The organism is Paenibacillus violae (genome assembly GCF_032461945.1).
Classification (GTDB): domain Bacteria; phylum Bacillota; class Bacilli; order Paenibacillales; family NBRC-103111; genus Paenibacillus_E; species Paenibacillus_E violae.
Genome location: NZ_JAWCUD010000012.1, coordinates 1 through 57,671, shown reverse-complemented (window position 1 = coordinate 57,671; position 57,671 = coordinate 1). Strand labels below are relative to the sequence as shown.

The following is a 57,671-nucleotide window of genomic DNA, read 5'->3' as shown; positions in this document are numbered from 1 at the left end:
CTCACGAATTGGCGAGTGCCGCCGCACGTCATGCATGCCGACCATCTCCAGCAAGACATGATGGTGTTTATTAACAGCCAGACGAAGATTCAGGAAGCCGACGGAAAGGAATGGGTCAGCCGTATTCCGGGCGTTTCTTTTTTTATTCCCAGTCAATGGTTTAATATTGTTGCTCTTATTGAAGATACAGGAGTCAGATATTACTGCAACGTAGCGTCTCCAATGTATGTGACGGGGCAAGTGCTTACTTATATCGACTACGACCTTGATGTCATTCGAATGCCGGATCGTTCCGTGCATATCGTAGATGAAGATGAATACGAACGTCATAAACTGAATTATCACTATTCAACACTTGTTGAGTCAAAGGTGAAGGCTGGTCTGGCCGCGATTTTGGAACTGGCAAGTACGGACAAGCCGCCATTTCAAGATGACTTGGTCATGCATTATTACGAGCAGTGGGAAAAGCAAAAGAACGGAGGAGCATGAATGAGCTTCTTTGTAGGCCGTAATGAATCCAATCAAGCAGCTTCACAGTCCGGAAATGTCAAACAGACAGAGGTAAAGAGCCTTACCCATGAGCTGTGGGATTGGACGAAATCCATCCTCGTAGCTCTTCTTGTCGTTATTCTTGTGCATCAATTTGGATTTAACTTGTCCACGGTTCGGGGACATTCGATGGATCCAACGCTGCAGGAGGGAGAATGGCTGTTTGTGAACAAGGCGATTACGTACTTCAAATCGCCTAAACGCGGAGAAATCGTCATCCTGAAGGAGACGGAGGAGTATGCCTTTACACACCATCCTTTTTTGGTGAAAAGGGTGGTAGCCGTTGGAGGCGACGAGGTGAAAGGCCGAGGCGGCGCTTTGTATGTGAACGGCGAGAAAGTCGACGAGCCGTACACCGACTCGCCCATCGAGGACGGCGATTTCGGCCCGATGCAGATCGGGGAGGGCCGCGTCTTCGTGATGGGCGATAACCGCCATGCGGCGGCGAGTGCGGACAGCCGCAGGTTTGGGGAAGTTCCGGCCAGCCTGATTCAAGGCCGGGCCGAGTATGTGCTGTGGCCATTCTCAATGGCCGCTGATCTGTAAGTTAGATACGAACACAGGAAAGAGGTGAGGGTGTTTTGGCGGTTTCCATCGTCGCAGCGTCAGAGACAGTGATTAGAAAATTACAGCAAGAGATTGTGGAAGCCGCGCCGTCCCTCGGTATAGATAAGATCGGCTTCACGTCAGCTGAGCCGTTCACAGAACTGAAAGACATCCTTCTCCGTCACAGGGAGAAGGGATTTGAATCCGGCTTCGAGGAGCCGGATATCGAGAAGCGGGTGCATCCCGAGCTGAGCTTCGACGCGCCGCGATCGATCATCTCCATCGCGGTCGCGTACCCGTCGAAGCTGGCTAACCCGCCCCGATCCGAGCCAGGGGCGTATCGGGGGATCATTTCGCGCTCCTCCTGGGGGAGCGACTACCATGATGTGCTTCGCGACCGGCTCGCGAAGCTGGAGGCTTTCATCGCGGAGCGCATGCCGGATGCGCGATTGCAAAGCATGGTCGACACCGGTGTGCTGGTCGATCGTGCTGTCGCGGAACGTGCCGGCATCGGCTGGTCCGGTAAGAACTGCGCCGTCATTACGCCGGAATGGGGCTCATGGGTCTATTTGGGCGAAATCATCACCAATATTCCGTTCAGCCCCGATACACCGATCATGGACCAATGCGGCGACTGCACGATCTGTATCGACGCTTGTCCCACAGGGGCGCTCGTTGGCCCGGGACAACTCAACTCATCCCGCTGCATCTCCTTCATCACCCAAACGAAGGGGTATATCGCAGATGAGTACAAGCTTAAGATCGGCAACCGGCTCTATGGCTGTGATACCTGTCAGATCGTCTGCCCGAAAAACAAGGGGATGAACTGGACGCATCATCCGGAGTTCGAGCCTGACCCTGAGAAGGTCAAGCCGCTTCTGATTCCCTTGCTCACCATGACGAACAAGGACTTCAAAGAACAATACGGACGCATCGCGGCGTCGTGGAGGGGCAAAAAGCCCATCCAGCGCAACGCAATCATCGCGTTGGGGAACTTCAAGGACAGCTCCGCTGTGCCTGTCCTTACGGAGCTGCTGCACAAGGATCCGCGGCCTGAGATTAGGGCAACGGCTGCGTGGGCGCTGGGGCGCATAGGAGGCGACGATGCCGCAACAGCTCTGGACAAGGCCCAAGGGACCGAGCAGGAACGGGCTGTGCAGCAAGATATTGAGAAGGCGATGACGGCCATCCGGCAAGCCAACCAGGCAAGCTCGCATATAGGGGAGAAGAATCCGACATGACACAGAATCAGCAATTCGCTTCAAACAACCTGTCCTATACGGAAGTTGCTACGCCTATAGGTGCGCTTGTTCTCATTACAAGTCCGAAAGGACTTTGCCGTGTTGCATTCGGCACCATGAGCCAGAATCAAGAGGATCTGCAAGAGTGGGCTGCCCGTTGGTTTGGCAAGGGAACGAAGCTTCAGGAGGATGCGGGAAAACTTGCGTCAACCGTGCAACAGCTGGAGGAGTATTTTAGAGGAGAACGGCTAAAGTTTGATGGGGAATTGGATTTGCAGGGAACGGACTTTCAGAAAAAAGTTTGGAGTGCACTGCTTGACGTCCCATATGGAGAGACAGCTACCTATAAGCACATTGCCGAGGCGATTCAATCACCGAAAGCCGTGAGAGCGGTAGGCGGCGCAAATAATAAAAATCCGATTCCCGTGATCATTCCCTGTCATCGGATCATTGGCGTAAGCGGCGACTTGGTGGGTTATGCCGGAGGTCTGGACATGAAAATACATTTGCTTGATTTGGAACGCGAAGAACAACCCAATATGAATCCAAAGAATAACTAACCGTGGAGTGATCCTATGAAATATGTACATTTGGATTCCGTTGAGTCGGGTCAATATTTAGGCCGCACGATATTCGCCAGTAACGGTTCCATTTTACTTTCGGAAGGCGTGCAGTTAACGGTTTTCATGATCAATACGCTTAATCGAATCGGTGTGACGATGATCTACATCAAGGATCCGAACTTGGAAGATGTAGAGATTCCCGAAATCATTTCAGAAGAAACGAAACGTGTCGTTATGCAGCAAATGGGACAAACTTTCGCGGCGCTCCGATCCGGCAAGGAGTTCAACTCCCGTGCTATGAGCATTTCGATCAACACTTTGCTCGACGAGGTGATGAAGAATCGGGATGTGCTCGTCCAACTGACTGACATTCGGACCAAGGATAACGAGATGTACGTCCATGCGACCAACGTCTGCATGATGGCGGTGCTCGTAGGTATTAATATGGGGTTCAATGAGAGTCAGTTGAAAGAGCTTGCCATCGGCGCCCTGCTGCATGACGTGGGGAAAGTTGAGCTCACCTGTGACGATGAGTCGTCTGACAGCAGGAGGCATCATACATGGCGTGGTTTTGAGCTTTTGAAAACCAAGCGCGAATTCAGCTTGCTGATTGCCCATGTCGCCTTCCAACATCATGAAGCATTAGACGGCCAGGGCATTCCGAGAGGTTTGACCAGCGATGACATTCATATTTATGCCAAAATTACAGCTGTCGCGAATATGTACGATAACTTGCTTTTCGATACTTCCGCGGGACGCAGGATGCTGCCCTACGAGGCATGTGAGCATATGATGGCGCTGGCTGGAACAAAGCTGGATCGAGAGGTTTTGATTCATTTTCTGAGAACTGTTTCCATCTATCCGACAGGGGCTTCCGTTCGCCTATCGAATCGTGAGACCGGCGTCGTCGTCGGCCAGCATCGCGGATTGCCGAGCCGGCCGATTGTTAGAATCGTCAAGCAGGATCAGATGGACAGAGAACTGGATATTAAGGAAATTGATTTGGCAAAACATACCACGGTTTTTATTGAACAAGTTCTATGATTTATGGCCAAGTCATTTGTAAAGCGATAAGTAGAAATGGTATGATAAGGCAAGTGATCTAACCAATTAACACTTGCAGGGGGCAACGTTATGTGGAGTTATCTTATTCCTATTCTCACTTTGATTGTGGGCTTAGTCGGGGGATTTTTTATCGGCGTGTTTTACTTGAAAAAACAGTTGGAGTCTATGCAAAATAATCCGGAAATGCTGGCCAAAATGGCGAAGCAAATGGGCTACAACATGAATAAACAGCAGTTAAACAAAGCGCAGCAAATGATGAAAAACCAAAAGTGGAAATAATAGTGGGGTCGGGGACCCCTTTAAAGGGCTTTGCTGTCTAACCGTACAATCGGCGGACAGCAGGAGCCCTTCGTATTATAGTCAGGTTTTGTAAAATTAGGACATACCAGTACGATTCAGAGGTGGCTAGTCGATGGCAAGCAACAAAGACCGCATTCTGGAAGCTGCGATGGATCTATTTCATGATCATGGCTACCAAGGAACGGGACTAGAGGACATTTTGTCGAGCAGCGGGGTATGTAAAAGCAATTTTTATTATCATTTTAAAAGTAAAGAAGAACTGGGCTTAAAGGTCATAGAGCGCAAAGTAGATGAAATGCGGCAATCCGTGTTGGAGCCAAGTCTGGGGAATACTAACCTATCGCCAAAGCAGCGCGTGCTGGAATTGTTTGAACGCATGCTAAGCTTCTGTGATGAGAACGAGTGCCGGAAGGGATGTTTTTTCGGGAACTTGGCGTTAGAGCTTAGCGATTGCTCAGAGGAGCTGCGTAAGCCGCTCAGCCGCTTTTTCAGCGAGATGGAGACTGAGATTGAGGCTTGTCTAAAAGAAGGCCGGAAACAAGGTGAGCTATCGCTGCAGGGACTAGCCCCAGTCGAGCTTGCTGCACCTATCGTCTCTCTTTGGCAGGGCGGCATGCTGCTTACCAAAACGCATAAAGACAGCAGGGCTATGAGAGATGGGATCAAGGTTTTGACAGTCTGCATGGGTTAAAGGATATGAATGAGGAGAGTGGAGCAGTTGGCATCCGTTGAATACAGAAATACGAGAGTAGCTGAGAATCGCGAGCTGATTGAGAAGCATGTGCGCGAAATTTTACGATTGATCGGTGAAGATGTGGACCGCGAAGGTTTGTTGGATACACCTGCACGCGTAACGCGCATGTATGAAGAAATCTTTTCGGGCTACGACGCGGACCCGCGGGACGTGCTTGGTGTAACCTTTGATGAGCAGCATGAGGAATTGGTGATCATTAAAGATATCATTTATTACAGCCAATGTGAGCATCATATGGCGCCGTTTTTCGGCAAAGTGCATGTTGGCTACCTGCCGAGCGGTAAAGTCGCGGGGTTAAGCAAATTTGCCCGTTTAGTCGATGTCATCACCCGCAAATTGCAGGTGCAGGAGAGAATAACGTCCGAAATCGCTGACATTCTCGATGAAGTGCTGAAGCCGCACGGCGTGATGGTCGTTGTGGAAGGCGAGCATATGTGCATGTGCTCCAGAGGGGTCAAAAAGTACGGCAGCGAGACGATCACATCAGCGGTGCGCGGTTCTTTCCGTACGGATTCGACGCTGCGTTCCGAATTTTTATCATTGATCAATAGGTAATTCGTGAGTAAAGGGGTGTGCATGAAGACAAAAGTCTTGTGCAGCATCCCTTTTTTTGTGGAGAATGTGCCTGCATGACTTGTTGTCGAATAGATGAATATAGTATTCTTTTATAAATAAATGGCCCCAGGGTGACTAGCGTACATGCTATAGCATAAACTGATAATAGCAAGTATACGAATTGCTAGGTGTACAATTCCGGGGGTTGGCAAGAGCACCAGAGGGGGCAAGCTGATGAACAACATACGAAAATTTCGGCCCGGAGAGGCCGCTTCCTCTAAAGTGAGTGAAGAACGGGATGAATTTGAGCGGGATTACGCAAGGCTGATCCAATCACCGACCTTTCGTCGGCTGCAGGGCAAGTCACAGGTGTTCGGAGCCGGTTCAGGCGACTATTACCGGACGCGTCTAACCCATTCGCTTGAGGTAGCCCAAATCGCCAGAGAAGTGGCGAAACGTCTGGAGCGGACGAACCCTTTTCTGCAAAAAAGAGAGCATCCGGGTCTCATTATTGACCCTACCGTTGTGGAGTGTGCGTCGATTGCGCACGATTTCGGTCACCCGCCTTTTGGTCACAAAGGGGAAGAGGTGCTGAACCACATCCTGCTGAAGGATCATGGTTTGAAATATGAAGGCAATGCCCAGAACTTCCGGATCCTGATGTTTCTTGAAAAAAGGGCGGGCAGTGAAAGCGGTCTGGATCTTACTGCGGCTGTGCTGCTTGGCATTAATAAGTACCCTTTCCTGCTGGAGGAAGAAGGCCGGCTCAAGGGGGTATACGCCTCTGAGTGGGAGATTATCCGAGAGCTGCGGAGAGAATGGAACATGCCGGAAGGCTGCTCCACGTTGGAAGCGCAATTGATGGATCTATGCGACGATATCGCGTATTCTACGCATGATATTGAAGACGGCATTCGTGCAGGAAAAATTCAGATGAACGCTACGTTTTTTGAGGATCAACGTTTGATCCGCCATTTGGTTATGGAAATTCTGAATGATCCCAATAAGCACAAATTCGGCTGGGAGCAAGTCGACATCGAGCAGATGGTCAGGAAGGTGCTGACCGACTATCTAGAGCAGTGGCAGCAGATTTTCGCCGAATGCAATCGGGAGGAATCGCGTACGCGCAGAGAGATGAAAGCACGTTGGGTCAGCTCTTTTGCAAGCCGTTTGGACATTCTGGACGATCCTGAGCGAGGCTGGAAAAAGGTTGCGCTCGTCAGAGACGGAGCGGAGGATATGAATCTCCTGCGGACCATGGAGATCTTGAAGAAGCTGGCGTGGGTCACGCTGATCAAGGACTTCCGTGTACTGCGCCTCCAGAAGCGCAGCGAGATCATCGTCGAGCGGCTGTGGGAAAGCTTTATCGATCAAGACAGGGGAATGTGGATCATTCCACCCGATTGGATCGATAGCTATGAGCGCCGGAAGGGCAACTGGAGCTGGCCGCGGTTCGTCGCGGACTATATATCCGGCATGACCGACGCATACGCGGAGAAGGTGTATGCAGAGCTGTTCGCGAGCAAGTCCGGCTCGATCTATGAGATGGACTAGGCGCGAAGATGAGGGTGCTGCGCATGATCCTGCAAAAAGTACATCAAATCCTGGGTAAATGGAGTTAATCTTGCGAAAAGATGTAAATAGTACATCAAAATTGACGTGAGTGGCGTGGTTTGGGCTGTAATGCTGAAATTAGATGTACAAAATGCATGATCCTTACTCTCGAATGGGTGGGTAACATGAATTTTGATGTACAAAATACAGGTTGCTATCCTAACTGAGAGGTAAGATGTGCTTCAGACTTTAAGTTGATAGTGAATGGTATCCCCGCAAAAAAATATCGACCCCGCAAGGGGTCGATTTTATAGGGAGGAGGGAATACCTGAGTCAGTTTACAGCTACAGCTTCTTTTGGCGTCAGGCCATTAAGAAAGCTGAGAGAAGTGCGCACATACTTCTTGGGTTCTGCGCGGTACAACAGCTCATGCTGCGCTTTGGGGATAATCCAAAGTTTGGATTGCGCGTTGTCTTGCACCTTGAAAATGTCCTCTACCATTTCATATGGAGCTTTGGAATCCTCCGTTCCATGAATGAAATAAATAGGCATTGAATAAGCAGTTGAAGTGACCTTTTTATAAGGGACCTCATGCAAGCTCACTCCGTTCAATAAAGGGAAAAATAAGCGGACGAGCGGTAGAGACGGGAATTTCGGAACATTCACAACTTGCTTCATATTGTGATAGAGTGTATCCGGATTCAGCATGAACGTGCTGTCCAGAATCATCCCTGAGATATCCGTACCATTTTGGAGAGCGGCTTGCAGCGCTGTTCCAGCACCCATCGAGAAGCCCCAGATATAAATAGGACCGTTGGATAAATGCTTAACATAGTTAATTGCTCCCAGCAGCTCCTGTGACTCCTGAATACCACCCGTCATGATGCGTTCGTTGCCTGGTTGAACATATCCATAATCGAACATCAGCACGTTGTAGTTCTGCAAGTGCAGCTCACGGGCCAAATTATAGAGCGGAACCCACAACTCTTCGCGATTGCCGCCGTAGCCGTGCGAGAAGATCACGGTTTTGTTGGATGGAGCGGGAATGAACCAACCATCTAAATTCGAGGTTGAGTTCAGACTTGGGAACGTAACGCTGCTGTAAGGTAGGCCAACGGCTCTCATAGGATCCGAATGAAGCGGATCAATATGCGGCCGTGCCAACGTCCATGCAATATAGGCGTGAAAAGCCAGCAACAGCGAGGTACATAACGTCAGGAATGAGATCAGGATGGTGAGAACCAGCCTTTTTTTGCGTAAAAGCGGACGAGTAACGACCTGTTCGAGCGTAGGTTGAAGTGAGCCTGGGGATAGTGATGTTGATGACATCGCAGTACCCTCCCTCCAGTAAAGTAGTGTGTTCAAAATAGGCTGCTCTGAGAAGTTATAAGGAGAAAGGAATAATTATCTAAATTTTCAGATAAGTAATCTATTATCTTAATCTTATTCTGTATGCGCTTACAAGTCAATGAGGGTGCGGGAAATGTAAAGTCACTGTAACCTTTCTGTAACAATTCAAGAAACAGATGTTTGACCTTTACGCAACGTTGGAGTTTGGTTATACTAGATATAACTGGGTTTCATATAGTGAAACTATTTGATGCTTCCGCAGGCAGAGTGACTATGAAAGTGGTGTTCGTCATGGAAGATAATAAGCTGACGGTGCGAGCTGTAGAGCGTGCTTTGGATATTATGCTCTGTTTTACCGAATCGACCGAATTAACGTTGACAGAAATTGCAAGTCGTGTGGATTTACATAAAAGTACGGTGCATCGGTTGCTTGCTTCTTTGGAAGGCAAGGGTTTTATTATGCGCGATGCCGCCACAGATAAATACAGGCTGGGCTATCGGCTGTGGGAACTGTCCGCCAACCTCTCGCAGGAGGGAGACCCCGGCATCATTCTGCTGCCGGAGATGGAAAGGCTGCGCGATCTCCTCGGCGAGACGATCTCGCTCTACGTTCAGGACGGCCTGGAGCGTATCCGCATCCAAGCCGTACAGAGCAACCATGCCATTCGCCGTGTAGCCCCTGTGGGCGCGCGAATGCCGCTTTACGTCGGCGCCTCCAGCAAGGTGCTCGTCGCCTTCGCAGAGCCCGCTGTGCAGCAGCAGCTGCTAGCCTCGGCCGACTGGCCGACCGGGCTGGATCAGCAGGCGTTCCTGCAGCAGCTGGGCGACACCAAACGCGCTGGCTTCGCCACGAGCGTGGAAGAACGCGAGCCCGGTGCGGCGGCCGTGTCCGCGCCGATTATCGATCGAGGGGGCCGGCTTGTGGCCGCCCTCGCCGTATCTGGCCCAGCGAACCGGCTTACGCTGGAGCTGATGCAAGAGCAGGCGCCGCTCATTATGGAAGCGGCGCGGCGCATGGGCACGATGCTGCGCTAGCGCATCGCCCCCGCAATCCTCTATCCAAGTACTTGGATAGAGGATTTTTTGCTTCTAGGAGGCCATACTAGAAGAGGGAAGGGAGTGGAGTGGCAAGTATGAAGAACACAGCCTCGATGCTGGCGATCTGGATTAGTCTTGCCAGCAATATTGTACTGACCGCCATCAAAATTATCGTTGGCCTTCTTTTCAATAGCCAGGTACTTATAGCTGATGGCATCCATAATGCCGGAGACGTCATTGCTACGGCGACGGCGTACAGCTCCATGCGTGTTTCGTCTAAGCCCGCTGACGTGGACCATCCTTACGGGCATGGCAAAGCGGAAGTGCTCGGCGCTTTCATCGTCGCGATTATTTTAGCTGGAGCCGCCCTATACATTGGTTATCATTCTATTCATGCCTTATTCGAGCCAGCCGGTGAGGCGCATGTGATTGCTTTTATCGCAGCGGTCATCTCACTCATCTGGAAGCAAGTTCTTTACGTGTACACGATGCGGGTTGGCCGTAAAATGAACAGCAAAGGATTGATCGCCACGGCCTATGATCATTTGGCGGATGTCTACGCGTCGATTGCCGCTTCCGTCGGGATTGGGCTGGCGCTGCTCGGGGATCACTTCGGCTATGGATTTCTCGCATATGGGGACCCCGTAGCGGGGATTATCGTTTCCATTCTGGTCTTGAAGCTGGCTTACGAAATGGGCCAAGACTCATTCGGTATTCTTATGGAGCGAAGCGTAAGCTCAACACAGATTGAGCAGTACGCGTCACTGATCCGCTCTGTACCCGAGATCAAGCGGATTGACCGCTTGAGAGCACGCGAGCACGGTCACTACATATTAATCGATGCACGGCTTGGTGTCTCGGGTACATTGACCATCCAAGAAGGCCACGACATTATTCGCGGCATTAAACACAAAATCCAATCTGCTCATAGCGATGTGGACGAAGTCCTGGTGCATTTGAATCCTTGGTACAAGGAGTCTACGTAACTTGAACGCATGAAAAAACACCTTTCATCAGCGGCTCCGATTCGATTCGAAGCGGCCACATGAGAGGTGTTTTTCATTTTTTACTTGGCAAAAATATGATTGCCGATCTGAACCGTCTGCGGACGTGACCAGATCCATTTGCTTGTCGCTGTCTTTGGATTGAAGTAGTAGAGAGCACCACCGGTTGGATCCCAGCCGCGTACAGCATCCTGTGCAGCCTTGTAGGCCGTACTGTCCGGCGTCAACCAGTATTGTCCGTCATCTACGGCCGTGAAAGCGCCAGATTCAAAAACAATCCCTTCGATTGTATTCGGAAACTCACTTGAATTCAGACGATTCATAACGACCGCTCCAACTGCGACTTGTCCTTCGTAGGACTCACCGCGAGCCTCGCTGTAGATCACTTTCGCCAGCATATCAAGATCCGTTTGATTGACCGAATACTTACGTAAGCTCTGCCATGTATTAGCACCAACAATACCATCAATCGTTAAGCCATAATTATATTGAAAATTACGTACAGCTGCAGCGGTAACAGGACCGTACACACCATCTAGCGGCTGTTGGTAATAGCCTAACATTTTAAGACGGAATTGAGCATCCCAGACGTCTCCGTTCTCACTGCCTGGTTGCAACGTTTCAGCCGTTGCGGCTGCTGTTGGATGGCTCCATTCGCTTACTGAAAAACCTAGACCAATCGAAGCGATCAGCATGACAAGGACGAGCCTTTTTAATGAGTTCATCTTCATCTCCCCTTTCGCTGTTACCCATTATAGGTGGGGAGGAAAGGGGGCTCAACCCGCAGTTATTACCAATGTAAGTCAATCACTTGCGGCTCTAAGGATACAGCCATCTCCAAAATCGCAAAAAATCCGAGAATGCCATACGGCAATCCCGGATTTCTTAGTTGTGTGTGTATGGTTATCTTGATGGTTATCTTAGTTTTTCTCGGCCAAAATTTGGCGAAGAACGGTTTGTAGAATACCGCCATTACGGTAGTAATCCACATCAACCAAGCTATCCAAACGAACAAGTACATTGAACTCGAAAGTTGTACCATCTTCGCGAGTTGCTGTTACTTTAACTGTTGTTCCTGGTTGAACATCGTTGCTCAGTCCAGTGATATCGAATGTTTCACGGCCTGTGATACCCAGTGTTTTCCAGCTTGTTCCATCAAGGAATTGAAGAGGAAGAACGCCCATACCAACCAAGTTACTGCGGTGAATACGCTCAAAGCTTTCCGCGATAACGGCTTTTACGCCAAGTAGGAATGTACCTTTAGCCGCCCAGTCACGGGAGCTTCCAGTTCCGTACTCTTTACCCGCGATAACGACAAGGTTTTGACCTGCAGCTTGATATTTCATGGATGCATCGTAGATGGACTCTACTTCGCCAGTAGGCAGGTAAGTTGTTACGCCGCCTTCTGTTCCTGGCGCCACTTGGTTACGAATACGGATGTTCGCGAACGTACCGCGCATCATCACTTCGTGGTTACCACGACGGGAACCGTAGGAGTTGAAGTCTTCTCTTTTTACACCATGGTTGATCAGGTATTGACCTCCAGGGCTGTCAACTTTGATGTTACCTGCAGGGGAGATGTGATCCGTTGTAACGGAATCGCCCATGAGTGCCAAAGTTTTCGCGCTGCGGATATCCGCGATATCGTCAAGAACTGTACCCAGATCCGTGAAGAACGGAGGTTCTTGAATGTATGTGGAATTCGTGTCGAATTCGTACAGATCGCCTTCTGGAATCGCGATTTCGTTGAAGCGCTCATTCGCACGGAATACGTTGCTGTATTTGTCGCGGAACATGTCAGGACTCATTGCTACGCCAAGAGCTTCTTGGATCTCTTGGTTTGTAGGCCAGATGTCTTTGAGGTAGACAGGTTGATTGCTTTGGTCGTATCCGATTGGATCGTTAGCCAAATCAATGTTAACTGTACCTGCAAGTGCATAAGCAACAACAAGTGGAGGTGATCCAAGGTAGTTAGCTTTTACTTGAGCATGAACGCGGCCTTCAAAGTTACGGTTACCGGAGATAACGGCAGCTACTGTCATATCGTTGTCAGCTACAGCTTTGCTCACTTCTTCAGGAAGCGGACCGGAGTTACCGATACAAGTTGCACAGCCGTAACCTGCAACGTGGAAGCCAAGTGCTTCTAGGGACTCAAGCAAGCCAGCTTTTTTGAGGTACTCAGTAACTACCAGGGAACCTGGCGTCAAGGAGCTCTTCACGAATGCCGGTTTTCTCAAACCGCGAGCTACGGCTTTCTTAGCCACAAGACCCGCACCTAGCATAACGCTTGGGTTGGATGTGTTCGTACAGGAAGTGATCGCTGCGATTACAACGGAACCCGTTCCCATTTTAACTGTCTCGCCATTCGGGTAGACAACATCAACTTCTTCGTTGATTTTCTCTTCCGTCAGACCGTATCCGCCTTTGTCGATCGGCGTACGGATGATGGAGTTGAAGGACTCTTTCATGTTCGTAAGCTCAACGCGGTCTTGCGGACGTTTAGGACCAGCCAAGCTTGGTACTACGGATCCAAGATCAAGTTCGATGACATCTGTGAATACTGGATCTGGTGTGGAATCCGTACGGAACATGCCTTGTGCTTTGTAGTAAGCTTCTACAAGCGCGATTTGGTCTTCTTCACGGCCAGTTGCTCTCAAGTAGTTCAATGTTTCGCTATCTACTGGGAAGAAACCGATTGTTGCGCCGTACTCAGGAGCCATGTTCGCTACCGTTGCGCGGTCAGCCAAGGAGATGTTGCTCAGACCAGGACCGAAGAACTCAACGAATTTACCAACAACGCCTTTTTTACGCAACATTTGTGTAACAGTCAAAGCCAAGTCAGTAGCTGTAGCGCCTTCTGCCAAGTGGCCTGTCAATTTGAAACCAACAACGTCTGGAGCTACGAAGTAAAGAGGTTGTCCAAGCATACCAGCTTCCGCTTCGATACCCCCGACGCCCCAACCTACAACACCTAGACCGTTGATCATTGTTGTATGGGAGTCAGTTCCTACGAGGGAATCCGGATAAACAACCGTTTCACCATCGATTGTTTTTGTAGCTGCAACAGAAGCAAGGTACTCCAAGTTAACTTGGTGAACGATACCTGTTGAAGGAGGAACAGCACGGAAGTTATCGAATGCTGTTTGCGCCCAGCGAAGGAAACGGTAACGCTCTTCGTTTCTTTCGAATTCTAAGTTAATGTTCATGTCAAGCGCATCCGGGGAACCGAAAGCGTCAACCATGACAGAGTGGTCGATAACAAGGTCTACAGGAACAAGCGGGTTGATCCGTTTTGGATCTCCACCTTCACGAGCCATTGTCGCACGCATTGCCGCAAGATCAACGACGACAGGTACACCTGTGAAGTCCTGAAGAACGATACGAGCAGGAATGAAAGGAATTTCTTTGTTATCGTCACGGCCTTCAGCCCAGCCTGCGATTTGTTTTACGTGCTCGCTTGTAATTGCACGGCCGTCAAATTGACGGATAGCTGCTTCAAGCAAAACGCGAATGGAAACGGGAAGGTTGCTAATCGTACCGTGACCTTGGTTTTCGAAGTCAGGCAAGCTGTAGTATTGGAACGAATTCGTTCCGACAGTTAACTGCTTACGCACAGAAAAAGTGTCCTTGTTGGACATGGATAATTCCTCCTTTAATATCTTCATCCATTGGTTTCATCTAATGAAACTCAATTTCATTAATCCCCTAACTTAAGTATAGCGTTTCGCTGTGTTTGAGTAAAGATTTATTTCAATCATTTTTACCATCCAAATGTCATATATTGAATCAATTCAAAGCAAATAGGGCTCGTCCTATGATGACTGTTATTTTGCCGCAAACATGTACTTTCCATAAATAAAAGTTTCAAATAAAGCTTGAACTCGGTAAACGACGGCGCACACAACTTTCCTGCCAAAACTTTTTAGGAGGGTAACCCCGATGTCCTGGAAAACAGCGCTCTACAATTACGTCCATGCTAAAAATCAGTCAGAGCTCGAAGGCTCCGCAGCACCGCTCCAAGCCTATTTGTCAGACAGCGCTTATGTACGTAAGCAGGAGGTCAGGGTTCGCAGGCTCCTGGAAAGTTTTCGTGATCGCGATGCCAAGCTGCAGCGAGGGGAAACGAAGCTGCGCCTTACCGGCATTAGAGAATCGGCGCATGGCGTTATTGCCGATATCGTGTTGCACCGGTTTATCCACTATCGCATCGGTTCAATCGACCACTTGGAGGAGCGCATTGAGCCGGAGCGAGTTGTGATTGACAGTGCAGCCAATCGTTGGCAAGTCAGAAGTACAGAGTCCCTACAGGGAGAACAATCGCTTCCGAACAAGCCGCGGAGCGTCTTTTTCTCTGAGCAGGCGGATTTTGTGGAAGGCCTTCGCAGAGCACCGTCACTCCCGTATATCAACCATAGTATACTCAACAGCGGAGCCCAGGAATTCGTTCCGCGTAAAATCATTTATAACCGCGACAAAGCCGTCCAATATGCGGAAACGTGGTGGCAGACGCCGAACCCGAAATATGAGCAATTCGAAGTGGATTGCACCAATTATGTGTCGCAATGCCTCTTTGCAGGTGGGGCTCCAATGGACTATACTGGGAAAAGGGATTTGGGCTGGTGGTACGCTGGCAAAAGGGGCAACCAAGAGTTGTGGAGCTTCAGTTGGGCGGTTGCCAATAGCCTGCAATCTTTTTTGGCGCATAGCCGCAGGGGCCTGCACGGTCATGAGGTTCATGACCCGCGCGAACTGCAGCCTGGGGACACGATTTGCTATGACTGGGACGGCGATGGGCGGTTTCAGCATAATGTTATTGTGACGGGCAAAGATGCGAATGGCATGCCACTTGTCAATGCACACACGTATAATAGCCGCAATCGTTATTGGGCTTATAAAGATTCGCCAGCATGGACGGAGCGGACCAAATACTTCTTCGTTCGGGTTGCAGATGAAATGTGAACGTAATATTTTGAAGGAATAGAACGACTAGACGGAGGTACGCAATGAGCGGCAAAATAAGAGTTGGACTAATTTATGGGGGGAAATCGGGAGAGCATGACGTTTCCTTGCAAACTGCCATGGCCGTTATGAAAGCCGTAGACTTCACCAAATATGAAGTGGTACCGTTTTACATCTCCAAAAAAGGGGAGTGGAAAAGCGGCGCGCCTCTCTTGGCACCCGTTGCATCGAAAGAGGCATTGACCTTTAGCAGCGGAGACTCCGCGAATGCACCTGCTTCTAATGCCCTTGCACCTATATTCGGGGCTGTTAACGCGAAGGGCGATGTAGCTATCTCTTCCGCCGCAGCAGCTGGTACGAAGGACGCTGGCATAGATGTTGTTTTCCCGCTTTTACACGGTACATTTGGTGAGGACGGGACGATTCAAGGTTTATTGGAAATGGCGAATATTCCTTACGTAGGAGCAGGCGTGCTTGCTTCCGCAGTCGGTATGGATAAAGTCATGATGAAGAAAGTTTTTGCGCAAGAAGGACTTCCGCAGTGTATTTTCCGTCACTTTACACGGACGGAGTGGGAGAAGAACCGCGCGTATCATCTCATTGAACTGGAAACTGCGATTGGTTATCCATGCTTCGTGAAACCGGCTAATTTGGGCTCCAGCGTAGGTATTTCCAAAGCGAGAAATCAAGAGGAGTTAATTAAGGCGGTTAGTTTCGCCTTCCAATATGATCGCAAAGTCATTATTGAAGAAAATATTGATGCCCGCGAGATTGAAGTAGCGGTTCTTGGGAATGATGAACCTCAAGCGTCTGTTGTCGGTGAAATTGTTTCCTCGAACGAATTTTACGACTACAAAGCCAAATACATCGACGGTAAATCCGCTATGGTCATCCCGGCAGATCTTCCGGCCGAAACAGCTGAGCAAGTTAGACAGCTGGCCATTCAAGCTTTCTTGGCTGTTGATGGCAGCGGCTTATCCCGCGTTGACTTTTTCCTAGGCAAAGCTGATCAAAAGATCTATATCAACGAAATCAATACGATGCCAGGCTTCACGCCTTACAGCATGTATCCGCTGTTGTGGCAGGAATCCGGCAAACCTTATACCGAATTGCTGGATGATCTCATTCGTCTGGCGGTTGAGCGGCATACAGCGAAGCAAAGTATCCAATATTCTTTTGATGTGGAGTAGATGCTAATGGGATTCCAAACGGAGTTTAACTCGGTCTGTAAGTTCAAGTCCGCGCAGGAGCTCTTCGAGCTGCTGGAGTACGGCCGCGGTAAAATGGTGAAAAGCGGCTTCCGCGTGTTCCCGACAGGACAGAAGGTCATCGCCTACACGCCTGACAATCAAGCGATCGCCATCGTCAAAATTCTTGCTTCTATCGCGGAAATCAATTTCCAAGGCGAAGAAGTAACGCAAGTGGAGATGGAGCTCGTTCGTCGGTTGACGGAGGAAGAGGCGCAGGTACAGACGAAACTTGCTCATGAGATGTTTTTTGGTGAGCAAGCTTAGTTGTGGCCGGTAGAGGAAAAGGAAGAGAAAGAGGAAGGCATCGTCCGTTAGGGACGGTGTCTTTTTTTGATTTTGGTGCTCATTGACGACGCTCGTGGGACTTATGGTCGTGCTTCATTGCACTTTGTGCAACATGAAAGCGGAATATGGCTCGCTATCGCTCTCTTCGTTGCACAAAGTGCAATCATTTTGGCCTTGTTGCCTGAAAACTGTAATTTGCAGGCTGTAATGTTGTACAAAGTACATTGTAGGGGCGGGTTGAGGGCTAATTGTGGTCATTATGTTGCACAAAGTACAACGCGGCGAGGTGGATGCAAGCGGAACTGGTGTAACAGGAGATTGCAACGAAATATAAGCATGTTTGACAAACCCTCCACCAGGTCGTACTCCCGCAAAGGTACTATAAGAAATTAGTACTTATTCTCCCAAGCAGCTAGAGCTACAATTAAAGCAGTAGACTTCACAGCAAGGGAATGAATACAATGAAATTTACTGCCTACTGGTTATTTAATATCGTGCTTGGCATACCGACGCCTTATGTGCTTATTTATATGATTTTCGGCTTCTACGGTTTCATGGCTCCTTCTTCAACTGAACAAAAGTACATGGCGACTGGGGCATTGCTCCTTTATCTTCTCGTATGGTTGTTTGGCAATTTGCTAACTTTGCGAAAAGAGGACCGCGCCACTAAGCTCGGCATGCTTGCGCTAAGTCCATTACCTATAGCCATAACGGCTTATTGCGGTTTTAAACTCATTGCTGCACTTTCCTAGCAGCGTTTAATGAATGTGGTCACTGGAAAAAGGGTAACCTAACACAGGATTTTTACCTGAACTTTCTTGGGGGTTACATGTGCATGATTATTCGCCTTGGGTATGTGGCGATGTCGACGGTTGTCAAAAACGCTTCACCGTCCAAAACAATGACAGTCACGAACTTCAGCAAGCTGCTGGATCGGGAGGCTGCCATCCGGAAGCTGGAACGCTTAGGTGCGGAAAACTTGCATAATACATTGAGATTGCTGCGGCATAACCGAGCTCACGATATCATGGTGTTCCGCTTCTCATCTAGATTCATCCCCCTTATTGGGCATGAAATGTTAGCGGATTGGGACCCGATCCCGACGCTTTCGGCGGAATTCGAGGAGCTAGGTGCTTATGCCAAGCAAGCGGGCATGCGTGTGAGCTTTCACCCGGACCACTTCACGGTCCTGAGCACTCCAAAAGAGGACGTCCTGCAGAAGTCCATCCTGGATCTGGAACGCCATAACGCGATGCTAAATGTGATGGGTCTTGGTCCAGAGGCCATGTGCAACATTCATGTGGGCGGTTCATATGGGGATAAAAAGAAAGCGGCTAAGCGATTTATCCAAAACTTTTCCACGCTGCGCCCCGAGATTCAAAAGCGGATTACCCTGGAGAACGACGATAAAACATTCAATGCGTTAGAAACATTGGAAATTGCTGAAACAGTAGGAGCGCCAATGGTTCTGGATGTTCATCATCATGCCGTGAATAACGAGGGCGAAGATGCCGCCGAATTGTGGCCGCGTATTCAACAAACCTGGACAAACGGACTCCCGCCTAAGATTCACGTCTCAAGCCCCAAAAGCGAGACCGATCCAAGAAGCCATGCCGATTACGTGGAAGCAGGGCCGCTTCTTGTTTTTCTGCGTGCGATTGCCCCTGTTACCCCACGGCTTGATATCATGATCGAAGCGAAGATGAAGGATGAAGCGCTATTTCGTCTGATGGAGGATTTTAAACTCGAGGAAGGAATTGTGGTGCTTGATCAAGCCTCGATCCAGCTGTAGCGATTCAGATTTATTTCTTGAATTGTTTGGCAAAATGGGGTACTTTTGAGATTGGGTATGAATGACGCATAATCCAATGTTGAGAGGGGTTTTTCACGGCCATGAGTCAACTGTTAACAGGAAAAAATATACTTGTCATGGGTGTTGCCAATGATCGCAGCATCGCATGGGCGATTGCTCAATCCTTAGCGGCACAAGGAGCAAATTTGGTCTTTACGTTCGAAAATGAGCGTGTCGAGGAACGCGTTCGCAAGCTTGCTGACACGATTCCAGGTTCAACGCTTATGCCTTGTAACGTAACGGTAGACGCTGAAATTGATACGCTGGCTGATACGCTTAAAGCGAAGTTCGGTGTCGTTCATGGCCTTGTACATAGTATTGCTTTTGCAAGAACGGAAGAATTGGACGGACTGTTCGTTGACACATCGCGTGATGGCTTTGCCTTAGCGCATGACATCAGCGCATATTCTCTTGTTGCCGTTTCCAAACGCATTTATCCGCTAATGACAGAAGGCGGCAGCATCATGACAATGACCTACCTTGGCGCTGAGCGTGCAATGAAAAACTACAACGTTATGGGCGTTGCCAAAGCGGCATTGGAAGCTTCTGTGCGCTATCTGGCGGCTGACCTCGGTCAATTCGGCATTCGCGTGAACGGTATTTCTGCTGGTCCGATTCGTACCTTGGCTGCCAAAGGCATCAAAGATTTCAACTCGATCCTGCGTCAAGTAGAAGAGAAAGCTCCGCTGCGCAAAACGACGGAAACAGCAGAAGTCGGCGATACAGCGATGTTCTTGATGAGCAACCTGTCCCGAGGCATCACGGGTGAAGTGATTTACGTTGACGGTGGTTATCATATCGTTGGAATTTAAGCTATTATAATGTCTAAATACGATCAAGAAACCGTATTGCCTACATGGCAGTATGGTTTTTTTATTTGTAAAATGTCTGAAAATCTCCTTTTTTTATTAATAAATGTATAAATGTACGAATATTTTGGGATGAAACGCACTAGTATTTAAAACGTATAATTTACTATACTTAACTTACTTCTAAATCTAAATAAATAAAAAAGAAAGAGTTGATATAAGTGGTAAATGGTGAGGCGGAGCCGTTCGTCATCGGCAGTAAGAGTTTTACGGCAGTGGCTATCAATACGGCAGCCAAGGCTGGGCAATGGATCAAGAGCAAAGTGGGCGATATCAGCCGTATTGATACGAAATTTTCTTCTCAGGACCTGGTGACCGAAGTGGATAAAGGGTCTGAAAAGCTTATTCGCAACTTGATCATGACGCATTTCCCGGATCATTCCATTCTCGGTGAAGAAGGCGTGGAGCCTGGTCCGGAAGCATCGGCCAAAGCACTTCAAGCCATGAGCGAGGAAGAATACTTATGGATCGTAGATCCCATTGATGGTACGACGAACTTTGTTCACGGGTTCCCGTTCTTCTCTGTTTCAATTGCACTCGCACACAAGGGTGAGATTATTGTCGGTGTCGTGTATGACCCGTCTCGTGACGAACTGTTCGTTGCCGAGAAGGGGAAAGGTGCTTATATGCACGGCAAAAAGACAATCGTATCGCTCGATGGACAGCTGTCCAGCAGTCTGGTTGCAACAGGTCTTCCGGCAGATCGCAATGGCGCATTACCGATTAACCTGAAAGGTATTCAAGCTTTATCTCCCAAAGTGCGCAACCTCCGGATCGCAGGCTCCGCGGCGCTTCACTTGGCTTATGTAGCCTCAGGACGCCTTAGCGGCTTCTGGGAAATTGGTTTGAATGCTTGGGATATTGCAGCGGGCGCGTTGCTGATCCAAGAGTCGGGCGGCAAGGTGACAGATACCGAAGGCAGACCTTACAATTTGGCGGTTCGCAACATACTAGCTACCAACGGCCAGATTCATGATGAGCTGCGGCAAGAGTTGGTTAAAGCCGAAGCTACCGGATTTTAGTGGTCATATGAGGCAGAAGAAACCTGAGACATAAGTCTTGGGTTTTTTCTACAGCTTCAAGCTAGGGTGGAACTTGTCAGATTCTAATCTTACTATCTGGTACAAACGGTAGTTATACACTATAATATGAGATATATGCATTATTTAAACGTTTCAACTAACGATCAGGAAATGGATGGAGAACTTATATGACGACGAATTCACAATCGCAAGCGGTTACCGGACCTGACATTATTACCTTTGGCGAAACAATGGCGCTATTGATGCCTTCCAACGGCAAAGGATTGGAGTACTCCTCTGAACTGCATAGCTTGTTTGGCGGTGCGGAAAGCAACGTGGCAATCGGAGTATCCCGCCTTGGAGGCAAAGTAGGCTGGTTTGGACGTCTAGGCAAAGACCCGATGGGCCGTTTGATTTACAAAAAAATTCGCGGCGAAGGTGTCGATGTTTCCCGTGCAGAACTGACGGCAGAAGCGCCGACCGGGCTTATGATGCGCGAAATGATCATGGGCAAAACGTCCGTCTACTACTATCGCAAAAACTCAGCGGCAAGCCAGATGAGCGCTAAGCATTTGGATGAAGGCTACATTGCTGGGGCGAAAATCCTTCATATCACGGGTATTACACCGGCACTCAGCGAGTCTTGCAAAGAGGCTGCGTTTGAAGCGGTTCGATTGGCCCGCAAACATGGCGTCAAAGTTAGCTTCGACCCCAACCTGCGGTTGAAGCTTTGGGGGATTGACGAAGCGCGCCCCGTGCTTCTTGAGCTTGCCAAGCTGTCGGATATTTTCCTGCCTGGCCTTGATGAGCTGAAGCTGCTCTACCAGACGGAGGATTGGGATGTCATTGTGGGCAAGCTGCGTGAATTGTCCGCTGTTTCCATCGTCAAAGGCGGAGAGAACGAAACCTATGTCGTAACCAAAGATTCGATCACAGCGGTTCCTTATTTCAAAGCGGAGCAAGTGGTGGATACGGTTGGCGCAGGCGATGGCTTTTGTGCGGGATTTTTGGTAGGCTTGTCCAAAGAGTACGATTATGCGGAAGCGGTGCGTATCGGCAATCTGGTGGGCTCCTTGATTGTTCAAACCGAAGGAGACTGGGAAGGCGCTCCGACTTGGGAGCAAGTAGACGCTATTCTTAACGATGTTAAACATATAGAACGCTAATTTCATGCTTGCATAAGAAGGGGAAGATTCCATTGAAAAAATTGAAACTTGTTCAGCAAATATCAAGTGAAGGCGTCGTTGCCGTTCTGCGTGGAGAGACGCCGGAAGAAGTTGTTGAAATGGCGGATCAAGCCATTGCAGGAGGCATTAAAGTCATCGAAGTCACGATGACGGTGCCGTTCGCGCTGCGCGCAATCGAGGAGCTGGCGAAGCGCTACTCGAGCACTACGCAGGACGCTTCCAAATACGCGATTATCGGGGTGGGCACAGCCCTAGACCCGGAGACAGCGCGTGCAGCGATCCTGAGCGGGGCCGAGTTCGTTGTCGGCCCATCGCTTAACCCGAACACGGTTGCACTCTGCAACCGTTACCGTGTACCCGTCATGCCGGGCTGCATGACGATTCAAGAGATTCAGACGGCGCTGGAGCTTGGCGTCGATATCGTGAAGCTATTCCCCGGCAATCTCTACTCGCCGGCGATGATTAAGGCCATTAAAGGACCGCTGCCGCAGGCGAACATTATGCCAACGGGCGGGGTCTCGCTGAGCAACCTCGGCGAATGGATTCAGGCCGGCGCGGTCGCAGTCGGCATCGGTTCCGATTTGACCAGCGAAGCGGTCAAAACAGGCAATTACAGCCTGGTGGCTAAGCGGGCTGCACAATACATCGAGGCCTATCGAGCGGCCAAGAAGTAGAACGATGGCAGACAACGGGGCGAAGCTGCTTTTGCAGGTAGATGATCTTCAGGCATCGATTGTCTTTTATACGCAACAACTGGGCTGGGAGCTGCTCGAAAGAGCGGCTTCCGGTCCAGTTGCATTGCTGCGAATCACGTCAGACTATGATGCTGTATTGATTCAGCAAACACTGTCTGCTCAGCTGCTAACGGAAGCACAGACTGAGCTGGCAGCAGGCTGGCTGCAAAACAAATACGCTTCTCCCAAGAAGGGAGATCTCATCTACGTCGGCGTAGCTTCGGTGAATGCTGTGGAGGCTAGTCTCCAAGCTAAAGGTTGTAAGGAACTGCGAAAAGAAGAGAATCCAGGCCATATTCGCAAACTCTTTGTGCCAGACGTCGATGGATATACATTTGTGTATTGGGAGGAACTGCCGGCTACCCATGCTGAGATTAAAGAGATGTATGCAGCGGGTGCTGATGAATTGGAAAGCGCAATAGCGGGATTGACGGAGGAGCAGTTGAACAGATCGCAAGCCCCGGGCAAATGGTCCATTCGCCAGCAAGTCCTACATCTGATCGACTTAGAGCTGGTTACGCTGCACAAAGTGAAATTCGCTTTGGCGGAGCCGGGGCGTGCCTATCAAGGCAACAGCTTTTCACAGGATGATTGGAGCATAGGATTGGATTATCGGAATCGGTCGATTCACGCTGAAGTTCAGCTGTTTCGGGCTATGAGGCAGCACATTCTTGGACTGTGCGAGCATTTACCCAATGCGCTTGAGAGAACGGTCACCACGAAAGAACGTAAAGAGTCTGTAGCACTGTTGCTGAAAATGATGGCAGGCCACGCAAAGCATCATATCCGAGCTGTGAATGAAATTCGTGATCTGCATGATTGCTGACAGTCCGGGAGTCCGAGGCTAGAGACTGAAGTAAAAAAGAATGCCAGAAAACCCCAGGTCAATGACCTGGGGTTTTTATTGATTTTTGAAACGTAACTTGTTAAAATAAAGATTGATTCAAATATTTTGAATTATAAACATTTTTATCCTAATCTAATTATAGCACCAAAACAACCTCCATGTCAAATCCTAATAAAATGGTAAGAAAAGAGGCGTTGGGATGAGTCTGACAGATCAAGCAAGAGCAGCAGAAAAGCAAAGAGTGCAGGAAGTAACAGAGAAGATAGCGGTCAAAATCACGGAATTGGAAGAGCAGGTCGGTCTAGTTCAATCTGATGTAGTTGAGATTCGTAAACATTATTGGGACGAAGTCACGATGGATATGAGTACAGCGGAAGATGCGGTAGAATCCATCGCCAGCATGAGGCAACAATCCGAGGTGCTTTCCGAGCGGGAACGAACGCACCGACAGGCATCCAAAACTTTAGGCAAGCTGAGAAGGCTCGTCCAGTCGCCTTATTTTGGCCGGATCGATTTCATTGAACGCGGTGAGCGGGAAGAAGAGGCTGTATATCTGGGCATTGCGTCTTTTCTGGATGAGGAAGCAGGTCAGTATCTTATCTACGATTGGAGGGCTCCCATCTCCAGCTTGTATTACGATTTTGCGCCGGGAGAAGTCGCATTTGCTACTCCGAATGGTACGGTAGAGGGTCAAATGGTTTTGAAGCGTCAATTTGTCATTCGTGACCGGCATATCCATCTTATGTTCGATACCGGCGTGACCATCGGCGATGAACTGCTGAAGCAAGTACTCAGCCGGAGTTCGGATGCGCAAATGAAGACAATCGTGGCAACGATTCAAAAAGAGCAAAATCGCATCATCCGCAATGACAGCGCCCAAATGCTTATCGTACAGGGGGCCGCAGGAAGCGGTAAAACGTCAGCCGCGTTGCAAAGAGTCGCGTACCTCCTATATAAGCACCGAGATAAGCTGAGTTCGGATCAGATGGTTTTGTTTTCGCCAAATCCGCTATTTAATCATTATGTATCCACGGTGCTGCCGGAGCTAGGCGAAGAAAATATGCAGCAAACGACCTACCAAGCTTATTTGGAGCATCGTTTAGGCGAGATGTTTGAGGTGGAGGACTCTTTTACACAATTGGAGTATGTATTGACAAGGGGCGGTCTTGACCATGGGTCTGAGCAAACGCCAGTGATGGAAGAAACCTATGAAGCTCGTTTGAGCGGAATTTATTATAAATCTTCAACTGCTTTTCTTGCCATAATAGAGGCTTATAAGAAGCAGCTAGAGCAAATGGGAATGTTATTTAACCCTATTAAGTTTCGCGACAAAGAGGTGCTTAGCGCGGCTCGTTTGGTGGAACGTTTTTACAGTTATGATTCCGCAATACGGCTTCCTAACCGTTTGGAGCTGATGAAAGAATGGCTATTGGAGCAGCTGGAGCTCTTTGCAGAAGTTGAAATCGAGGAAGCTTGGGTTGATGAGGAGATTGAGCTCCTCAGCAGTGATGAGTACCATCGTGCTTATATTAGGCTGCGCAAAATGGAGGGGGGACGCGATTCCTCTTTCGACGATTATGATCAAGAACGGCATCTGCTTGCTCGAACCGTGCTGAAAGAGCATCTAAAGCCTGTTCGAAGCGCGGTGAAGCAGCTTAAATTTGTTGATATGATTGGTCTTTACGGGCAGTTGTTTAGAGAAAGAGCGGCAACGGATAAAAGGGAACTGATAGCCGAGAAGCCGCGCTATTGGTCCGAAATCTGCGGGCGGACGCTGGAGGAGCTGGCGCAAGCCAGGCTGCCTTACGAGGACGCAACGCCGTTCTTGTACTTGATGGAAGCTGTCTGCGGCTTCCAGACGAACAGCGCTGTGCGCCACGTCATTATCGACGAGGCACAGGATTATTCTCCGTTTCAGCTGGCTTACCTGAAACGGCTCTTCCCGCACTGCCGCATGACAGCGCTCGGCGATTTGAGCCAGGCGATCTATTCGCACGCTTCCGCGTACAGCGAAATCGATCCGATCGCCGCTCTGTACGGGCCGGAACAAACGGAAGTCATCCGTTTGTTCCGCAGCTATCGCTCCACGCGCGAGATCGTGGAGTTCACCCGCGGTATCGTGCCTGACGGCGATGCCATAGAGCCCTTTACCCGCGCGGGAGGTAAGCCGCGGGTGATCCAGACCAGCGATCGCGGATCGCTGCATAGCCTGCTGGCAGCCGAAGTGGCGCGGCTGCTGGATGAGGGCTATGCCTCCATCGCGATCATTACCAAGACCGCGAGCGAGGCTGAGCTCGCGCATCAAGCCCTTACGCCCCTGCTGCAGGCTCCGCTGGGGCGTGCTCGTCATCCCTTCGTATCTGGCGAAGGGGGTCGAATTCGATGCCGTACTCCTTTATGATGGTTCCCATCATCAGTACGGCCATGAGAATGAGCGCAAGCTGTTTTACACGGCTTGCACCCGGGCTATGCACGAGTTGTGTATCTTCACGCTTGGGGAACCGTCTCATTTCATCACGAGCCAGCCGCAGGGTACTTATGTGCTCACGGACAACGCCGAGGATGTTCTTAGTTAGGATGGAGGTACTATCGGCACTATCCCCTAGTGACAGGAGATTATGATTATCGTGCATAACAACTGTGAGCATGTCTGAGATAGGCTTAGAAGCTCCTGAGCGAAAGGGATAATGCCAATAGCCACCGTCAACCGCGAATCAGCAAACTCAACGAACCCGGTACCGGGCATCTTAGGCTGCACGTTGAACCGGGAAGTTACTATGGGCACTATCCCCAAGAATCAGGAGATTATGATTATCATGCATAACAACTGTGATCATGTCTGAGATAGGCTTAGAATCTCCTGAGTGAGAGGGATAGTGTTTATAGATGGGTTTCAGGTTGTGAGATGAGTTGGTGCGTTCCTGAGTGAGAGGGATAGTGTTTATAGATGCGTTTCAGGTTGTGAGTTGAGAAGGTGTGCCCCTGAGTGAGAGGGATAGTGTCTATAGATGCGTTTCAGGTTGTGAGATGAGTTGGAGTGCCCCTGAGTGAAAGGGATAGTGTCTATAGATGCGTTTCAGGTTGTGAGATGAGTTGGAGTGCCCCTGAGTGAGAGGGATAGTGTCTATAGATGCGTTTCAGGTTGTGAGATGAGTTGGTGTGCCCCTGAGTGAGGGGGATAGTGTCTATAGTTGCATTTCAGGTTGTGAGTTGACTTGGTGAGCTCCTGAGTGAGAGGGATAGTGTTTATAGCGGCCCTTAAGATTGTGAGTAGAACTGTGGTGCTCCCTGAGCGAAGAAAAGGGGTAACGCCAATAGCCACCACGAGCCGCGAGCCAGCAAACTCAAAGAACCCGGTACCGCACATTTTAGGATGCGCGGTAACCGGGTTGCTTTGAGTTGGTCCCTCTTTGGACGTTGGAGGGGGCTTGCGTTACTTGCTGCGTTCCGCGTCGTACTCACTGGCGAATTCGGCCAGAGACTTCACCTTACCATGTGGATGTCTAGCTTGTTTGCGGCTTTTCCATGCAGCTTCTTCGCGGCGTTTCGATTGGCTCATAGCAAAAAACCTCCTATGGTATGCGGATGGGTGTTGCACTTATAACGTGTGAATTGTACGGTTCTTTTATACAGAAAAAAGCTCCACAAGACCTCGAAGGTCCTGTGGAGCTTTTATTTATCTATTCCGTAGCAACGGATTGGTCAGCTTGCATGTTGACCGGGGAGATACGGATGAAGTTTGCTTCTAGATTGCTTAGCAGACTGTCGATTTTGGCTGCGGCATCCGTTTGACCGGAGTTAGCAAGCTCTGTACGGTAAGCTGTAAGCAATTCAGTGAGATCTTTGATGCTTTGTACGCCAACTGGCTCAATTTTAACTTTTGCGCCTTTGGCAATACGACGTTCGATAGCTGCTTGGTCTAGACCCATTTCCGGTACGAGACGTTGGTAGATTACTCCACCTGTCATCCCTGCACAAATCCATGGACCCGGATCGCCCATAACAACGGCACGGCCGTTTGTCATGTATTCGAACGCAAAGCCTTTGAGGTTCGCACGAGCGGCAAGTCCGCCGAGCTCATCTCGTAGAGGCGTCGTGATTTCGCCGCCGAATACAACGTCTGCACCGGAGAAACGGATACATGCACGTGTATCTGCGCTGCCTTGAATCAAGAACAAGCCTTTTTGTGCGCCGTAACCGAACGATTTACCAACGCTACCGTTGATGAACGTGTTGTTTTTGCCAAGTGACTTCACGATGGCTACTTTACCACCGAACGCCATTTTACCCAGACCATCCTCGGCACCACCTTGAACGGTAATGTCAACGCCGCGGGCATTGAAGGCACCTAAGCCGTTACCTGGAACCGAACCGTCAACGAGGTTCAGAGCGATAGCAGGCAGTTCATCGTAGCTGCCGTCGAAACGGTCTCTTACGCGATGGCTGGAATAACGAGTTCCGATAATACGGGACTCCGCATCCACTTTGGACCAGTTGCGAACGATTGGAGCGTCAAACGCCAAGGATTCAGGGAAGAATTCCAGACCTTCTGCACCAGCCGCGATACGGATATCAGAGGATACTGCTGCTTCTTCCATAGCTCTTTCAGCATCAGAAACGAACTGAAGTGGAGCAGGGCGAAGAATGTCAGACAGATCAATGCGATCCAAGTGGCTGATTTGCTCAAGCAGGTCAGAACGGCCTACCAGGTCTTGCAAGCTAGTGAATCCGAGGGAAGCAACAACTTCACGTACTTCTTCGCCAATACCGCCAAACAGACGAACCAAGCTGTCAACAGCAACGTCAAATTGACGAGGAACGAAACGGCGAAGACCTTTTTCCTCAGCTTCTTCCATGGAATCGATTTGCGTTGCGATACCAACGTGGCAAGTGTCCAAGTGACAGCCGCGGCATGTTGTACAACCGATCGATTGCATAGCGATACTACCAAATCCGGCACGGTTAGCACCGAGCATAACCATTTTAACAACGTCAGCGCCTGATTTCAGACCGCCATCGGACCACAGCTCTACGCGGTGACGAAGACCAGCTTCGATCAAAGCCACGTGGGCAAGTTTAGTACCGATTTCTGTAGGAAGACCAACGTGTGTCAAGGAGTGAATACGAGCCGCACCTGTACCGCCGTCAAAACCGGAAAGGGTAATAACGTCAGCGCCTGCTTTGGCAACACCCACCGCAATTGTACCGATACCTGGTACGACTGGGATTTTTACGATAATTTTCGCTTTGCGACCGCTAGCTTCTTTCAACTCGGAAATGATTTGAGCCAAATCTTCGATCGAATAAATATCATGGTTATTCGAAGGGGAGATCAGGTCAGAGCCGATTGTTGCATTACGAGCTGCTGCGATTTTAGCTGTAACTTTGGAGCCTGGCAAGTGACCGCCTTCACCCGGTTTAGCACCTTGACCGATTTTGATCTCAAGGAATGCAACCGCGTTAGCCAGTTCAACGTTAACTCCGAAACGTCCGGATGCCACTTGTGCACCGCGCGTTTTTTTGTAGCGGCCAAGCATATCTTTAATTTCTCCGCCCTCGCCGTTCATGGTTACCATGTTCAGGCGTTCGCCGGCTTCAGCGTAGGCACGGAAAGCTGTTTCGTTCTGTGAACCGAAGGACATGGAGGAAATCAGCATCGGCAAGGAATGACCGCCAATGGAGATATCAACCTTCGATGGATCAAGCGCTTTGCGGCCTTCTCCAAGTGCTTTCTCGACATTGAATCCAGCAATGTGACGAATGGAGATCGGGTTTTTCTTCTCTTCTTCATGCAGTTTGTCACGGTAGTCGCCGTAAGAAGCGGCTCCTGATGCAGCATCGCCTAGCGCTTTCCACATACGTTGGAAGAAACGGAAGTTTTTCGCCGCTTTTGCTTTCGGATTGGTGAAATCGTTGTAACGAGCTTCTGCTTCAGCTTCGAGCTGTGCAAAGCCAGTTCCGCCTTTTTCACTACCCAGGTAATTCACGATATCAAGCACCTCAGCCACTTCCGGGTGGAAGCCGATGGAGGAGAAGAAACGTGTATAACCGCGAAGCTCATGCGTTCCGATCGTGGAGATCACTTTTTCCAGACCTTTCGTAAGAGCTCCATAAACTTTACGTGCTGCTGCCGCGTTGCCTTCTTTATCAGAAGCAGTGGAGAACAACAGGTAAGGTGAGATCACGTCGGCACCAAGACCACAAGCTACCGCGATATCATGCAGGTTACGAATCGCTGCGGAACGAAGCACCAATGTCACGTGACGGCGCAGGTTGTCGCCGAAAGTAAGTTTTTCTGCACGAAGTGCGATATCGATTTTGGATACAGCTAAGTGAGGCTCAAGCCACAAACGATCGTTTTGGTGAGCTTCTGAATCGTCAAGAATAATAAGTGCAGCGCCAGCGCGAGCAGCAGCGATAGCGTCAGCAGCCAAAGCATCCAAACCAGCTCCAAGAGATGTTCCTCTTGCAAAAGTCGTGGAAAGCACGGCTACAGCATTTTCACCTTGTGCACGGAACAAAGCAACCAATTGCTCATAGGAAGGTTGAGACAGATGCTCTTCGCTATCTACACCGTTCGTACCTTCCAGTACAAGCGGAGCTAGAAGCTCAAGGCGAAGATTGCTATCAACCTGAGAGTAAACCGGTGTACGCGAACCTGCAATCACACGAGTCGAGAAATGCTCCATTTCACGGTCACGGTCAATCGCCGGGTTCGTAACAACTGCAACGCTCTCTTTAATGAAGTCAGGCACGTTTTGACGTTCCCATGCAATAGCAGCATGAGGGGAATCGTGGCCTAGGGAGCGGATTGGCTCAGCGCCAGTTTCGGACATTGTTTCGATATAAGAAATACCGTCGCGATCCCAACCAAACGCACTGTACAATTGATCCGTTGCTACAACATTTTCGTTGAGCTCGGCTTGAGTGTCTGTTTTGGCAGGGTTCAGATATTTACGAAGTCCGTTAATGTTCAAACGTTTGCTTGCACGTTCATAGACAAGGGACTGTACTTCATGGTAAGGAATGACTTGAACATGTTCACCTGGTGTAAGCACAACGCCGACTTTCTCACCTGGCGCGATAGGCTTCGGATCAGCAACCATGTCGCCAACCGTGATAACGCCTTGCTCCGAGGAGAAGTACAGGGAAGATTCGCTTTCAACCATCCAAACAGGACGTAAACCAAGCGCATCCACGCTGAAAATACATTCGTTGCCGTAACGGGAAACGATACCTGCAGGACCTTGAGCGAAGTGGCCCCAAACTTGACGGAAGTAAACATAAAGATCTTGAAGTTCCGGACGGAATTGTTTCATTTCATTAATAATAGGAGGGAAAACCATTTCCATGGCTTCGAAAAGTGATAATCCAAAGCGGTGAATGAACGTTTCAATCGTTCTGTTCATGTCTTGGGAGTCGGAACCACCGCTAACGAGCGGAACGCCAACCATATCTGCTTCAAGACGAAGTTTCTTAACGGTGTTAATTTCACCATTATGCCCCAATAGGGAGAATGGTTGAACGCGGAAGAAGCTGGACAGTGTGTTCGTGGAATAACGGTTATGACCAATTGTAACTTGGGAAGCGAAAAGCGGATCACGTGTGTCGTTAAAATATTTCGGAAGAATGCTTGCTGCGCCCAACACTTTGTAAGCGGAAGTTACATTGCTTAATGTTGCAACGTGAACGTTGTAGCGGTCTTCAATCGCGATATGCAGTTCAAAAAGGTGATCTGCCACTTGACCTTCTGTTTTGTTGCTGATTGCAGCGATTTGCCAGAATGTAGGCTCATCGTTTAATCCGTTAGGACCAAGAACGTTGCTATCTACTTGGTTTTCTTGCTCGAGAATGATGGACACATCGTGGGAAGCAAATAGCTCACGGATGCCATTCTGAATCTCGGTAACGGTCAGGTCAAGTTTGCGCGGAACAAAGATATGTCCAACAGAAAAACGGTTATCATAAGCAAGTTTGCCGTCTAGACCCGCATCTGTTAATTTCTTTTCCCAAAGAGCGCGTGGAATGTCAGTTAAAATACCGCAACCGTCGCCTTCACCGTTAATAAATCCTGAGCGATGTTCCATTTTTACAAGGGCATCAATCGTTTTTTGGATGTTTTCACGGGTAGGATGACCGTTCTTTTCAATAATACAAATAATACCGCAGCTGTCATGTTCGGTTCCTAGTAGATCTTGAAAACGGCCTTCATTACGCATAATTTCATTCATTGCTCAGGTCAGTCGCCTGACCGTCACCTCCCCTATATATTTAACTCCTCTTTCACTACTTTGCTTGCATTTTGGCATTAATGAGCCCGCAACTCTTAGCATTTTCAATGGATGACCGGAAACCGATCAAAAACGAAATATGCGAGATTTTGAATAAAAATGCAATTTAACTGAATAGCATGCCAATTTCGAGGAAATGGCTCCCTTGAAATCAGTCAAGAATCGACCCGTCATAAAGTAAGGCATCACACACAAAAAACGAACGTGAATTTGTAAATCATGCCTAACTTTCTAGGAAAATACTGCGAAAACAAGACTTTTCGTTAAAAGGGTAAAAGTAATCTTAGAATAGCACGAAAATGTTCATCCGACAATAGTTGCAGAGCGAAAACAAAAATGTAAGCGTTACCTTTCGTGTATAATGGTGAATAAAGGTAATTTTTTTAATGCTTGGCTCCCTCTTAAAATACGAACGAACTATGTTCTTGTTAGGAACATAGTTCGTTTCTGGGACATGTTAGCAGATATGGATAGCAGAAAATACCTTGTGCGCCGGGCCATGATTTGATGTTTTTTTATACGCAATCGTAGTAATTGTGTGTATTTTCGAAAAAATTTAAACCTTAGCGAGTTTTCATTATTTTAAAAGCGTGATCCACGGCATCCAGGGTCTGGGCGATGTCATCTTCCGTATGGGCAATGGTTGTGAACCATGCTTCGTACTTCGAAGGAGCGAGGTTGATGCCTTGCTCCAGCATAAGCCGGAAGAAGTCCGCGAAGCGTTCACCGTCCGTATCCTGCGCTTCGTCATAGTTGGTGACGGGATGATCGCAGAAGTGGGTGGAGAATGCGCCGCCGATACGGTTCAGCGTCAAGGCGATGCCGTGTCTCGCTGCGGATTCCACGATGCCGCCTGCAAGCGTCGCGCCAAGCTGCTCGAGCTTGGTGTACACATCTGCCTGCTGAAGCACCTCCAAGCAGGCGATGCCGGCCGAGATGGAGGCGGGGTTCCCCGCCATCGTGCCGGCTTGATACGCAGGTCCGAGTGGAGCGACCTGCTCCATCACGGCCTTGCGGCCCCCATAGGCTCCGATCGGCAGTCCGCCGCCGATCACTTTGCCGAGGGCCGTAAGGTCTGGCTCGACGGCGGCGAAGCGCGCCGCCGCCTCGGCTGTGCCGCCCTCCACGAGAGGGAGGCCGGGATAGGTCTGTGCCGCTCCATAGTGGAAGCGGAACGCCGTGATGACCTCGTCGTAGATGACGAGGGCCCCGTATTTGCGAGCAGCTGCGCAGAGCTGCTCGAGGTAGCCGGCATGGGGCATGACCATGCCGAAGTTGCCGACGATGGGCTCCACCATCACCGCGGCAATCTCTCCGCTCCATCGCGCGAGCGCGGCTTCCAATGCCGGAATGTCGTTGAACGGCACGGTGATGACCTCTTGCGCGATGCTCGCAGGTACGCCGGCGCTGTCCGGCGTGCCGAGCGTGGACGGCCCGGAACCGGCCGCCACAAGCACTAGATCGGAGTGGCCGTGGTAGCACCCGGCAAACTTAATGATTTTGGTGCGCCCGGTGAAGGCGCGCGCCACGCGGATCGTCGTCATCACGGCCTCTGTGCCGGAGTTGACGAAGCGCACTTTGTCCAGCGAAGGAATCGCGGACTTCAGCATTCTTGCGAACTCGATCTCGAGTTCGGTCGGGGTGCCGTACAGCGTGCCGTTCTGTGCGGCGCGGCAAATCGCTTCGGTCACGTGCGGATGCGCGTGACCGGTAATGATAGGGCCGTAGGCGGCGAGGTAGTCAATGAAGCGATTCCCGTCTACATCCCAGAAGTGTGCGCCTTGCGCACGCTTCATGAAGACGGGGGCGCCGCCGCCGACGGCTTTGAATGAGCGGGAAGGGGAGTTGACCCCGCCCACGATGTGCTGCAGTGCTTCTTGGTATAATTGCTCGGAGTTTTTGCGATTCATAAGAAGTAATCATTCCTTTATTAAGTAGTATGTATTTTGGACGGTAACTAACGGACCGGGAGTCGTTATTCCATAGCGGCCCTAGAGTCCGTTACAGACGAATCGAGCCCTTACTGATCTCATAAAAAGCCCCTACCTGAGGGGCTAAAGCCCTGTACCAAGTAGAGGCGTGTTAATCTTCAGTCGCTTGCTTTGCCGTTTTATTTTCGTAAGCCTTCAGCCGCTCACTTTATTCCTCGCAAGCCTTCAGTTGCTTACTTCGCCGTTGTTTTCACGGAATTCTTCGGTGTTGGTGATGGCGACGGTTTGGTTGGACCTGTGTCTGCGTCCGCCTTGCCTGCAAATAAGTCCTTCACATACTGCTGCAGCTTATCTTTGTTTGCCGTAATGACGGCAGCTCCCCGGACGTTTTTCTCGACGAGCATATCGGTCGGCGGCAGCTGAGAGGAGACGATGCCATCAGCTTTGGCTTCAAAGCCTAGAGAAGCGAGCTTCAGCATATCCGTCACGCTTAGATTCGTATCAATGTAAGGATCCATTGCGTTCAAAATCTTGGGCAGCTTAATGAGAGATGACGTCGTTTGCATTTTTTGCGCAACCGCCGTCAGGAATTTCCGCTGACGTTCTGTACGTGAGAAATCCGATAATGCGTCGTGCCGGAAGCGTACATACTGCAGGGCAGTTTTGCCATCGAGATGCTGTAGCCCTTTTTTCAAATTAATATCGTAGACATGGTCATCTTCCGAGTCGGTATATTTCATATCCTTTTCGACGTCGATATCGATACCGCCTACGGCATCAACGAGAGCGATGAACCCTTTGAAATCGGTATAGACATAGTACTGAACCGGGATGCCGAGCAAGTCGCTGACAGTTTTCATTGCCAAGTTCGGACCGCCTGTCGTAATCGCTGTATTGATGCGGTCTTCGCCTTCGCCAGGGATTTTCACATATGTATCACGAAGAATCGAGAAGAGGTGAGCCTTCTTGGTTACCGGATCAATCGATGCGAGCATAATACTGTCGGACCGAGGCAATTCATTCTTCACCATGCCGCGGGAATCTCCGCCTAAGAGTAGAATGTTAACCCGATTCTTACCTTCCCATTTGGGAGGGGTGTATTTCTCACCCTTGTCTTTGACTGCTTGGGCTATAAGGGGGGTGCTGCCTTTCGGTGCATCCGGTTTATTGGAAATATTTTGCGCAAAATGATAAAAGGAATAAGAGTAATAACCAGCCACCATTATCAGGAGTAAGCCGATCAGGAGCAGGGTTCGTTTAATAATTCTCATGGTTCTGCGCTCCTTTCTAAGGTAGGGATAATCTGTACTTTTTTTTCTTACAGAATTCATGTATCATGAGTTTGTTGCCGTTGTTGTACATTTTATCTTTATGATCCATATTATAGATGCTACGAAACTTCGATAGCAAGTTACGGCGAATTTTGCCGTTATATGTAGCCAAGTGTAGCCGAGTCTACCTAGACAGGGGGAAGTTCATGTTAGCCATTGATGTAGAAATGCTTCGCAAAGAATTTCAAGTTCAACAGAGCCGCGGGGGCTTAAAGGGCGCCTTCCAAGATTTATTCCATAGAGAGTACAAACATGTTACAGCCGTGAAGGACATTAGCTTTCAAATTCCAAAGGGCGAAATTTGCGGATATATCGGTGAAAATGGCGCCGGTAAATCAACCACGATCAAAATGCTGACCGGCATCCTCGTACCGACCTCCGGACATATCAAGGTCAATGGTTTCGTTCCATTTAAAGAGCGTGAGAAGTTCGTAGCCGAGATAGGCGTCGTGTTCGGCCAACGCAGTCAACTTTGGTGGGATATCGGCGTTGTGGAATCCTTTCAATTGTTGAAAAAGGTATACCGTGTCTCTGAAGCCGACTACAAAAAGCGCCTCGACGAACTTGTCGACCGCCTGCAACTAGCTGATTTACTATCACGACCTGTCCGTAAATTGAGTCTGGGGCAGCGGATGCGCTGTGAGCTTGCCGCTTCGTTGATTCATAATCCGGCGATTCTCTTCTTAGACGAGCCAACCATCGGTTTGGATATCGTCGTGAAAACAGAGATTCGAGAATTCTTGAAATCACTCAATCAGCGCTATGAGACAACAATCCTGCTGACTACGCACGATTTGCAGGATATTGAGGCGCTTTGCTCGCGTGTTATTATGCTCGATGACGGCCGGATTATTTATGACGGCGGCCTGGAAGAGCTGAAAGCCAAGTGGGGCAAAGGCAAGGAAGTCGTGCTCCAGTTCGAGCATCCGATCACGCTGCCACGTCTGCAAGAGCTGACGAGGGGATTGGATGTGGCGTGGCAGCTTGAGAATGAATTGTCCGCCAAGGTGTTCATTCCTTACGAGCGTGCGAACGTATCTGAAGTGCTAAGCCGCGTGGTCGGCGTTGTGCAGATTCAAGATATCAAAATCAACGAAACCAACACGGATGACATCGTTCGAGAAATATATAAAGCAGGTTCAGCGGATGTGAAACGTCCAGAGGAAACCAAGCAGCCAGAGGGAGCCTTCACACATGCTTAGTGCTTATCTGGAAGTTATTCGCATGCGATTTCTTATGATGCTTGCTTACCGGGTGAACTACTACAGCGGCATTTTGATTTATGCACTCAATATTGGCTCCTATTATTTTGTTTATAAAGCCATATATGGCGGGCAAGAGATGATTGGCGGCCTGACACTGGGCCAGATGACGACGTATGTCGCGGTTTCCTGGATGGGGCGCGCCTTTTACTTCAATAACTTGGACCGGGAAATTGCCAATGAAATTCGAGACGGCAGCGTGGCGATTCAATTCATTCGGCCGTATAATTATGTATTTGTGAAAATGATGCAAGGACTCGGTGAAGGCGTCTTCCGTTTGCTGCTGTTTACAACGCCGGGCATGATTTTCATCTGGCTGTTACTGCCGATTCAATTTCCTAGTGATCCAGGCCTATGGGTGATCTACTTTGTGATGTTGTTTTTCAGTTTCCTAATTAATACGCAGCTTAATATTATTACCGGGTTGTTTGCTTTCTTCCTTGAAAATAACGAAGGCCTAATGCGCATGAAGCGCGTTGCGGTCGATTTATTCTCAGGGCTAATTATTCCGATCTCCTTTTTCCCGGGGTGGTCCAAGTCCATTCTAGAGTGGCTTCCGTTTCAAGCCATTACGTACTTGCCGAGCGCCGTGTTCACAGGGAAAATTACTGGTTCGGCTATTTATCAAAATCTTGGCGTACAGGTTCTGTGGTTTTTGCTGCTGCTCGTTCCCATGGTTGCTCTCTGGGTCAAATCCAAAACGCGTTTATTCGTGCAGGGGGGTTAACACATGACATTCTATATCTCCCTAGTTGCTGAGTATCTGAAAAATTACATGAAAACCCGCCTCACCTACCGATCTGACTTCTGGATTGATGTGATTTCCGATTTGATGTTCAATGGGCTCAATTTATTCTTCATTCTCGTCGTTTTTCTGCAAACGCAATCGCTTGGCGGCTGGAATCAAGAACAAATTTTGTTCATTTACGGCTATTTTATGATCCCCTATGGCATATTCATCACTTTTTTTAATCTGTGGGGCTTCAGTGAACGATATATTGTTAAAGGGGAAATGGATCGTATCCTCACCCGTCCAGCTTATAACTTATGGCAATTGATGCTGGAGAATCTCAGTCCATCATCTTTGTTTAGTGCGTTGGCAGGGTTAATTGTTATGATCTACTCTTGGGTCAAGCTAGGGCTTCCGTTCCATTGGCATGATCCGCTGATTTTTATCCTGATGGTTGTGGGCTCGATTCTGATCTATGCTGGCGTGTACATCTCGCTGACGGCGCTTGGTTTTTACTCGGATGCGCCAACCGGCATTCTGCCGCTGATTTGGAATATCCAGAACTACGGGCGTTATCCGGCCACGATTTACAATAAGCTGCTTCGCAGCATTTTGACGTGGATATTGCCGTTTGCGTTCGTTGGCTTCTATCCTGCGGCGTATTTCATTGATCCAGCGAACTGGAAGTGGTTCGCGCTGCTGACGCCGGTGATGGGCGTGATTTTCTGCTTTATTGGTATTACGGTTTGGAATATTGGCGTGAAACGGTACCGCGGTGCGGGATCTTAATGCTTAAACCTCCAACTCTGCGTATGCGGGTTGGAGGTTTTTTTGCGCTGCACTGGCCCAACTTCACGCCCTTCTGTCACAAAATGCAAACCTCATTCGCCATATGTACTGAAAAGACAAAACGGAGGCGATAGAGCATGACGGAGTTGCATAAACTGGGGCAATACGATACAGCTGTAATAGGTGGTGGCTTGGCCGGCCTAATCGCGGCGATCGAATTAGCAAAAGGCGGTCAATCGGTAATTATTTTGGAAAAAGCGGCACGCTTGGGAGGCCGGGCGATGACGAATAAGAAGAACGGCGCCTTCTTCAATCTAGGCGGGCATGCCATATACCGTGCCGGTCAGGCGTACGCGATTTTGACGGAGCTGGGAGTGCGCCTACACGGAGGGAGTCCGTCCTCCAAGATCATGGCGTTGTGGAACAACCAAATCGTCCCTATGCCTGCGAATCTGACCAACATGCTGACTTCGAAGCTGCTGACATGGTCGGGTAAAATGCAGCTCATTCAGTTCGTGATGAAGCTTACTAAATTGGACGCAAGCCGCATCCCTGACAGGAGCTTAAGAGACTGGGCGGAGGCGGAAATTTCGGATCCGATGGTCCGTCACGTCTTTTACTCGCTATGCCGAACGGCTACTTATGCGCAGGATACCGACTTTCAGCTGGCGGGACCGGTGCTAGCGCAATTGCAGCGTGCGTTAAAAGGTGTTCTTTACCTCCATGGCGGCTGGCAAACGATCGTGGATCAGCTTAGAGAACTAGCTGTCAAAGCGGGTGTGCAAATTGTAAGCGGCAAAGATGTCAAAGAAATTGTGCTTGAAAATGGCAGGGTTCAAAAACTATTGCTAGCCGGCGCCGAGTATATCCAAGCCGCTAATGTCATCAGCACCGCCTCACCGTCTGAAACTTATAAGCTGGTGAGTGATGCGGCTGACCGTACCATACTCAAGCAGTGGAAAGATCAAGCTCGTCCGTCCATGGCGGCATGCTTGGATCTTGGCTTGAGAAAATTGCCAGAAGGCGGGCGAGACGTTGCCATGGGCCTTGATCAACCGATTTTCTTCTCTCACCATACATTGAACACCCAGTTGAGCGACAACGGAACCTTGGTTGTGCATTTGGTGAAGTACAACGGCCCGGGAGAGAGTGATCCGAAGGCCGACGAGCGCTTGCTCACCGAAGCTATGAATACCCTTCATCCAGGCTGGGAAGATCAGGTCGTGGCACGGCAGTTCCTGCCGAATATCACGGTTGTCCACGATACGCTGCATCGCGGAAGGGCGAGCCGGTTCACAGGGCCGGCCGTTGAGGGAGTCCGCGGCCTCTATGTGGCCGGAGACTGGGTCACGCACGGCGAAATGCTCGCCGATGCTTCAGCGGCAAGTGCCAAGCGGGCGGCGGCCGCTATTTTAAAGAGCTATGTGATGGCGTAAAATGGAAATAAGCAGGAGGTGTAGACGATGGAGAATGCCAGGGATGCCGAACAGATATACACGGTGTATAAACCGCTTTTGTTTGCATTAGCTTATCGGATGCTGGGGAGTGTCATGGATGCGGAGGATGTCGTCCAAGAAACTTTTCTATATTTTAATGAGAAAAATCCTCAGGGCATTCAGAATCCTAAAGCTTATCTATGCAAAATGGTAACCAACCGCTGTATCGACAAGCTGCGTTCCGCAAGCAAAAAACGCGAAGTTTATGTAGGCCCATGGCTGCCGGAGCCACTTGTGGCGGCGGAGAACCAGGGCGATCTGCCAGAACTATTTTATACGCAAAAAGAGTCGTTATCCACAGCGTACCTATTTCTGCTGCAGCAGCTTTCCTGGGTAGAGCGGGCGGTATTCGTATTAAGGGAAGTGCTGCAATACGACTATGAGGAAATTGCTGAAATTGTTGATAAAAGCAGCGTGAACTGCCGGCAAATTTTCCGCAGAGCCAAAAGTTCGATCAGTACCTTAGCCAGTCAGGACGCCGAGGATGTTGTACGACCAAAGCAGCCAGTGGAGGATCAGGCTAACGCTATCGTGGAGCAATTCGTTCATGCTTTAGCTTCCGGTAATATGGCTCAGTTGCTGAACATTGTCAAAACAGAGGCTGTCCTATATTCGGACGGTGGGGGCAAAGTCAGAGCGGCTATACGACCTATTGAGGGTGCCGAACGCATTGCCATGTTTTTATTTGGGGTACTGTCCAAAGTTCCGAGTGGCTTTAGCTTTAAAATGGCGACCGTAAATGGACAATTGGGCGTTGTATCCTATCAGGATAGACAGCCGAACAATGTGATGACTTTCCATGTTGCAGATGGTCAGGTAGCGGCTGTCTATTTGGTTGCGAACCCTGATAAGCTGAGGCATGTAGCGGAGATGGGTGTTTAGGAAGTTAAATCAATCATCTATCAAAGCGCTTGGCGGATGACTTTCTTATAATGCTTCACGGAAAGAAATCCGAAGACGGAATATAAAGCGGTATAAAGCACCATGACCACGATCATGGGTGTCCACAGTTCCGCTCCGAACAGGAACCAACCGGATTGGACGGCGAAGTAACTATGCGTAAGGCCGACGACAAGCGGGATTCCGAAGCTAAATAGCTGCTTACGGCGAATCCCTTTTAATAAATCCTCTTGCGTGTAGCCAAGTTTTCGTAAAATCGTGTAGGTCGGCTTCTCGTCTTCGCTCTCATCCATCTGTTTGAAATACAGGATGCAGCCTGATGTGATCAGGAACGTAAGGCCGAGAAAGCCGACGATGAACATCGTAAGTCCCATTCTATTTTTTTGGTTCATAGTGCTATCCAACCGGGAATCACCGCGGTCATCTTTATCAAAACCTAAGTCTCCGAAAATCTGATTGGCGGTTGACAGCTCAGCCTCGTTTACAATATCGATGCCCAGATAGAGGGAGGACTTCTTTTGCAACGATGGCACCAGATCCTGTTTAAGCCGTTGAAAGACGGAGTCGTCTACGATAGCAACAGGCATGCCGCCGTTCGTGAAGTACCATGAGACGATGGATTGCTTCTTCGAACCTAAATAGGTGAGAGGGGTAACGGCGTGCTGTCCGGCTAATTCGAGCTTCCCGGAATCTTTGAAGCTCATAAACTTACTCAACAGATCGTTGGTGCCGGTAAACAGAATTTGCTCAGGCGTCATATTGTAGGAAGGCGTATTTACATCGCTGATCACGGAAAGCGTCATATCACTCGGATCCACCATAAGCCCGTTCATATTACCGGCTATAATTCCTCTTATGTTGGCTTTAGCCTGTATCACTTCAATGGTCGTATCCTTATGCGAAATGTGGCGGGCATCCAGCGCCGCCTTGAACGTATCGGCATCGTCCTTTTGCGTGATGGCGAAGTGGGACGGCACATCGTTTTTTGCTGTTTTTTCCGCAGAATAGTACGAAATGTAGCTTAATGATAGTAAGGCGATAGCTAAGGCGGATACGGTTGTAATGACAGTCAGCAGCAGGGCATTGGATTTCATTCGAAACATAATGGAAGAGAGCGAGAGGACCTCGCGAACATTCAAATATCCGTTTTTCTTCTTGCGAATGACGTTAAGCAGCATGCGAACGGAGCCTCGATAAAACAGATAAGAACCGATAATAACCGAAGCCAGAATAAAAATCATGGCTGTGAACAATTCGACCATTGTCGTGTAACTGCCGCTGAACAGCTTGGATGAAACATAATAGCCGAGCAAGATGAGCGTAATGCCAATCAATCCTAGGACTGCTTCTGCAAGAGATAGCCGTTTTACTTTAATCTCGGTTGACGTGGTAACTCGGAACAGTGACAGGATGGTTTGTCTTTTTATAAATACGTAGTTAACCAGCATGATTAGCAAATAGACGGCCACGAATACAACGAAGGTTTGGACTAACGCCTGGGTCGAAAAGTGAAGCGTTGCAATCGCGTTGACCCCCGTAATTTGGAACAATATCATCAGAATCAGCTTCGACACCGAGAACCCGATAAAACTTCCGACAATAAGCGAGCTGAAATACAGGATGAAGTTCTCTGTGCTGAGGATCCGGAAAATGGACGTTTTCGTCATGCCGATCAGCTGCAATAAGCCGATTTCTTTGCTGCGTCTTTTTACGAAGATGTTATTAGCATACAAGTTGAAAATGGCGACAATTGCGATTAGCAGAATCGAGGCAGACTTGATGGCTGCTGCTCCTTTGATGGAGCCTCTGGTCTGATCCAAAGCGGGATCGTACTGCAAAGTGACGAAAGCAAAGTACAGCGCGACACTGAACATCAGAGCGAATATATATAAATAATAGTGCTTGATGTTCGCTTTCAAATTTTGAATAATCAGCTGGTTAATGCTCATTCTGCACACCGCCTAGAACTGCTTGAGTCTTCATGATATCTTGAAAAAACGCTTGTCTGGATTCTTGCCCTTTATAAAGCTGTGTGTATATTTGCCCGTCTTTGATGAAAATAACCCGGCTTCCGTAGCTCGCAGCGACGGAGTCGTGCGTGACCATGACGATGGTAGCTGTGCGCTTTTCGTTCATATCGCTCAGCTTATGCAGCAAATCCGATGCGGATTTGGAGTCGAGCGCCCCGGTTGGCTCATCTGCAAAAATAAGGCCCGGCTCATGAACGAACGCTCTGGCCGCGGAGGTCCGCTGTTTTTGGCCGCCTGAGATTTCATTAGGATATTTATCCTTGATTTCATAAATGCCCAGCTCCGTGGCGACGGCTTGGAACTTGGACTCAGCGTCCTGCTTGGAAGTTTTGGCGATAGAAAGCGGCAGAAGAATATTTTCTTTGACGGTCAAGGTGTCGAGCAGATTATAATCTTGAAAAATAAACCCCAAATGCCGCTTGCGAAACTCGGCTAACTGCTTTTCCTTCAAAGTCGTAATCTCTTTGCCCTCGATTTGAATAGAGCCTTGGCTGACCTTATCGATGGAGGAAAGCACATTCAGCAACGTGGTTTTCCCCGAGCCCGACGCCCCCATAATACTGACGAACTCTCCCTTTTCAATTCGGATATCTAGCCCCTTCAGAACCTCTTGCTTATTGAATTTATTGCCGTAGCTTTTATGAATTTTCACTGCTTCCAGAATTGTCATTTCACACACTCCTTTATTCGATAGCTTTATTATAAAAAGAGCTGCCCGTTTTCTCCCGCGATCGGGCGAACAAAGAAGAGAGGCATGTGACAAAGTTGTCACATGCCTGTGATGCGCATGACCTCATTCGGCTGGGGGAAGATGAGGGTGAACGTGGTGCCAGCGCCCGGCTCCGAGCTCACGGCGATGTGAATCAGCATCGATTCGGCGGCTTTCTTCGCCAAATAGAGGCCCATCCCCGTAGCGGCACTGTCTTGGTGCCAGGCTGTGGAGGTAAAGCCCTTATCGAAGATGCGCGGCAAATCCTTCGGTTCGATCCCGCGGCCGTGGTCGCTGACATCAAGGACCGTCCGTTCGTCGCGGCGGCGCGTCCGGATGATGATATCCGCAGCATGAGGATCACTATACTTCACGGCGTTCGTCACCAGCTGACGCAGAATGAAAGCGAGCCATTTGGCATCGCTCAGCACGTCCGTCACTTCGAAATCAAGATCGAAGCCGATGCCTTTTTGGATGCACCATGTCTGTAGCGTCTTAATTTCTGCATAGGTCAATGATTCCAAATTCACCTGTTCGATATACAGGTCGTTCTCCATGAACGGGAGCCGCTTCTGATGAAGCTGTTTATCCAGGAGAAGGTGAATCCGCAGCCATTCGTAGGTTAAAGCGGTCTTCATCGTCTCATCTTCCAGACGGTCCATCATGAGCCGCATGGCGGTGAGTGGTGTTTTGACTTCGTGAATCCACGCCAGCAAATCGTCCTTCTCCTGTTCTAGTGCAACCTGATGCCTGGACGCAGATTGACGGAGATGCTCGGCCAGATTTATCATGCTGGTCTCTACGACTGACTCCAAGGGACTATCCGCACCCGCTAAGGCGGAGAGATCCAGATTGTTGTCTCGTTCCTCAAGCTGTTTATAGAAACGAGTTTCTTTGTTGTAACGAAAAATGAAAAAGATGAGAAATAACGTTGTCGTTAGAAAGACAATGTAAAGAATAGGGCCAAAGGGGATGGCCTTATCCAAAAAGGCAATAAGCAGAACAAGAGCCTGTGCGGAAATAAAGAAAAGGAGCCAGCTTCTTCTTTCGACGAGATAACGTCTAATCATGGAAATGAGCCTCTTCTGTGGCCATATAACCTTGCCCGACCTTAGTTTCGATAAAACGACCTAACCCCAGCTCGTCCAGTGTTTTCCGAAGTCGATTAACATTGACGGTTAAGGTGTTGTCGCTGACAAACCGCTGGTCGTCCCAGAGGCTGTTAATGATGACGTCCCGGCTAACGATGGTGTTCTTACGTTCGATGAGCAATTTGAGAATGAAGATTTCATTCTTCGTTAATTCGATGGTACCGGTTTCGTTCGTCACCGTATTTTTCTCGTAATCAATCGTAGCACCGCACCAAGTTTTCAATTTGAGAGGCTCCGTGTTGTAGTTATAGACCCGGCGGAGAATTGCATGGATTTTGGCGATAAGCACGTCGAAATGAAACGGCTTCTGAATGAAATCATCGGCGCCAAGCTGCATCGACATCACCATGTCCGTGGGATGATCGCGTGAGGACAAGAAAACGATGGGGACATTGGAGTGAATTCGAATCATACGGCACCAATGGAACCCGTCAAATTTCGGGAGCTGAATATCAATAATCACGAGATCCGGTTTCAAGGCCGCGAACGTTTCGAGGACCCGGCCAAAATCTGTAATGCCATGCACATCGTAGGACCACTGAGCGAGCCGGTCCTTCACTTCTGTGAAAAGAGTGGCATCGTCTTCGATCAGCAATATTTTAAACATAGGGAATCACCTGCTTGCGACAAATTTCTAACATTCATTGTAATGGATAAAAGAGGGAAGTGCGAATTGGCATCCTCATCGCCACATGCAAAAGAACCTTAATCACCACGAAACGTGGGAATCAAGGTTCTTTTTGTACACTTATTGAGCAGGCGTAGGAGCAGGAACAGGGACTGGAACAGGCTTCGCTTTCTTAGCTTCCTCTGGTAATTGAATATCTATCGGCTGGTTCACATCTTGATAGGTCATAGACATGGTCATATCTACTTGTTCAATCGGAATATTTGGATCTTCACCATATTCAACGATATAATCGCCATCCATGCTGACAGGAAGTTTGGTCTGCTCATCTACCGTAAGTACAGCGGATAATGAAACGCTCATTCCTGCAATTGCAGGCGAGTTGAGCACCTCTTTGAAAGCATCCTGGCTGCCGCCAAGTCCACTTAATGTTTTGACAATATCGGCGGTGTTGGTTAGCTTTCCTCGAATAGAGACCTTGCGCTGTTTCTGCCCATCCTTCTCAGTCGTGCCAAGATCCTTGTAGAAGAAATATGGCGTTACCAAGGTTTTACTTATATCCATGCTTTTCTTCTGCAGCTCCATCACCTGCTCGAAGGTAAACGGCACTTGTTTGGACATATCAAACCACTCGATGCCGTCATTTGTTGCATTAGGCATCGACATGAAAGTACCTTGACTAACCATGTATTGCTCCATGTTGATCGTTTTCATGACCATATCCGAGCCTGGGGCAACAGTCGTAATGGATTGATGAAGGCCTTGATCCTTATTATAGCTGATGTCCGACTTAACAGTTGTCTGCAGGTTGTTCAGCGGAGATCCCGCATTTGGATGAAGCAGAATATGCATGCCCATCTCCATGTGACCGCGGAACGTTTTCAGATCCGTTGGTGAGGTTGGATCCGCAACGAGCCAGGAGGACACCGAAGGGTCGTTCGCTAGCGCTTTTTTGATGGCTGCTCCTGCTGTGTCTAGGGTAATACCTGCAGTTTGGCCGCTGAAATCAACGCTGTAATCGCTTTTCAAAACAGTGCTCGCCTTACTGTCGGCCAGACCTAGAAATCTCCCCAGAATGAGGGAAGCCTCCGCGGGGCTAACGGCTTGGTCCAGGCGGAATGTGCCGTCTGAATATCCTTGCAGGATTCGGCGTTCACGCATGATACGTACGGTGTTAGCATAGGGAGAATCCGAACTGACGTCGGAAGGCAGGACAGTTTGTTTATTCAAAGGTGTCAGTTTCAGCTCGTCGGTAATTTGTTTAATGAATTGTCCCCGTGTAATAAGTGCGCTATCATCTGCTGCAGCGGCAGAGACTGATAAAGTTGGGAGGGCTAGTGTCAGTCCCAATGTGGAGAGTAATGACATACGTTGAATAGGATGCATGACGATTCTTCACTCCTTAAAATTTTTATACCATCCTATTAAACCTAACATGATTTTCATGTTATATGCTAGTTTTGGACATCGCGGTTTGATGTGAGGCTGCAAATATCGCATAATGAGTGAAGATAAGAAGGAATGGATAGGAGCGTTCATAGAATGGCTAAGAAAAAAGAGCAAGAGACGGTCAAACGTCTTGCCCCTGATTTTACACTGCCTGCATCGAGTGGCAGCAGCGTGTCGCTGCATGATTATAAAGGTAAAAAGGTAGTTATCTACTTTTACCCGCAAGATAATACGCCGACCTGTACGCAGCAGTCCTGTGATTTCCGCGACTATAACGGCAAGTTCGCCGAACTCGGGGTTGAAGTCATCGGCATTAGTCCTGATGAACTGAACGCCCATCATAAATTTATCGCGAAATATGAGCTGCCTTTCCTGCTGCTTTCTGACAGCGATCACCAGGTGGCTGAAAAGTACGGGGTATGGGCGCTCAAAAAGCTATATGGCCGTGAGTACATGGGCATTGTCCGTTCGACCTTCCTCATTGACGAGGAAGGTTACATCGTGAAGGAATGGAGTAAGGTGCGGATAAAAAACCATGTCCAGTCGGTGCTGGAAGCGGTCGAAGCACTGTAAGAAGAAGGCTGTCGAGAGAGGTTCTCGGCGGCTTTTTTTGAAAGATAAGAATTTATATGTTTTGGGGTTGAGCGAAAGCTCAACCTTTATTTAATTTTGTTGTTAAAATCTAAGTATGGAATCGAATCTACTCAAACAAATATTTTTCGTTGTAAAGACGGCTGTGCAGCAAAGTTGATGGGCTACGTTGCATTACATACAACGTAATGGTGTGGTCAGATCGCGATTGCGGTCTTTCGTTGCACATAATACAACCATTTGTTGCAAAAGGTGAATTGTAAGCGATTTAAATGCAACAATCGTTGTATAAAGTGCAATAATGAGGTGAAATGAGGCCCCTTTACGGCCAAATGGTTGCGCAAAATACAACATAGCTGTCACAGTCGCTGCTATCGCTCCAGCGGTTCTTCCCTGAGGGGAACTACAGGGCCCTATTTCATCGAAATAGGCTCCTCTTAACGTGGAGGGGAACTGACGTCCTCTATTTGTCCGTTTTCTTGAAGAAATCGGGGGTAGGCGGTCAAATAGGGCCCTGCAGTTCCGCTTGAACGCGGAAACGGACTTAATTTGTTAGAATAGCGGCCTGTAGTTCCTCCAAGTGGCTAGCCAGCTTATCTCTCCTATGAGGATGCCCCCTCCGCCATATGTCTCAGTAACGCTGAATTTTTAGCGGCGTTGGGTGTTCTACACTGCCAAAACTCGCTCCCACTGGGCTCTTAACAAGCTAAACTACGGAGGGAAATTAACTCCTCCAACGATTCCTTTCTCCTCAACGAGGAACTACAGTCCGCTATTTCATCTAGAAGCAGCCGTTTGCTAGTTGGAGTGGAACTGTGATCCTCTATTTTGCCGATTTTAAGCGAAATACTGGGTTTTTAACAAATAAGACCCTGTAGTTCCGTCTAGCCCATGAAAACGGCCGATTACACCAAAATAGAGGACTCTAGTTCCCTTAAACATCTCTTCAGATTACTACGACTCCTCATCGGAAAATTGCTGCTAGACAAGAGACATACTCCCCGTCCATCTCCCATATACTCTATCAGGTAGTAAAATGATAGAACAAGCGGAGGGATCATCGCATGCGTTTTCAAGTTCAACATGCAGCCAGTAAACGGAAAAGTATTCAACTCACTATGGTCTTGCTACTACTAGTTTCCCTGTTTCTTTCTGCGGTTCCTGTTAGGGCCACAGAGGGGGATGGAACCTCCGCCAAAGATGAGCAGGAGATTTATCAAAAGCTCAAAACGGGCAAACGCCTGCAGCAGGAAGAGAAAAACTATGTAACACCTGAGCAGCCTACGGTTTATTTAACCTTTGATGATGGTCCTAGCAAGTTAACGGGCAAGGTTCTGGATATTTTAGAGAAAGAAGGCGTGAAAGCCACGTTTTTTGCACTGGGTGAACAAGCCAAAGAGTACCCCGATATGGTGAAAAGAATTTTGAAAGACGGACATACCCTCGGCAATCATTCCTATAATCATGTATATAAAGAGCTTTATAGCGATTTTCAAACGTTTTGGGATCAAATTCAACGCAGTGAGGAAATCTTCGCCGACATTGCAGACACCCGCCCGCAATTCGTGCGCGCTCCTGGAGGGACCTATACCAATTTCGATGCCTATTACTACTATTTAATGGATAAAGCGGGTTATACCGTCGTTGACTGGAATGTTGACAGCGGAGATTCGAAGAGAGTTCATGTACCGGCAAATGAGATTTGGCAAACGGTCAAGGATTCACCGCTCGAGCACGAAATGACGGTTCTATTCCATGATGGCACGGGGCATGAATCAACAGTAGAGATCCTGCCTAAAGTGATCGAATATTATAAGAACCTGGGTTATGCTTTCGCACCCCTGACAACTGATGTAAAGCCGAAGCAATTCCAAGTGGGAAAATCCAAGTGGTCAAGAAACATGAGTGCGGCTCATTTTCAACAACTATGGGAGGAAACACAACAATATGCGACCGTACACCAGCATCCGGGCCTGCAGCAAGTCAAGGAGGAGCCTAAGAATACGGATGAGCAGCTAGGGAAGCAAAAGGTGGCAGAAGCAGATGAAGAGTCTCCACTACTCGCTATAAAGCCGACTGTGCCGCTTAAGGTTCACTTTTCTCAGTGGAGCAGTGTTACTTTGGAGCCTGCACAATATCAATTGCGATCGAATCGAATTGAGCTTTCATTGCGTTTTTTAATTGAAAAGTTAGGTGGAAACGTACAGTGGCAGGATATAACGAAGACAGCTAATGCTCACTACGGCATTTACGATATTCAATATGACTTACCGGCGAGAACGATTCGCGCCTATGCTTTGGGAAATAACGTAGCCACCTACTCGCTCGCAGATATGGAACTGCAGGAGGGGACGATGGTCGTGCCCCTGCGTAAAACGGTAGATTCGCTAGGAGGTAGAATTACGGACACGGTGATGGAAGAGGGCAGACGGGAAGTGGCGATGGCCTTCCGACAATTCTTTATCCTGAAAGATAATAATAGTAGTCTAAAAAACTCTCTATTTGCCCTAGCAGGTTAATGTCTAAAAGAGTAGAAGACTGGAAAAACTAGAAGCATACCTTTAAGTAAGGAGGCTTCTTGACTATGCAGTCGAAAACACGAATATTCGATCAGCCGCAGCCTCTCGTGGAACGGATGATCCTGAATGTGGAGAAAGTGATTGTTGGCAAAAGAGAGACGATCGAGCAGGCGTTTATCGCGATGTTGAGCGGCGGTCATCTTTTATTGGAAGACGTGCCGGGTGTGGGAAAAACGATGTTAGTGCGCGCTTTGGCAAGAACCATTGGTTGCGAGTTTAAGAGAATACAATGTACGCCGGATTTGCTGCCATCCGATGTGACGGGCGTGTCTGTTTATAATGCGAAGACAGGCGATTTTGAATTTCGCCCCGGACCGTTAATGACGCCGATCGTATTGGCGGACGAATGCAACAGGACCTCTCCGAAAACACAATCTGCTTTTCTGGAAGCGATGGAAGAGAAGCGGGTCACGGTGGATGGAGTGGGCTATGAACTGCCGAAGCCCTTCGTCTTGATGGCAACTCAAAATCCCGTAGATTATGAAGGGACTTATGCGCTGCCTGAAGCGCAAATGGATCGCTTCCTGATGAAGCTATCCTTAGGCTATCCGACGCCGGATCAAGAGATTCTGATGCTCGACCGACTCCAGGATCGCCATCCGATCGACCAAGTGAAGCCTGTTATTGTGCAGGATGAATTTGTGCAGTTACAAAGAGAAGCAGCTATGATTCATGTCGATAATACGTTAAAAGATTTCATCGTTCGCCTTGCTTTAGCTACAAGGGAACATACGGATTTGTACCTTGGTGCAAGTCCAAGGGCATCCCACGCGTTGATGCGTGCTGCGCAAACGTCCGCTTATATGAAAGGCAGAACGTTCGTTGTGCCGGATGATATTAAGGATTTGGTGCTGCCTGTTTGGACACACCGGCTTATTCTGACCTCCGAGGCTCGGATGACGGGCAAGTCGGCGGAACGGATATTAGCGGATCTATTAGCTTCCTTGCAAACTCCAGTACTTCGCTATGTTTCGTCGAAGTAGGGGGCACATTCATGAAAAGCTGGGGTAAATCGTCGCTGCTCTTTGTGGGGTGTGTCCTATCGGTTTTGTTGGTTTATTGGCAAGGTGGCTTCGCTGCCTGGTATTTAGGATGCTGCTTGACTTTGATATGGATTCAGGCGGGATTGTTTTATGTCTTTGCGTTCAAAGGGCTGTCGATCAATCGGCAGTTGTCCGGAGAAGTATTTGTAGCGGGTGAAGATATCACGATCAGCCTTGGGATTGCACACCGTGCGCGGATGCCAATGCCTTGGCTGGTCGTCAAAGAAACGTGGGTCCATGAAGGAAGCGGGGCTCAGCTGATCTATAGCAAGCTGCTTTTCCCATGGTTTCAGTCCACGATCCTTTTCCGTTATAAAATTACGGGCCTTATGCGCGGCGTATACCGCTTCGCAGGCTGTGAAGCGGTCACCGGCGATATGTTCGGTTTCGCCGTTCGCCGAACGCGCCGGGACGAGATTCACCGGTGCCTCGTTTATCCGAAGGCGGATACGCTGGGCCGCTCCGGCATGACCTTTCACGCGGACGACGGCGACGTGCCTACCGCCCGTGGTCCTAAAGCGGAGACACCGCTCATCAGCGGTGTCCGTGACTATGCCAGCGGTGACCCGTATCACCGCATTCATTGGAAATCCACAGCCCGGTTGAACCGGCTGATGACCAAGGACCCCGAGCAGGCCGCCTCCGCGAAGCGGATGCTGCTGCTCGACGCGGCGCCTGCGGCGGCTCCAGCTGAAGCGGCTCAGCCGCTGCTGGAGAAGGGCGTCGCCCTCGCGGCAGGCTTCTTCGAAGCCGCCGCTGGCGGGCGCGAGAGCTGCGGCTTTGCCAGCAGCTCGAACGGAAAGCGAATCGCGCCGACGATTCGCCCGGATCTGACGCTCGCGTACGAAGTACTCGCGAGCGTGGGCGGCAAGCCCGCCATGGCCTTTCCTGACTTCGTCAGGAAAGAGGCGGCGGCCTTGCCGCCGGATGCGTCGATGGTGTGTATCACATCGACGCTCGATGTGGCGCTGGTGCGCGCGATCGCGGATGCGCGCACCAGGCGCCGTTCCGTGCACGTGATCTACGTGCACGCCAAGCCCTCCCTCTCGGTCGCTGAGCGAGAGGGGGCTTCGCAGCTGCAAGCCGCAGGCTGCAGCTTCACGGAAGTGCCACACCCGCGGGGTCAGTGGCCGAAGCAAGGAGGTGTCGCGGATGCAACCGCTTGAACCACGGCGCGATTCGCGCATGCCCTTTATTCGCCCTTCAGGAGCGATTCCACCAGGTCCCATCTTCCACGCCAGCGCAGTGACCGGCACGGGGACATCATCGCCGCTCCACCAAACCTTTTTCCGAGACATCTTGATCTCTCTCTTGCTGTTCTTACTGATTTCAGAATGGCTCCATCCATTGGCGTGGATGGCAGATACGTCGATTGAAGCCGGCCCGATATTGGTCGTTTTTGCGTTATGCATCGCCATAGATTGCTTTAAAGTTCCTTACACTTGGGGATGGACGGCCAAAGGCGTGTTGATCCTGCTTTTCGTCGGATTTATGTTTGACAGGGAAACCTTTATAACCGGAGCGTGGGTCTTTGACTTGCTTAGAACGATCGTTCAGGATGTCGGTTATCTGATGCAGGCCCATTTTGACCTCATCAGCGGTGAACTCAGGACTTTACTATTTTTGCTGGGCTGGTCGCTGCTTATTTCCGTGATACAGGCGCTAATGCTGCAAAGACAGCACAGCCTATGGTTTGTTGCTGCCACGTTGATTTATTTGGTTGTCCTACAATTGGTATTTGGTGCGGATACCGTGCAAGGCATCATGCGCACAATAGGATATGGATTGCTGCTGTTAGCGCTGCTGAATCTTTCGAGAATCGAGCAAACCTACGGCTTTGCTTCGGTTCGTCCCGGAAGCGCTTTTAGGTGGGTGGCCGTTAGTGCAGCCGTAGTGGGGGTGCTAACCGCAGCCGCCTGGTATTCGGCCAAGCAGGCCGAGCCGGAAGCGCTGATGAAGCCGGTAAGCTGGGCGTATATGTCCGATCGGTTGTTTGAACTTTACAATGAGGAGACGCATGCCGGTGGAGCTGTGGCCAAATCAGGCTACGGTCAAAATGACACTTCCTTAGGAGGTCCACTCCAAGTAGACACGACTCCGGTATTCACAGCCAAAACATCAGAGCCTACTTACTGGCGTGGAGAATCCAAAAATTTCTACGACGGCAAAGGCTGGACTCAAACGAATCAAACGCTTGAGCCGTACGCAGCGCCTGTTCAAACAGGTTCAGGAAAGCTTGTAGCACAAGAAGTTTTGTGGAACGACAAGTCGCCGAATAAGCAGTTGTTCTTAGGTGGCAATCTACTGGGTGTGGACTCTCTTCTGACGGAGAAGGGGAAGCCGCTATCACGGGACATCCTGCTCAAGTCTACGCTGAGCGGGAAAGTGGCTTTGCCTGAGATTGCAGATCCTTTGTCGTATTACAAAGTAACCGTACAGCCTGTTAGGGAAGATCCGACTTTGCTGAATTCGGATGTCGGTTCTTACCCGCCAGAGATTACGGGCGATTACTTGCAGCTGCCGTCAACGTTGCCGAGATCGGTTCGCAGCATTGCCGAACAAATTACAGCGAACCGGCTTACGCCTTATGCCAAAGCCGTTGCGATTGAGCAGTATTTGAGCCATACCTATACGTACAGCCTTGAGAAGCCGACGACTCCTAGTCGAAGTGAGGACTTTGTCAGTCACTTTTTGTTCGTGGATAAGACCGGTTATTGTGATCATTTTTCAACGTCGATGGTGGTGATGCTGCGCTCTGTCGGTGTGCCAGCCCGCTGGGTCAAAGGTTATGCGCCCGGAACACTGCAATCGACTGACCATGAGGCGGATCAGCTTCAAGAAGTGTTGGTTCGTAACTCGGATGCGCATTCTTGGGTGGAAGTGTATTTCCCATCTATGGGGTGGGTGCCGTTTGAGCCTACGCCGGGATTCTCGGGGATTTCTTCCGACCATCCAAGAGAGACCTTAACGACGGCTGCTATGGAGCAATCTGCGATGACCGCTTCTCTGATGAATATTCCGGTGCCTGGGAATTTCACAGCGACTTCAAGCGAGTGGCTGCAAGCCGCGAAACATACAGTCATCGATTATGCCAAAACAAATCGAAACCTTCTCATCATGTTGCTAGGAGGCCTCATCGTGCTGGCGGCTATTGTCCTCTTGCTGAAGCGAAAAGGTTTCTTGCTTAACGGAGCGCTCGTTCCATTTTACAAACACAGCTTAAATCATCCGCATCCCCTGATTCCTTATATGGATCGTTTGTGGCTCCAATTATTCCGCAAATATGGCGGAAAGCCTAAGGACCAAACCGTGAGAGACTATGTCACCTCTTTGAGTTTCAAGCATCAAGGTCAAAAGCAAGCGCTGCTTAAATTCGCTTTAATCTATGAAAGCATCCGCTATGATGCCGTCAATTCTTCGCATTATACGAAGCGGGAAATTGTGGCAATATGGAAAGCCATTCAAAAGACACATTAAACCCCTTTACATCCTAGGTACCTAATGTTTAAAATTAGTACCTATAAATAGCGGTAAGCGGACAAGGATACCCCTGACACCTCAACCGCTATGAAATTAGGAGGTCGGATAATGAGTAAACCGAGTGAAATGATCGTCGTTTTAGATTTTGGAGGCCAGTACAACCAACTGATTGCTAGACGAATCCGTGATTTGGGCGTGTACAGCGAGCTGCTGCCGTTCAATACAACGGTTGAGAAAATTCGCGAGCTTCAGCCAAAGGGTATTGTGTTCTCTGGCGGTCCATCCAGCGTATACGGTGAGGGAGCACCAGCTGTTGATCCGCAAATCTTCGATTTGGGGATTCCGATTTTGGGGATTTGCTACGGCATGCAGCTAATTGCTCATCAATTGAACGGTAAAGTTGAACGCGCACATACGCGTGAATATGGCAAGGCAGATCTTTCGTTTACGAATGAAAGCCCGCTGGTGAAAGGCTTGGAAGCGAAACAAACGGTATGGATGAGCCATGGTGATCATGTATCCGTTCTTCCTGAAGGTTTCGTCATCGAAGCGAGCACGGATTCCCTTGAAATTGCTGCAATGAGCCATCGTGAGCGTAATATTCATGCGGTACAGTTCCATCCGGAAGTTCGTCACTCCCTTCAAGGGAACGAAATGATCCATAACTTCATTTACGGCGTTTGCGGTTGTGAAGGTGATTGGACGATGTCCTCCTTTGTTGAGGATATGGTAAAAGAACTTCGTCAAGAAGTCGGCGACAAGAAAGTCCTTTGCGCGCTTAGCGGCGGGGTGGATTCATCGGTTGTTGCGATTCTTTTGCATAAAGCGATTGGTTCACAATTGACTTGTATGTTCATTGACCATGGCTTGCTGCGCCAAGGCGAGGCAGAAAGCGTTATGGATACATTTGTTGGCAAATTCGATATGCAAGTGGTCAAAATCGATGCGCGTGAACGTTTCCTCGGCAAATTGGCCGGCGTAGCTGATCCGGAGCAAAAACGTAAAATTATCGGTACGGAATTTATCCGCGTGTTCGAAGAAGAGTCCAGCAAATTCGATGACTTTACATTCCTGGCACAAGGTACGCTTTATACGGATATCGTAGAAAGTGGTACAGCTACAGCGCATACGATTAAATCGCATCACAATGTAGGCGGACTGCCGAAAGATATGAAGTTCAAGCTAATCGAGCCGCTCAAAACGTTGTTTAAAGACGAAGTTCGCAAAGTGGGCGAAGAGTGCGGTCTTCCTGCTGCAATCGTATGGAGACAACCATTCCCAGGTCCTGGTCTGGCTATTCGTGTTCTTGGCGAAGTCACAGAGGACAAGCTGAAAATTGTTCGTGAATCCGACGCCATCCTGCGCGATGAAATCGCGAAAGCAGGCTTGGATCGCGAGATCTGGCAATATTTCACGGCTCTTCCGGGCATGAAAAGCGTTGGGGTTATGGGAGACGCTAGAACGTACTCCTACACTGTAGGCATTCGTGCAGTTACTTCCATCGACGGCATGACAGCCGACTGGGCGCGTATTCCGTGGGATGTGCTGGAGAAAATCTCTGTTCGTATCGTGAACGAAGTTGAGAATGTAAACCGTATTGTCTACGACATTACGTCTAAACCGCCTGCTACAATTGAGTGGGAATAGATAAAATTGAAAAGACGAACGTTCTGGGAAAATTTAACCCTGGAATGTTCGTCTTTTTTATTGACAAAGGGTTATTTCCGCACTAAAATGTGAAATGGATAACAGTTTTTCGTATAATCTTGGGGATTGGCCCGAGAGTTTCTACGAGATCACCGCAAATGATCTGGCTACGAAAAAAAGGACGGAATCTGTGTGAGTTACTATGACTTTTTGTGCTATGCATAGAAGGGGCAACTCTCATAGGGAAGCTCCTTTTTCGTACCCGGAATCAGGCAACATGATTCCGGGTTTTTTGCTGTTCCCCACCATTCGTTTTAGGAGGAGTAGGAAAAATGGATCGCTTTTTCAAATTGAAACAAAACGGCACGAGCGTAAGAACAGAAATCATGGCGGGGATTACAACCTTCATGACGATGGCTTACATCCTTGCAGTCAACCCAGACGTGCTGAGTGCTTTTAAATCGGGAGCTACCGGCGGTGACTGGACTTCGATTTTCTTGGCTACGGCGATTGCTGCCGGTGTTATGACGATTGCTATGGGGTTATTCGTTAACTTTCCTGTTGCGCTTGCGCCGGGAATGGGCTTGAACGCTTATTTTGCAACGATTATCTTGACATCACAAGGTAAGTTTACGTTTTCAATGGGGTTAACCGCCGTGTTTATTTCGGGGATCATCTTTATCATTTTAACCGTGACCCGAATTCGTCAGATCCTCCTTGTCGCTGTTCCAGATGGCCTGAAGCATGCGATTACGGTAGGAATCGGCTTGTTTATCGCGATGATCGGTTTCAAAAACAGCGGTATTCTTACTGTCGCAGTAGAAAGCGGCAAAGATATCAAAGCTCATCAATTTACAGACGTTCTTTCATTTGAAACAGTGTTTCATATGGGTTCATTAGAAGATAAAAGCGTTATTCTAACGATTATCGGTGTTCTGCTGATTTCCATTTTTATGGTGCTGCGCATTCGCGGTGCGATCTTGTTCGGTATCTTGGCCACTACAGTTATCGGCTACTTCATGGGGATGGTTAATCTCGGTACCTTGACAAGTGCAGATACGACATGGGTTCCGGATTTAAGCAAGCTTCGACTCGGTGATTTTGATTTTGCAGGGATTATGACAACGGGGATTGTTTCCGTTATTGCTACATTTACATTCGTTGAATTGTTTGATACATTCGGCACAATGGTTGGAACAGCGAGTCGCGCTGGAATTATGAAGAACAAAGAAGAAGGCAACAAGCGTGTAGGGAAAGCGATGTTTGTAGATGCAATCGGTGTTAGCGGTGGTGCATTAGTTGGAACGAGTACGGTCACTGTATTTGTAGAAAGCGCAGCAGGTGTAGCAGAGGGTGGACGTACTGGTTTGACCGCCGTAACTACGGGCGTATGTTTCTTGCTTGCTCTGTTCCTTGCTCCAATTGCGATGTTGATTCCTGGTTCCGCTACGGCGGCTGCTTTGATCGTTGTTGGTGTTCTGATGGTGCAATCGATTCGTGAGATTGATTTCCAAGACTTCGTTATTGCTATTCCAGCGTTCCTTACTATTGTATTGATGCCTTTCACTTACAATATTGCGAATGGGATTTCCTTTGGTATTGTTACTTATGTGGTATTGGCAGCAGCAGCGAATTTGGGTGGTAAAAGTGAGAAGCGTTATTCCATTCACTGGCTTATGTGGGTATTGGCGATTCTTGTTCTAGCTCGTTACATCTTTATAGGAAGTCAAGGTTAAAAAACTTTAAGCTCTGGTGCATGATGCGCCGGGGCTTTTTTTTGTTACCATATTTTACAATTGGCAAAGGACTTGCAATGCCTTTGCGTATTTGTTATATTACTTCTTGTCGCTTCGGCGGTCGAACGAAAGAACGAAAGTAACTGAAAAAAGTTCTTGCAATCGAATAGGCTGATGTGGTATATTGATCAGGTCGCTTTTGAAGGCGATGGATGAATAAGGAAGTTATTGATCTTTGAAAACTGAACAACGAGTGAGTAAGCACAGTCGAGTAATCGACTATAAATGAGATGAATAATCTCGCTAGCAAGTCAATGAGTACAATTAAGCTTTTCTATTATGGAGAGTTTGATCCTGGCTCAGGACGAACGCTG

At 49.0% G+C, this 57,671-nt stretch carries 47 protein-coding genes and 1 riboswitch (1 of these 48 running past the window's edge); of the genes, 35 read left to right on the top strand and 12 right to left on the bottom strand.

The genetic code is table 11. The annotated features are described in order from the left end of the window. From RQP52_RS28135 to RQP52_RS28095, 9 genes are all read left to right on the top strand, one after another. Positions 1-489, top strand: partial view of a DUF402 domain-containing protein gene (locus RQP52_RS28135; protein ID WP_315954925.1) — the 3' portion only. The gene continues 66 nt to the left of window position 1, outside the view; the window shows 489 of its 555 coding nt (coding positions 67-555); the start codon falls outside the window, past its left edge; it ends in the stop codon at positions 487-489. Beyond that, complete coding sequence (lepB, locus tag RQP52_RS28130) at positions 490-1,095, top strand: signal peptidase I (protein WP_315954924.1); 606 nt, start codon at positions 490-492, stop codon at positions 1,093-1,095. Between the two features lie 47 nt (positions 1,096-1,142). Further along, positions 1,143-2,336 (top strand): tRNA epoxyqueuosine(34) reductase QueG, encoded by a 1,194-nt coding sequence (queG, locus tag RQP52_RS28125; RefSeq protein WP_379172642.1) that lies wholly within the window; start codon positions 1,143-1,145, stop codon positions 2,334-2,336. Next, positions 2,333-2,896: a methylated-DNA--[protein]-cysteine S-methyltransferase gene (locus RQP52_RS28120; protein ID WP_315954922.1), complete on the top strand. Its 564-nt coding sequence runs from the start codon at positions 2,333-2,335 to the stop codon at positions 2,894-2,896. The genes queG and RQP52_RS28120 overlap by 4 nt, the downstream gene beginning before the upstream one ends. Positions 2,897-2,911: 15 nt before the next feature. Further along, a complete protein-coding gene (locus RQP52_RS28115; RefSeq protein WP_315954921.1) occupies positions 2,912-3,943 on the top strand; it encodes an HD-GYP domain-containing protein in 1,032 nt (343 codons plus the stop codon). Between the two features lie 90 nt (positions 3,944-4,033). After that, entirely contained in the window at positions 4,034-4,243 is a 210-nt protein-coding gene (locus tag RQP52_RS28110) for a YneF family protein (RefSeq protein WP_127455063.1), read from the top strand. A 133-nt stretch (positions 4,244-4,376) separates the two neighbouring features. Next, positions 4,377-4,955: a TetR/AcrR family transcriptional regulator gene (locus RQP52_RS28105; RefSeq protein ID WP_315954920.1), complete on the top strand. Its 579-nt coding sequence runs from the start codon at positions 4,377-4,379 to the stop codon at positions 4,953-4,955. A 9-nt stretch (positions 4,956-4,964) separates the two neighbouring features. Beyond that, the gene (gene folE / locus RQP52_RS28100; RefSeq protein WP_394358179.1) at positions 4,965-5,573 is read left to right on the top strand and encodes a GTP cyclohydrolase I FolE; all 609 of its coding nucleotides are present in this window, start codon (positions 4,965-4,967) and stop codon (positions 5,571-5,573) included. Positions 5,574-5,807: 234 nt separating this feature from the next. Beyond that, positions 5,808-7,127 carry a deoxyguanosinetriphosphate triphosphohydrolase family protein gene (locus RQP52_RS28095; RefSeq protein WP_315954919.1) on the top strand — a complete coding sequence of 440 codons (1,320 nt, stop codon included), beginning with the start codon at positions 5,808-5,810 and terminating at the stop codon, positions 7,125-7,127. Between the two features lie 333 nt (positions 7,128-7,460). Here the strand turns inward: RQP52_RS28095 and RQP52_RS28090 are convergent, their stop codons facing one another. Further along, positions 7,461-8,456, bottom strand: a complete 996-nt coding sequence (locus RQP52_RS28090; protein WP_315954918.1) for an alpha/beta hydrolase — start codon at positions 8,454-8,456, stop codon at positions 7,461-7,463. A gap of 312 nt (positions 8,457-8,768) precedes the next feature. On the opposite strand from RQP52_RS28090, the gene RQP52_RS28085 reads away from it, so the two are divergent. Beyond that, positions 8,769-9,512, top strand: coding sequence for an IclR family transcriptional regulator (locus tag RQP52_RS28085; RefSeq protein ID WP_127455072.1), 744 nt, complete (start codon positions 8,769-8,771; stop codon positions 9,510-9,512). 98 nt (positions 9,513-9,610) lie between these two features. Then, on the top strand, positions 9,611-10,501 hold the full coding sequence (locus RQP52_RS28080; RefSeq protein WP_315954917.1) for a cation diffusion facilitator family transporter: 891 nt from the start codon (positions 9,611-9,613) through the stop codon (positions 10,499-10,501). Positions 10,502-10,581: 80 nt separating this feature from the next. On the opposite strand, the gene sleB is transcribed toward RQP52_RS28080, so the two are convergent. Both sleB and acnA read right to left on the bottom strand, forming a co-directional pair. Then, entirely contained in the window at positions 10,582-11,244 is a 663-nt protein-coding gene (sleB, locus tag RQP52_RS28075; RefSeq protein WP_127455076.1) for a spore cortex-lytic enzyme, read from the bottom strand. 195 nt (positions 11,245-11,439) lie between these two features. Next, positions 11,440-14,157, bottom strand: coding sequence for an aconitate hydratase AcnA (gene acnA, locus RQP52_RS28070; RefSeq protein ID WP_315954916.1), 2,718 nt, complete (start codon positions 14,155-14,157; stop codon positions 11,440-11,442). Positions 14,158-14,458: 301 nt separating this feature from the next. Here acnA and RQP52_RS28065 point away from each other — a divergent pair, with 301 nt between their 5' ends. The 12 genes from RQP52_RS28065 (at position 14,459) to RQP52_RS36545 (ending at position 26,100) form a co-directional block, all read left to right on the top strand. After that, on the top strand, positions 14,459-15,478 hold the full coding sequence (locus tag RQP52_RS28065; protein ID WP_315954915.1) for an amidase domain-containing protein: 1,020 nt from the start codon (positions 14,459-14,461) through the stop codon (positions 15,476-15,478). Between the two features lie 44 nt (positions 15,479-15,522). Beyond that, positions 15,523-16,668: a D-alanine--D-alanine ligase gene (locus tag RQP52_RS28060; protein WP_315954914.1), complete on the top strand. Its 1,146-nt coding sequence runs from the start codon at positions 15,523-15,525 to the stop codon at positions 16,666-16,668. Between the two features lie 6 nt (positions 16,669-16,674). After that, entirely contained in the window at positions 16,675-16,992 is a 318-nt protein-coding gene (locus RQP52_RS28055) for a hypothetical protein (protein WP_157323415.1), read from the top strand. A 482-nt stretch (positions 16,993-17,474) separates the two neighbouring features. After that, positions 17,475-17,765, top strand: coding sequence for a hypothetical protein (locus tag RQP52_RS28050; RefSeq protein ID WP_315954913.1), 291 nt, complete (start codon positions 17,475-17,477; stop codon positions 17,763-17,765). 83 nt (positions 17,766-17,848) lie between these two features. Beyond that, entirely contained in the window at positions 17,849-18,805 is a 957-nt protein-coding gene (gene uvsE / locus RQP52_RS28045; RefSeq protein ID WP_315954912.1) for a UV DNA damage repair endonuclease UvsE, read from the top strand. A gap of 101 nt (positions 18,806-18,906) precedes the next feature. Beyond that, positions 18,907-19,677 (top strand): enoyl-ACP reductase FabI, encoded by a 771-nt coding sequence (fabI, locus tag RQP52_RS28040; RefSeq protein WP_127455090.1) that lies wholly within the window; start codon positions 18,907-18,909, stop codon positions 19,675-19,677. A 218-nt stretch (positions 19,678-19,895) separates the two neighbouring features. Further along, the gene (locus tag RQP52_RS28035) at positions 19,896-20,756 is read left to right on the top strand and encodes an inositol monophosphatase family protein (RefSeq protein WP_315954911.1); all 861 of its coding nucleotides are present in this window, start codon (positions 19,896-19,898) and stop codon (positions 20,754-20,756) included. 188 nt (positions 20,757-20,944) lie between these two features. Continuing rightward, positions 20,945-21,922 carry a sugar kinase gene (locus tag RQP52_RS28030; protein WP_315954910.1) on the top strand — a complete coding sequence of 326 codons (978 nt, stop codon included), beginning with the start codon at positions 20,945-20,947 and terminating at the stop codon, positions 21,920-21,922. Between the two features lie 32 nt (positions 21,923-21,954). Beyond that, a complete protein-coding gene (locus tag RQP52_RS28025) occupies positions 21,955-22,617 on the top strand; it encodes a bifunctional 2-keto-4-hydroxyglutarate aldolase/2-keto-3-deoxy-6-phosphogluconate aldolase (RefSeq protein WP_315955116.1) in 663 nt (220 codons plus the stop codon). 4 nt (positions 22,618-22,621) lie between these two features. Continuing rightward, positions 22,622-23,503 carry a DinB family protein gene (locus RQP52_RS28020; RefSeq protein WP_315954909.1) on the top strand — a complete coding sequence of 294 codons (882 nt, stop codon included), beginning with the start codon at positions 22,622-22,624 and terminating at the stop codon, positions 23,501-23,503. A 220-nt stretch (positions 23,504-23,723) separates the two neighbouring features. Then, positions 23,724-25,925, top strand: coding sequence for an RNA polymerase recycling motor HelD (gene helD, locus RQP52_RS28015; RefSeq protein WP_394358178.1), 2,202 nt, complete (start codon positions 23,724-23,726; stop codon positions 25,923-25,925). Beyond that, a complete protein-coding gene (locus RQP52_RS36545; protein WP_394358177.1) occupies positions 25,864-26,100 on the top strand; it encodes an ATP-binding domain-containing protein in 237 nt (78 codons plus the stop codon). Before helD ends, RQP52_RS36545 begins: the two co-directional genes overlap by 62 nt. An 857-nt stretch (positions 26,101-26,957) precedes the next feature. Here RQP52_RS36545 and RQP52_RS28010 read toward each other — a convergent pair. From RQP52_RS28010 to RQP52_RS27995, 4 genes are all read right to left on the bottom strand, one after another. Then, positions 26,958-27,083, bottom strand: coding sequence for a DUF6254 family protein (locus RQP52_RS28010; RefSeq protein WP_220138883.1), 126 nt, complete (start codon positions 27,081-27,083; stop codon positions 26,958-26,960). A 121-nt stretch (positions 27,084-27,204) separates the two neighbouring features. Continuing rightward, a complete protein-coding gene (locus tag RQP52_RS28005; protein WP_315954908.1) occupies positions 27,205-31,755 on the bottom strand; it encodes a glutamate synthase-related protein in 4,551 nt (1,516 codons plus the stop codon). 623 nt (positions 31,756-32,378) lie between these two features. Then, positions 32,379-33,725: a glutamate-1-semialdehyde 2,1-aminomutase gene (locus RQP52_RS28000; RefSeq protein WP_315954907.1), complete on the bottom strand. Its 1,347-nt coding sequence runs from the start codon at positions 33,723-33,725 to the stop codon at positions 32,379-32,381. 254 nt (positions 33,726-33,979) lie between these two features. Continuing rightward, positions 33,980-35,017 (bottom strand): LCP family protein, encoded by a 1,038-nt coding sequence (locus tag RQP52_RS27995; RefSeq protein WP_315954906.1) that lies wholly within the window; start codon positions 35,015-35,017, stop codon positions 33,980-33,982. A 206-nt stretch (positions 35,018-35,223) separates the two neighbouring features. Between RQP52_RS27995 and RQP52_RS27990 the strand changes: the two genes are divergently transcribed. The 5 genes from RQP52_RS27990 (at position 35,224) to RQP52_RS27970 (ending at position 40,236) form a co-directional block, all read left to right on the top strand. Continuing rightward, positions 35,224-36,279, top strand: a complete 1,056-nt coding sequence (locus RQP52_RS27990) for an ABC transporter ATP-binding protein (RefSeq protein ID WP_315954905.1) — start codon at positions 35,224-35,226, stop codon at positions 36,277-36,279. Next, a complete protein-coding gene (locus RQP52_RS27985) occupies positions 36,272-37,066 on the top strand; it encodes an ABC transporter permease (RefSeq protein ID WP_315954904.1) in 795 nt (264 codons plus the stop codon). Before RQP52_RS27990 ends, RQP52_RS27985 begins: the two co-directional genes overlap by 8 nt. Before the next feature lie 3 nt (positions 37,067-37,069). Continuing rightward, the gene (locus RQP52_RS27980; protein ID WP_315954903.1) at positions 37,070-37,858 is read left to right on the top strand and encodes an ABC transporter permease; all 789 of its coding nucleotides are present in this window, start codon (positions 37,070-37,072) and stop codon (positions 37,856-37,858) included. A 137-nt stretch (positions 37,859-37,995) separates the two neighbouring features. Beyond that, on the top strand, positions 37,996-39,294 hold the full coding sequence (locus tag RQP52_RS27975) for a phytoene desaturase family protein (RefSeq protein WP_315954902.1): 1,299 nt from the start codon (positions 37,996-37,998) through the stop codon (positions 39,292-39,294). Between the two features lie 27 nt (positions 39,295-39,321). After that, complete coding sequence (locus RQP52_RS27970) at positions 39,322-40,236, top strand: RNA polymerase sigma-70 factor (protein ID WP_315954901.1); 915 nt, start codon at positions 39,322-39,324, stop codon at positions 40,234-40,236. Positions 40,237-40,256: 20 nt separating this feature from the next. Here the strand turns inward: RQP52_RS27970 and RQP52_RS27965 are convergent, their stop codons facing one another. From RQP52_RS27965 to RQP52_RS27945, 5 genes are all read right to left on the bottom strand, one after another. Continuing rightward, the gene (locus tag RQP52_RS27965; RefSeq protein WP_315954900.1) at positions 40,257-42,203 is read right to left on the bottom strand and encodes an ABC transporter permease; all 1,947 of its coding nucleotides are present in this window, start codon (positions 42,201-42,203) and stop codon (positions 40,257-40,259) included. After that, entirely contained in the window at positions 42,193-42,954 is a 762-nt protein-coding gene (locus RQP52_RS27960; RefSeq protein WP_315954899.1) for an ABC transporter ATP-binding protein, read from the bottom strand. Before RQP52_RS27960 ends, RQP52_RS27965 begins: the two co-directional genes overlap by 11 nt. 98 nt (positions 42,955-43,052) lie before the next feature. Further along, entirely contained in the window at positions 43,053-44,063 is a 1,011-nt protein-coding gene (locus tag RQP52_RS27955) for a sensor histidine kinase (protein ID WP_315954898.1), read from the bottom strand. Continuing rightward, on the bottom strand, positions 44,056-44,751 hold the full coding sequence (locus RQP52_RS27950; protein WP_315954897.1) for a response regulator transcription factor: 696 nt from the start codon (positions 44,749-44,751) through the stop codon (positions 44,056-44,058). The genes RQP52_RS27955 and RQP52_RS27950 overlap by 8 nt, the downstream gene beginning before the upstream one ends. A 141-nt stretch (positions 44,752-44,892) precedes the next feature. Further along, positions 44,893-46,158 (bottom strand): S-layer homology domain-containing protein, encoded by a 1,266-nt coding sequence (locus RQP52_RS27945; protein WP_315954896.1) that lies wholly within the window; start codon positions 46,156-46,158, stop codon positions 44,893-44,895. Between the two features lie 156 nt (positions 46,159-46,314). On the opposite strand from RQP52_RS27945, the gene bcp reads away from it, so the two are divergent. The 7 genes from bcp to RQP52_RS27910 all read left to right on the top strand — a co-directional run bounded on the left by bcp (position 46,315) and on the right by RQP52_RS27910 (position 57,297). After that, positions 46,315-46,794, top strand: a complete 480-nt coding sequence (bcp, locus tag RQP52_RS27940) for a thioredoxin-dependent thiol peroxidase (protein ID WP_315954895.1) — start codon at positions 46,315-46,317, stop codon at positions 46,792-46,794. Positions 46,795-47,876: 1,082 nt separating this feature from the next. Further along, positions 47,877-49,331 (top strand): polysaccharide deacetylase, encoded by a 1,455-nt coding sequence (locus RQP52_RS27935; RefSeq protein ID WP_315954894.1) that lies wholly within the window; start codon positions 47,877-47,879, stop codon positions 49,329-49,331. Between the two features lie 65 nt (positions 49,332-49,396). Beyond that, positions 49,397-50,374: an AAA family ATPase gene (locus tag RQP52_RS27930; protein WP_315954893.1), complete on the top strand. Its 978-nt coding sequence runs from the start codon at positions 49,397-49,399 to the stop codon at positions 50,372-50,374. Positions 50,375-50,385: 11 nt separating this feature from the next. Continuing rightward, the gene (locus RQP52_RS27925) at positions 50,386-51,600 is read left to right on the top strand and encodes a DUF58 domain-containing protein (protein ID WP_315954892.1); all 1,215 of its coding nucleotides are present in this window, start codon (positions 50,386-50,388) and stop codon (positions 51,598-51,600) included. Next, complete coding sequence (locus tag RQP52_RS27920) at positions 51,587-53,911, top strand: transglutaminase-like domain-containing protein (RefSeq protein ID WP_315954891.1); 2,325 nt, start codon at positions 51,587-51,589, stop codon at positions 53,909-53,911. Before RQP52_RS27925 ends, RQP52_RS27920 begins: the two co-directional genes overlap by 14 nt. A gap of 111 nt (positions 53,912-54,022) precedes the next feature. Then, positions 54,023-55,561, top strand: a complete 1,539-nt coding sequence (gene guaA, locus RQP52_RS27915) for a glutamine-hydrolyzing GMP synthase (protein ID WP_315954890.1) — start codon at positions 54,023-54,025, stop codon at positions 55,559-55,561. A gap of 89 nt (positions 55,562-55,650) precedes the next feature. Next, positions 55,651-55,751, top strand: a riboswitch (purine riboswitch). Between the two features lie 142 nt (positions 55,752-55,893). After that, positions 55,894-57,297: an NCS2 family permease gene (locus tag RQP52_RS27910; RefSeq protein ID WP_315954889.1), complete on the top strand. Its 1,404-nt coding sequence runs from the start codon at positions 55,894-55,896 to the stop codon at positions 57,295-57,297. Positions 57,298-57,671: the final 374 nt, after the last annotated feature.

What these genes read in the sequence shown, in the direction of transcription:
- RQP52_RS27945 (WP_315954896.1), bottom strand. Translation starts at nt 46,158, where the DNA reads ATGCATCCTATTCAACGTATGTCATTACTCTCCACATTGGGACTGACA.
- RQP52_RS28065 (WP_315954915.1), top strand. Translation starts at nt 14,459, where the DNA reads ATGTCCTGGAAAACAGCGCTCTACAATTACGTCCATGCTAAAAATCAG.
- RQP52_RS28050 (WP_315954913.1), top strand. Translation starts at nt 17,475, where the DNA reads ATGAAATTTACTGCCTACTGGTTATTTAATATCGTGCTTGGCATACCG.
- RQP52_RS27975 (WP_315954902.1), top strand. Translation starts at nt 37,996, where the DNA reads ATGACGGAGTTGCATAAACTGGGGCAATACGATACAGCTGTAATAGGT.
- RQP52_RS27985 (WP_315954904.1), top strand. Translation starts at nt 36,272, where the DNA reads ATGCTTAGTGCTTATCTGGAAGTTATTCGCATGCGATTTCTTATGATG.
- folE (WP_394358179.1), top strand. Translation starts at nt 4,965, where the DNA reads ATGAGGAGAGTGGAGCAGTTGGCATCCGTTGAATACAGAAATACGAGA.
- RQP52_RS28080 (WP_315954917.1), top strand. Translation starts at nt 9,611, where the DNA reads ATGAAGAACACAGCCTCGATGCTGGCGATCTGGATTAGTCTTGCCAGC.
- RQP52_RS27955 (WP_315954898.1), bottom strand. Translation starts at nt 44,063, where the DNA reads ATGATTAGACGTTATCTCGTCGAAAGAAGAAGCTGGCTCCTTTTCTTT.
- bcp (WP_315954895.1), top strand. Translation starts at nt 46,315, where the DNA reads ATGGCTAAGAAAAAAGAGCAAGAGACGGTCAAACGTCTTGCCCCTGAT.
- RQP52_RS27965 (WP_315954900.1), bottom strand. Translation starts at nt 42,203, where the DNA reads ATGAGCATTAACCAGCTGATTATTCAAAATTTGAAAGCGAACATCAAG.
- RQP52_RS27935 (WP_315954894.1), top strand. Translation starts at nt 47,877, where the DNA reads ATGCGTTTTCAAGTTCAACATGCAGCCAGTAAACGGAAAAGTATTCAA.
- RQP52_RS28095 (WP_315954919.1), top strand. Translation starts at nt 5,808, where the DNA reads ATGAACAACATACGAAAATTTCGGCCCGGAGAGGCCGCTTCCTCTAAA.
- sleB (WP_127455076.1), bottom strand. Translation starts at nt 11,244, where the DNA reads ATGAACTCATTAAAAAGGCTCGTCCTTGTCATGCTGATCGCTTCGATT.
- RQP52_RS28110 (WP_127455063.1), top strand. Translation starts at nt 4,034, where the DNA reads ATGTGGAGTTATCTTATTCCTATTCTCACTTTGATTGTGGGCTTAGTC.
- RQP52_RS27920 (WP_315954891.1), top strand. Translation starts at nt 51,587, where the DNA reads ATGCAACCGCTTGAACCACGGCGCGATTCGCGCATGCCCTTTATTCGC.
- RQP52_RS28105 (WP_315954920.1), top strand. Translation starts at nt 4,377, where the DNA reads ATGGCAAGCAACAAAGACCGCATTCTGGAAGCTGCGATGGATCTATTT.
- RQP52_RS28055 (WP_157323415.1), top strand. Translation starts at nt 16,675, where the DNA reads ATGGGATTCCAAACGGAGTTTAACTCGGTCTGTAAGTTCAAGTCCGCG.
- guaA (WP_315954890.1), top strand. Translation starts at nt 54,023, where the DNA reads ATGAGTAAACCGAGTGAAATGATCGTCGTTTTAGATTTTGGAGGCCAG.
- RQP52_RS28090 (WP_315954918.1), bottom strand. Translation starts at nt 8,456, where the DNA reads ATGTCATCAACATCACTATCCCCAGGCTCACTTCAACCTACGCTCGAA.
- RQP52_RS27980 (WP_315954903.1), top strand. Translation starts at nt 37,070, where the DNA reads ATGACATTCTATATCTCCCTAGTTGCTGAGTATCTGAAAAATTACATG.
- RQP52_RS27990 (WP_315954905.1), top strand. Translation starts at nt 35,224, where the DNA reads ATGTTAGCCATTGATGTAGAAATGCTTCGCAAAGAATTTCAAGTTCAA.
- RQP52_RS27925 (WP_315954892.1), top strand. Translation starts at nt 50,386, where the DNA reads ATGAAAAGCTGGGGTAAATCGTCGCTGCTCTTTGTGGGGTGTGTCCTA.
- fabI (WP_127455090.1), top strand. Translation starts at nt 18,907, where the DNA reads ATGAGTCAACTGTTAACAGGAAAAAATATACTTGTCATGGGTGTTGCC.
- RQP52_RS28020 (WP_315954909.1), top strand. Translation starts at nt 22,622, where the DNA reads ATGGCAGACAACGGGGCGAAGCTGCTTTTGCAGGTAGATGATCTTCAG.
- RQP52_RS28120 (WP_315954922.1), top strand. Translation starts at nt 2,333, where the DNA reads ATGACACAGAATCAGCAATTCGCTTCAAACAACCTGTCCTATACGGAA.
- uvsE (WP_315954912.1), top strand. Translation starts at nt 17,849, where the DNA reads ATGATTATTCGCCTTGGGTATGTGGCGATGTCGACGGTTGTCAAAAAC.
- RQP52_RS28010 (WP_220138883.1), bottom strand. Translation starts at nt 27,083, where the DNA reads ATGAGCCAATCGAAACGCCGCGAAGAAGCTGCATGGAAAAGCCGCAAA.
- RQP52_RS28005 (WP_315954908.1), bottom strand. Translation starts at nt 31,755, where the DNA reads ATGAATGAAATTATGCGTAATGAAGGCCGTTTTCAAGATCTACTAGGA.
- helD (WP_394358178.1), top strand. Translation starts at nt 23,724, where the DNA reads ATGAGTCTGACAGATCAAGCAAGAGCAGCAGAAAAGCAAAGAGTGCAG.
- RQP52_RS27950 (WP_315954897.1), bottom strand. Translation starts at nt 44,751, where the DNA reads ATGTTTAAAATATTGCTGATCGAAGACGATGCCACTCTTTTCACAGAA.
- RQP52_RS27960 (WP_315954899.1), bottom strand. Translation starts at nt 42,954, where the DNA reads ATGACAATTCTGGAAGCAGTGAAAATTCATAAAAGCTACGGCAATAAA.
- RQP52_RS27910 (WP_315954889.1), top strand. Translation starts at nt 55,894, where the DNA reads ATGGATCGCTTTTTCAAATTGAAACAAAACGGCACGAGCGTAAGAACA.
- RQP52_RS28085 (WP_127455072.1), top strand. Translation starts at nt 8,769, where the DNA reads ATGGAAGATAATAAGCTGACGGTGCGAGCTGTAGAGCGTGCTTTGGAT.
- RQP52_RS27995 (WP_315954906.1), bottom strand. Translation starts at nt 35,017, where the DNA reads ATGAGAATTATTAAACGAACCCTGCTCCTGATCGGCTTACTCCTGATA.
- lepB (WP_315954924.1), top strand. Translation starts at nt 490, where the DNA reads ATGAGCTTCTTTGTAGGCCGTAATGAATCCAATCAAGCAGCTTCACAG.
- RQP52_RS28030 (WP_315954910.1), top strand. Translation starts at nt 20,945, where the DNA reads ATGACGACGAATTCACAATCGCAAGCGGTTACCGGACCTGACATTATT.
- RQP52_RS28060 (WP_315954914.1), top strand. Translation starts at nt 15,523, where the DNA reads ATGAGCGGCAAAATAAGAGTTGGACTAATTTATGGGGGGAAATCGGGA.
- RQP52_RS27930 (WP_315954893.1), top strand. Translation starts at nt 49,397, where the DNA reads ATGCAGTCGAAAACACGAATATTCGATCAGCCGCAGCCTCTCGTGGAA.
- RQP52_RS28000 (WP_315954907.1), bottom strand. Translation starts at nt 33,725, where the DNA reads ATGAATCGCAAAAACTCCGAGCAATTATACCAAGAAGCACTGCAGCAC.
- acnA (WP_315954916.1), bottom strand. Translation starts at nt 14,157, where the DNA reads ATGTCCAACAAGGACACTTTTTCTGTGCGTAAGCAGTTAACTGTCGGA.
- RQP52_RS27970 (WP_315954901.1), top strand. Translation starts at nt 39,322, where the DNA reads ATGGAGAATGCCAGGGATGCCGAACAGATATACACGGTGTATAAACCG.
- RQP52_RS28115 (WP_315954921.1), top strand. Translation starts at nt 2,912, where the DNA reads ATGAAATATGTACATTTGGATTCCGTTGAGTCGGGTCAATATTTAGGC.